General features: G+C 56.6%; 55 protein-coding genes and 2 pseudogenes. 47 read left to right on the forward strand and 10 right to left on the reverse strand.

Annotated features, from left to right (window positions below; all coding sequences use genetic code 11):
- The first annotated feature begins 81 nt into the window (after nt 1–81).
- Both ACODTZ_RS31920 and ACODTZ_RS31925 read left to right on the forward strand, forming a co-directional pair.
- Nucleotides 82–1,386, forward strand: a complete 1,305-nt coding sequence (locus ACODTZ_RS31920) for an adenine deaminase C-terminal domain-containing protein (RefSeq protein ID WP_489030790.1) — start codon at nt 82–84, stop codon at nt 1,384–1,386.
- A 15-nt stretch (nt 1,387–1,401) separates the two neighbouring features.
- Complete coding sequence (locus tag ACODTZ_RS31925) at nt 1,402–2,145, forward strand: cyclase family protein (protein WP_489030792.1); 744 nt, start codon at nt 1,402–1,404, stop codon at nt 2,143–2,145.
- 443 nt (nt 2,146–2,588) lie between these two features.
- Here the strand turns inward: ACODTZ_RS31925 and ACODTZ_RS31930 are convergent.
- Nucleotides 2,589–2,696, reverse strand: a pseudogene (locus tag ACODTZ_RS31930) (IS110 family transposase); the annotation flags it as partial.
- On the opposite strand from ACODTZ_RS31930, the gene ACODTZ_RS31935 reads away from it, so the two are divergent.
- The 3 genes and pseudogenes from ACODTZ_RS31935 to ACODTZ_RS31945 form a co-directional block, all read left to right on the forward strand.
- A complete protein-coding gene (locus ACODTZ_RS31935; RefSeq protein ID WP_489030922.1) occupies nt 2,643–2,975 on the forward strand; it encodes a hypothetical protein in 333 nt (110 codons plus the stop codon). The pseudogene ACODTZ_RS31930 and the gene ACODTZ_RS31935 sit on opposite strands and share 54 nt — an antisense overlap.
- A gap of 189 nt (nt 2,976–3,164) precedes the next feature.
- Nucleotides 3,165–4,007: a cupin domain-containing protein gene (locus ACODTZ_RS31940; RefSeq protein ID WP_489030794.1), complete on the forward strand. Its 843-nt coding sequence runs from the start codon at nt 3,165–3,167 to the stop codon at nt 4,005–4,007.
- Nucleotides 4,008–4,043: 36 nt separating this feature from the next.
- Nucleotides 4,044–4,183 (forward strand): annotated as a pseudogene (locus ACODTZ_RS31945) (nucleoside hydrolase); the annotation flags it as partial.
- A gap of 215 nt (nt 4,184–4,398) precedes the next feature.
- Here the strand turns inward: ACODTZ_RS31945 and ACODTZ_RS31950 are convergent.
- Entirely contained in the window at nt 4,399–5,124 is a 726-nt protein-coding gene (locus ACODTZ_RS31950; RefSeq protein WP_489030796.1) for a TetR/AcrR family transcriptional regulator, read from the reverse strand.
- 142 nt (nt 5,125–5,266) lie between these two features.
- Between ACODTZ_RS31950 and ACODTZ_RS31955 the strand changes: the two genes are divergently transcribed.
- Both ACODTZ_RS31955 and ACODTZ_RS31960 read left to right on the forward strand, forming a co-directional pair.
- The gene (locus ACODTZ_RS31955; protein ID WP_489030798.1) at nt 5,267–6,421 is read left to right on the forward strand and encodes an alpha-hydroxy acid oxidase; all 1,155 of its coding nucleotides are present in this window, start codon (nt 5,267–5,269) and stop codon (nt 6,419–6,421) included.
- A gap of 185 nt (nt 6,422–6,606) precedes the next feature.
- A complete protein-coding gene (locus tag ACODTZ_RS31960) occupies nt 6,607–7,062 on the forward strand; it encodes an NUDIX domain-containing protein (RefSeq protein WP_489030800.1) in 456 nt (151 codons plus the stop codon).
- A 100-nt stretch (nt 7,063–7,162) separates the two neighbouring features.
- On the opposite strand, the gene ACODTZ_RS31965 is transcribed toward ACODTZ_RS31960, so the two are convergent.
- Nucleotides 7,163–7,972, reverse strand: coding sequence for an IclR family transcriptional regulator (locus ACODTZ_RS31965; RefSeq protein WP_489030802.1), 810 nt, complete (start codon nt 7,970–7,972; stop codon nt 7,163–7,165).
- Nucleotides 7,973–8,410: 438 nt separating this feature from the next.
- Here ACODTZ_RS31965 and ACODTZ_RS31970 point away from each other — a divergent pair, with 438 nt between their 5' ends.
- Nucleotides 8,411–8,545, forward strand: coding sequence for a hypothetical protein (locus tag ACODTZ_RS31970; protein ID WP_489030804.1), 135 nt, complete (start codon nt 8,411–8,413; stop codon nt 8,543–8,545).
- A gap of 260 nt (nt 8,546–8,805) precedes the next feature.
- Here ACODTZ_RS31970 and ACODTZ_RS31975 read toward each other — a convergent pair whose 3' ends face one another.
- Both ACODTZ_RS31975 and ACODTZ_RS31980 read right to left on the reverse strand, forming a co-directional pair.
- On the reverse strand, nt 8,806–9,291 hold the full coding sequence (locus tag ACODTZ_RS31975) for a MarR family winged helix-turn-helix transcriptional regulator (protein ID WP_489030806.1): 486 nt from the start codon (nt 9,289–9,291) through the stop codon (nt 8,806–8,808).
- Nucleotides 9,292–9,328: 37 nt separating this feature from the next.
- On the reverse strand, nt 9,329–10,471 hold the full coding sequence (locus tag ACODTZ_RS31980) for a M20/M25/M40 family metallo-hydrolase (RefSeq protein WP_489030808.1): 1,143 nt from the start codon (nt 10,469–10,471) through the stop codon (nt 9,329–9,331).
- Between the two features lie 190 nt (nt 10,472–10,661).
- On the opposite strand from ACODTZ_RS31980, the gene ACODTZ_RS31985 reads away from it, so the two are divergent.
- The 9 genes from ACODTZ_RS31985 to ACODTZ_RS32025 all read left to right on the forward strand — a co-directional run bounded on the left by ACODTZ_RS31985 (nt 10,662) and on the right by ACODTZ_RS32025 (nt 18,124).
- Entirely contained in the window at nt 10,662–11,747 is a 1,086-nt protein-coding gene (locus ACODTZ_RS31985; protein ID WP_489030810.1) for an LLM class flavin-dependent oxidoreductase, read from the forward strand.
- A 73-nt stretch (nt 11,748–11,820) separates the two neighbouring features.
- Nucleotides 11,821–12,804, forward strand: coding sequence for an ABC transporter substrate-binding protein (locus tag ACODTZ_RS31990; protein WP_489030812.1), 984 nt, complete (start codon nt 11,821–11,823; stop codon nt 12,802–12,804).
- A 110-nt stretch (nt 12,805–12,914) separates the two neighbouring features.
- Nucleotides 12,915–13,691 carry an ABC transporter ATP-binding protein gene (locus tag ACODTZ_RS31995; protein WP_489030814.1) on the forward strand — a complete coding sequence of 259 codons (777 nt, stop codon included), beginning with the start codon at nt 12,915–12,917 and terminating at the stop codon, nt 13,689–13,691.
- The gene (locus tag ACODTZ_RS32000) at nt 13,688–14,542 is read left to right on the forward strand and encodes an ABC transporter permease (protein WP_489030816.1); all 855 of its coding nucleotides are present in this window, start codon (nt 13,688–13,690) and stop codon (nt 14,540–14,542) included. The genes ACODTZ_RS31995 and ACODTZ_RS32000 overlap by 4 nt, the downstream gene beginning before the upstream one ends.
- Before the next feature lie 7 nt (nt 14,543–14,549).
- Nucleotides 14,550–15,293 carry an SDR family NAD(P)-dependent oxidoreductase gene (locus ACODTZ_RS32005; RefSeq protein WP_489030818.1) on the forward strand — a complete coding sequence of 248 codons (744 nt, stop codon included), beginning with the start codon at nt 14,550–14,552 and terminating at the stop codon, nt 15,291–15,293.
- Nucleotides 15,294–15,419: 126 nt separating this feature from the next.
- The gene (locus ACODTZ_RS32010; protein ID WP_489030820.1) at nt 15,420–16,031 is read left to right on the forward strand and encodes an NAD(P)H-dependent oxidoreductase; all 612 of its coding nucleotides are present in this window, start codon (nt 15,420–15,422) and stop codon (nt 16,029–16,031) included.
- Between the two features lie 29 nt (nt 16,032–16,060).
- Nucleotides 16,061–16,864 carry an alpha/beta fold hydrolase gene (locus tag ACODTZ_RS32015; protein ID WP_489030822.1) on the forward strand — a complete coding sequence of 268 codons (804 nt, stop codon included), beginning with the start codon at nt 16,061–16,063 and terminating at the stop codon, nt 16,862–16,864.
- A 23-nt stretch (nt 16,865–16,887) separates the two neighbouring features.
- A complete protein-coding gene (locus ACODTZ_RS32020; RefSeq protein ID WP_489030824.1) occupies nt 16,888–17,274 on the forward strand; it encodes a Rid family hydrolase in 387 nt (128 codons plus the stop codon).
- Nucleotides 17,275–17,380: 106 nt separating this feature from the next.
- Nucleotides 17,381–18,124 (forward strand): SDR family NAD(P)-dependent oxidoreductase, encoded by a 744-nt coding sequence (locus ACODTZ_RS32025; protein WP_489030827.1) that lies wholly within the window; start codon nt 17,381–17,383, stop codon nt 18,122–18,124.
- Nucleotides 18,125–18,250: 126 nt separating this feature from the next.
- On the opposite strand, the gene ACODTZ_RS32030 is transcribed toward ACODTZ_RS32025, so the two are convergent.
- Nucleotides 18,251–18,967 carry a GntR family transcriptional regulator gene (locus ACODTZ_RS32030; RefSeq protein WP_489030829.1) on the reverse strand — a complete coding sequence of 239 codons (717 nt, stop codon included), beginning with the start codon at nt 18,965–18,967 and terminating at the stop codon, nt 18,251–18,253.
- 225 nt (nt 18,968–19,192) lie between these two features.
- Between ACODTZ_RS32030 and uxuA the strand changes: the two genes are divergently transcribed.
- From uxuA to ACODTZ_RS32070, 8 genes are all read left to right on the forward strand, one after another.
- The gene (gene uxuA / locus ACODTZ_RS32035; RefSeq protein WP_489030915.1) at nt 19,193–20,389 is read left to right on the forward strand and encodes a mannonate dehydratase; all 1,197 of its coding nucleotides are present in this window, start codon (nt 19,193–19,195) and stop codon (nt 20,387–20,389) included.
- A gap of 73 nt (nt 20,390–20,462) precedes the next feature.
- Nucleotides 20,463–21,275, forward strand: a complete 813-nt coding sequence (locus ACODTZ_RS32040; protein WP_489030831.1) for a transporter substrate-binding domain-containing protein — start codon at nt 20,463–20,465, stop codon at nt 21,273–21,275.
- Nucleotides 21,276–21,326: 51 nt separating this feature from the next.
- On the forward strand, nt 21,327–21,995 hold the full coding sequence (locus tag ACODTZ_RS32045) for an amino acid ABC transporter permease (RefSeq protein ID WP_489030833.1): 669 nt from the start codon (nt 21,327–21,329) through the stop codon (nt 21,993–21,995).
- On the forward strand, nt 21,992–22,648 hold the full coding sequence (locus tag ACODTZ_RS32050) for an amino acid ABC transporter permease (protein ID WP_489030835.1): 657 nt from the start codon (nt 21,992–21,994) through the stop codon (nt 22,646–22,648). The genes ACODTZ_RS32045 and ACODTZ_RS32050 overlap by 4 nt, the downstream gene beginning before the upstream one ends.
- Nucleotides 22,649–22,657: 9 nt before the next feature.
- Nucleotides 22,658–23,407, forward strand: a complete 750-nt coding sequence (locus ACODTZ_RS32055; protein WP_489030837.1) for an amino acid ABC transporter ATP-binding protein — start codon at nt 22,658–22,660, stop codon at nt 23,405–23,407.
- Nucleotides 23,408–23,437: 30 nt separating this feature from the next.
- The gene (locus ACODTZ_RS32060; protein ID WP_489030839.1) at nt 23,438–24,586 is read left to right on the forward strand and encodes a fumarylacetoacetate hydrolase family protein; all 1,149 of its coding nucleotides are present in this window, start codon (nt 23,438–23,440) and stop codon (nt 24,584–24,586) included.
- 10 nt (nt 24,587–24,596) lie between these two features.
- Nucleotides 24,597–26,030, forward strand: coding sequence for an aldehyde dehydrogenase family protein (locus tag ACODTZ_RS32065; RefSeq protein WP_489030841.1), 1,434 nt, complete (start codon nt 24,597–24,599; stop codon nt 26,028–26,030).
- A 7-nt stretch (nt 26,031–26,037) separates the two neighbouring features.
- On the forward strand, nt 26,038–26,808 hold the full coding sequence (locus tag ACODTZ_RS32070; protein ID WP_489030843.1) for an SDR family NAD(P)-dependent oxidoreductase: 771 nt from the start codon (nt 26,038–26,040) through the stop codon (nt 26,806–26,808).
- A gap of 191 nt (nt 26,809–26,999) precedes the next feature.
- Here ACODTZ_RS32070 and ACODTZ_RS32075 read toward each other — a convergent pair whose 3' ends face one another.
- The gene (locus ACODTZ_RS32075; protein WP_489030845.1) at nt 27,000–28,034 is read right to left on the reverse strand and encodes an Acg family FMN-binding oxidoreductase; all 1,035 of its coding nucleotides are present in this window, start codon (nt 28,032–28,034) and stop codon (nt 27,000–27,002) included.
- Between the two features lie 370 nt (nt 28,035–28,404).
- Here ACODTZ_RS32075 and ACODTZ_RS32080 point away from each other — a divergent pair.
- A protein-coding gene (locus ACODTZ_RS32080; protein ID WP_489030847.1) for an IS630 family transposase occupies nt 28,405–29,353 on the forward strand; the annotation gives its coding sequence in 2 pieces (ribosomal slippage) (nt 28,405–28,740 and nt 28,742–29,353; 948 coding nt in all).
- A gap of 330 nt (nt 29,354–29,683) precedes the next feature.
- Here ACODTZ_RS32080 and copM read toward each other — a convergent pair.
- Both copM and ACODTZ_RS32090 read right to left on the reverse strand, forming a co-directional pair.
- Complete coding sequence (gene copM, locus ACODTZ_RS32085; RefSeq protein WP_489030917.1) at nt 29,684–29,998, reverse strand: CopM family metallochaperone; 315 nt, start codon at nt 29,996–29,998, stop codon at nt 29,684–29,686.
- Nucleotides 29,999–30,104: 106 nt separating this feature from the next.
- Complete coding sequence (locus ACODTZ_RS32090; RefSeq protein WP_489030849.1) at nt 30,105–30,299, reverse strand: heavy-metal-associated domain-containing protein; 195 nt, start codon at nt 30,297–30,299, stop codon at nt 30,105–30,107.
- 160 nt (nt 30,300–30,459) lie between these two features.
- On the opposite strand from ACODTZ_RS32090, the gene ACODTZ_RS32095 reads away from it, so the two are divergent.
- The 10 genes from ACODTZ_RS32095 to ACODTZ_RS32140 all read left to right on the forward strand — a co-directional run bounded on the left by ACODTZ_RS32095 (nt 30,460) and on the right by ACODTZ_RS32140 (nt 41,256).
- Nucleotides 30,460–32,961, forward strand: coding sequence for a heavy metal translocating P-type ATPase (locus ACODTZ_RS32095; protein ID WP_489030851.1), 2,502 nt, complete (start codon nt 30,460–30,462; stop codon nt 32,959–32,961).
- Between the two features lie 56 nt (nt 32,962–33,017).
- On the forward strand, nt 33,018–33,467 hold the full coding sequence (gene cueR, locus ACODTZ_RS32100) for a Cu(I)-responsive transcriptional regulator (protein ID WP_489030853.1): 450 nt from the start codon (nt 33,018–33,020) through the stop codon (nt 33,465–33,467).
- A gap of 815 nt (nt 33,468–34,282) precedes the next feature.
- On the forward strand, nt 34,283–35,032 hold the full coding sequence (locus ACODTZ_RS32105) for a maleate cis-trans isomerase family protein (protein WP_489030855.1): 750 nt from the start codon (nt 34,283–34,285) through the stop codon (nt 35,030–35,032).
- 10 nt (nt 35,033–35,042) lie between these two features.
- On the forward strand, nt 35,043–35,819 hold the full coding sequence (locus ACODTZ_RS32110) for an alpha/beta fold hydrolase (protein ID WP_489030857.1): 777 nt from the start codon (nt 35,043–35,045) through the stop codon (nt 35,817–35,819).
- 16 nt (nt 35,820–35,835) lie between these two features.
- Entirely contained in the window at nt 35,836–36,867 is a 1,032-nt protein-coding gene (locus ACODTZ_RS32115) for a 2,5-dihydroxypyridine 5,6-dioxygenase NicX family protein (protein WP_489030859.1), read from the forward strand.
- Between the two features lie 69 nt (nt 36,868–36,936).
- Nucleotides 36,937–37,557: an isochorismatase family protein gene (locus ACODTZ_RS32120; protein WP_489030861.1), complete on the forward strand. Its 621-nt coding sequence runs from the start codon at nt 36,937–36,939 to the stop codon at nt 37,555–37,557.
- A gap of 69 nt (nt 37,558–37,626) precedes the next feature.
- Nucleotides 37,627–38,931, forward strand: a complete 1,305-nt coding sequence (locus ACODTZ_RS32125; protein ID WP_489030863.1) for a solute carrier family 23 protein — start codon at nt 37,627–37,629, stop codon at nt 38,929–38,931.
- A gap of 77 nt (nt 38,932–39,008) precedes the next feature.
- The gene (locus ACODTZ_RS32130) at nt 39,009–39,632 is read left to right on the forward strand and encodes a flavin reductase family protein (protein ID WP_489030864.1); all 624 of its coding nucleotides are present in this window, start codon (nt 39,009–39,011) and stop codon (nt 39,630–39,632) included.
- A gap of 117 nt (nt 39,633–39,749) precedes the next feature.
- Nucleotides 39,750–40,688, forward strand: a complete 939-nt coding sequence (locus tag ACODTZ_RS32135) for an XdhC family protein (protein ID WP_489030866.1) — start codon at nt 39,750–39,752, stop codon at nt 40,686–40,688.
- Entirely contained in the window at nt 40,672–41,256 is a 585-nt protein-coding gene (locus tag ACODTZ_RS32140; RefSeq protein WP_489030918.1) for a nucleotidyltransferase family protein, read from the forward strand. The genes ACODTZ_RS32135 and ACODTZ_RS32140 overlap by 17 nt, the downstream gene beginning before the upstream one ends.
- Nucleotides 41,257–41,263: 7 nt before the next feature.
- Here the strand turns inward: ACODTZ_RS32140 and ACODTZ_RS32145 are convergent, their stop codons facing one another.
- Nucleotides 41,264–41,776 (reverse strand): MarR family winged helix-turn-helix transcriptional regulator, encoded by a 513-nt coding sequence (locus ACODTZ_RS32145; protein ID WP_489030868.1) that lies wholly within the window; start codon nt 41,774–41,776, stop codon nt 41,264–41,266.
- A 463-nt stretch (nt 41,777–42,239) separates the two neighbouring features.
- Between ACODTZ_RS32145 and ACODTZ_RS32150 the strand changes: the two genes are divergently transcribed.
- The 11 genes from ACODTZ_RS32150 (at nt 42,240) to ACODTZ_RS32200 (ending at nt 55,729) form a co-directional block, all read left to right on the forward strand.
- A complete protein-coding gene (locus ACODTZ_RS32150) occupies nt 42,240–43,325 on the forward strand; it encodes a TRAP transporter substrate-binding protein (RefSeq protein WP_489030870.1) in 1,086 nt (361 codons plus the stop codon).
- 102 nt (nt 43,326–43,427) lie between these two features.
- Nucleotides 43,428–44,033: a TRAP transporter small permease subunit gene (locus ACODTZ_RS32155; RefSeq protein WP_489030872.1), complete on the forward strand. Its 606-nt coding sequence runs from the start codon at nt 43,428–43,430 to the stop codon at nt 44,031–44,033.
- Nucleotides 44,033–45,679 (forward strand): TRAP transporter large permease, encoded by a 1,647-nt coding sequence (locus ACODTZ_RS32160; protein ID WP_489030874.1) that lies wholly within the window; start codon nt 44,033–44,035, stop codon nt 45,677–45,679. The genes ACODTZ_RS32155 and ACODTZ_RS32160 overlap by 1 nt, the downstream gene beginning before the upstream one ends.
- A 52-nt stretch (nt 45,680–45,731) precedes the next feature.
- Nucleotides 45,732–46,688, forward strand: coding sequence for an amidohydrolase family protein (locus tag ACODTZ_RS32165; protein ID WP_489030876.1), 957 nt, complete (start codon nt 45,732–45,734; stop codon nt 46,686–46,688).
- A gap of 25 nt (nt 46,689–46,713) precedes the next feature.
- A complete protein-coding gene (locus tag ACODTZ_RS32170) occupies nt 46,714–49,077 on the forward strand; it encodes a xanthine dehydrogenase family protein molybdopterin-binding subunit (protein WP_489030878.1) in 2,364 nt (787 codons plus the stop codon).
- Entirely contained in the window at nt 49,074–49,910 is an 837-nt protein-coding gene (locus ACODTZ_RS32175) for an FAD binding domain-containing protein (protein ID WP_489030880.1), read from the forward strand. Before ACODTZ_RS32170 ends, ACODTZ_RS32175 begins: the two co-directional genes overlap by 4 nt.
- A complete protein-coding gene (locus tag ACODTZ_RS32180) occupies nt 49,911–51,065 on the forward strand; it encodes a xanthine dehydrogenase family Fe-S subunit (RefSeq protein WP_489030882.1) in 1,155 nt (384 codons plus the stop codon).
- A gap of 262 nt (nt 51,066–51,327) precedes the next feature.
- A complete protein-coding gene (locus tag ACODTZ_RS32185) occupies nt 51,328–51,708 on the forward strand; it encodes a response regulator transcription factor (RefSeq protein ID WP_489030884.1) in 381 nt (126 codons plus the stop codon).
- Between the two features lie 404 nt (nt 51,709–52,112).
- The gene (locus ACODTZ_RS32190; protein WP_489030886.1) at nt 52,113–54,260 is read left to right on the forward strand and encodes a malate synthase G; all 2,148 of its coding nucleotides are present in this window, start codon (nt 52,113–52,115) and stop codon (nt 54,258–54,260) included.
- A 10-nt stretch (nt 54,261–54,270) separates the two neighbouring features.
- Nucleotides 54,271–54,699, forward strand: a complete 429-nt coding sequence (locus ACODTZ_RS32195) for a GlcG/HbpS family heme-binding protein (RefSeq protein ID WP_489030888.1) — start codon at nt 54,271–54,273, stop codon at nt 54,697–54,699.
- A 283-nt stretch (nt 54,700–54,982) separates the two neighbouring features.
- Complete coding sequence (locus tag ACODTZ_RS32200; protein ID WP_489030890.1) at nt 54,983–55,729, forward strand: helix-turn-helix transcriptional regulator; 747 nt, start codon at nt 54,983–54,985, stop codon at nt 55,727–55,729.
- The last annotated feature ends 2 nt before the right edge of the window (nt 55,730–55,731 follow it).

A 55,731-nucleotide genomic window follows, 5' to 3' on the forward strand; every position in this document is an offset into this window, starting at 1 on the left:
CCCCCCCCCCCCCCCCCCCCCCCCCCCCCCCCCCCCCCCCCCCCCCCCCCCCGCCAAGGTGGCCGACTATTGCGCCGCCGCGTGGCCGGTTTTTACTCCGCCGTTGACATCGGTGCGCCTCGCTTCGTTTACGATCACACACCGGATGTCTTCGACGATGCCCTGCAGTCGACCATCTACGCCCGCTCCAACGGCAAGGTCGTTGACGGAAACGCGGCAGCGATCTTCAACGACCAGCTTGCCGCCCACATCATTGCGAGCGGTACGGATATATCCTGCCACGAGACTACTACCAAGGAAGAGGCGCTCGAGAAGCTGCGCTACGGCGTTCGCATTCTGATGCGCGAAGGCTCGACCCAGCGAAACATGCGCGAGTGCATCCGCGTTTACACCGAGGATGGCCTGGACCCTCGCTACCTTTGCCTCGCAACCGACGACATGTTGCCGGACGACCTGCGCGATCATGGGCACATGAATGATGTCGTCAGGCGGACCATCGCCGCCGGCATCAAGCCGGTCCTGGCTATCCAGATGGCGACGATCAACCCGGCAACCTGGATGGGTCTGTCCGACGTCGGCGTGCTGGCACCGGGCAAGCTCGCCGACATCTGCGTCGTCAAGGGTGACATCGCTGAAATGAAGGTCGCGCAGGTCTTCGTCGGCGGGAAACTCGTGGCCGAAAACAACAAGCTCCTCATCGATATCCCATCGTATCGCTACCCGGACTGGGTTCGAAAGAGCGTGAAGCGCGGACCGGTCTCGAAGTCCGAACTTTCGCTTGAGGCGAAGGGCGACTCTGCACGAGTTCGCGTCGTCGGCCTTATTCCGGACCAGAATCTCTCGCGTTCCATCGAGGCAACGGTTCCAGTCGTCGGCGGTATCACGCAGGCGGATGTCGCCAGTGACACGCTGCTGGCCGCTGTGGTCGAGCGACACGGGCGTCATGGTGGCGTGGCGAAGGGCTTCATCAACGGTTTCGGGATGAAGCGCGGCGCCATCGCGGAAACGGTATCCCACAACAGCCACAACATCATTGTCATGGGGACGAACCACGATGACATGGTCGCGGCCGTCAACGAAGTGATCCGGATCCAGGGCGGTATCGTCATGGTGGACAGTGGCGAACTCATCGGAACGCTTCCTCTTCCGGTCGCCGGACTTATCAACGATGAGCTCAACGCCGCGGAGATGACGGCAAAGGTCGCTGAAATGACCAAGATCGCTCAGGAGCGTCTTGGCGTGCAGGTCCATGGTCCCTTCATGCATCTGGCCTTCCTGTCGCTCACGACCAGTCCGACCTGGAAGCTCACCGATCGCGGCCTGCTCAATGTCGAAAACCTCGAAATCCTGCCGGTGCTCATCGAGCCTGCGCTGGCAACCGCGTAAGGGGAGGGAGCGACAATGACCAACTCGAGCGGCAAGACCGCGGTTCCTCGCGTCGGCAAGAAGGCGCTGGATCGTGGAAGCAGGACCGTGATCGATCTCTCGCGCGACATCCATGAAGGGATGCCGCTGTGGCCGGGCCACCAGCTCCCTTTCAAGATGGTGAACCAGACGCATGAGGGGTTCAAGAACCGTTGGGACACCAGTTTTGGCTTTCAGGCCCATAACTGGCTCTTGAGCGAGCATACGGGGACGCATACGGACGCGATTTTCGAATACGATCCGGGGGGCGCCACACTCGATGATATGCCGCTCGAATATTACTACGGCTCGGCGATCTGCCTGGACGTGAGCGAGGTTCGACATCCCGACTATATGACGGACGTTGTCCTGGAGCGTGCGCTTGCCAAGAGCGGCCAGGAGATAAGAACGGGTGATATCGTCTTGCTTTACAGCGGCCACGGCGATCGAACCTTCGGCACGAAGGAATTCATCAACGTGTATTCCGGACTTGATCGGTCTGGCGCGGTCTGGCTTGCCGAACGTGGCGTCGTCAATATCGGCATCGATTCTCTCGCAATCGATCACAGCGATGACATGACCTTCATCGGTCATGCGGTCTGCGCCGAGTATCAGATCGTCAATACCGAAAACCTCACCAATCTCGATAAGCTCGTTGGAAAGAGGTTCGAGTATTTCGGCTTGCCTTTGCATTTCCGCGAAGGCACCGGCTCTCCGATCCGCGCTGTTGCAATCCTTTGAAAAAGTCGGGGGCGGGTATCTGCCCGCCGCCACCACCTTCCAAGCAATTCTATTGACGGATTATCGCACAAAGATAATGTTGGAGCACGCCAAAGCTGGTTTGTCGCAACAATAGACAGGGGTCAATGATGATCAAGATTGGGAGAAGGTCTGCGTTGCTGGGCGCGACCGCGCTTGCGGCTACGTCCGCTTCTCTAATCGGGCATTCAGGTCAAGCTCTTTCCTTCTGTCTTTGATGGCCTGATCGTTCACGCGGGTCACGCTTCTCTTCGCAGTCTGTTGGCTCCGTTTAGCTTGGAGCAGCTGCACGCATGCATGGGATCATGGTCTGGAGAGCCTCGCTTTTGGACGCGCTCGAAGCGCAGCAGTCGTAGTCGGCTTCATCCATCCCGTCGTCCGCATGGGACGATCCGGCCAGGATCGGTTTCGGTTGCTGTTTCAATTCATGCTGCAGCCTCCGATCCAAACCGGAATTCTGTGCCTTCAATCCACATACGATGGAGCAAGACAGCAATTTTGCGGGCAACGGCGACAATGGCTCGCCGCCTGCCTTTGGTTTTCATGAGGCGTACAACCGTTCGGTTATTTTGATCTCGATCGGTCGTATTCCGATCGAGCCGGAGATTGCCTATTTCGATCTCATGCCTTTCGCGATTGGAAAAGGCTTTGAAAAGGAAGCCTTAGGCGGAGCAATTCGGATCGCGTCTAGCTTTGCCAAACGGGTGACGCTCAGTACCTGCTCGGCAGACCATCCTCTTGCCTTGGAAAACTATCTGAGCGCGGGATTCCCGTCGTCGGCAGGGCCACGGACCAATGGCAGATCCCTTTAAGCTTGGGCTTTGACCTGTCACGCCCAATTGGAAATGCCTGATTTTTTAGCTGTCTCCCAATTTTTTGTGAAAATACTGGCAATGATGACGTGAAAGCGTTTAAACGTGTTGTGCACAACAGCAGGGTTGGCGGTCGAAGGGTAGTTCTACTTCGGCGCGCCTGCTGCGAAATTCCTTCATGGAGGCGGCATGGCCGACACGATAAGCACTCACGATCCCGAAATCGGTTGCGGTAGCGAAGGCCTCTACATTGGCCAGGTCGCTGAAATGCTGGGCGTGACAACAACGATGATACGGCAATGGGAGAAGCATGGCTTTATAGCAGCGTCACGAACGAATTCTGGCTATCGAACATATGCTGCGCCTCAGATCCAACGGATGCATGTCGTGCGCGACTTGGTGCGATCGGGTGTCAATCCCGCTGGGATACGGCTCGCTTTGCAAAAGGAAGATGGCGGAACCGTCCGCCAGCCAAACGCAACCGGGGAACAAGCAGCACTTGGAACTCGCATCCAGCGCCTTCGAAAGGCCAAAGGCGTAAGCCTCCGTGAGCTAGGCGCAGCTGCGCAGTTGAGCGCGTCGCACCTGAGCGCAATCGAGCGATCTCTCAACAATCCTTCCGTTGCGGTTCTCCAGAAGCTTGCTGCAGCACTCGGTACCAATATGGTTCAGATTCTGGGAGTACAGACCTTCGACAATCAGCTTGTCGTGAAGCCTGATGAGCGTCGCCCTCTTGATGTCAAGTTGAACGGAGTTGAGATCCAGCAACTATTCCGAGTCGAGACGGTGCTTGAATCTCTGCTGTTCATCGTCGAACCTGGAGCAACCAGCGGCGAAAGTTATCAACACGACGGCGAGGAGTTTCTGTTCATGCTCAATGGCAGTCTCGATATCGTTCTGGACGAGACCGAGCAATACAAGCTCCAGCCTGGCGACTCCATGACGTTCGTCAGCCACCGCCCCCATCGGTTCGCGAACACGGGCGAAAAGGCTGCGTCGGTACTGTGGATCAATACCCCGCCTACCTTCTGAGATATCGGCGAATTGACATAGTGAGTTCGTGCGCCTTATGGCCATATCGTTGAAGACGCGATGCTCGTGCATGATTCCTGTACATGCATCTACCTGGTAGCACTGACCACTTCTCGACGAAAAGCGGTGCTGTCCGGGACGTTTGCGGCGGCATTGCCGATGGTCAGACGATCCTTCCTCTTCATCTGCACCGAGCTTGTTTGTTTGGCCACAGCAAAACGCCCATACGTGGTAAGGATGAGAGAAAAACGCAGTTGAAGATCGATAGCGACACGGCATCGCGCTATCGGACGAGGGAGCCGATTGACTCCGTCAAGCCAGCTGCCGGGTGGCCCCGTTTGACACCAACATCTGGTGCAAGCTGATTCGGGCGGAGTTTTCAGCCTGCAAATTAGTCTAGAATGCGCAGTGCTGAGGTCACAGCGGCCTGCATTTCCTGGCGTGAGCGACCGGTCTTGCCAACAATCCGCACTCCTTGAAGCAGACACGAAAGTGTTCGCGCCGTTGCGTCGGGATCAACATGGCCAGACACCGAACCATCGCTTTGTCCCGTTAAGATAAGATCGACTAGAAATGCTTCATTGCTTTCCAACATAGCGGTTATGTATCCAGCGGCTTCAGGACGAAGGATTAGCAATTCTGTCACGGATTTTGTAAGCAGACATCCAAGCAGGCCTGCCTCGTCATGCGCGGTATTAGCGTAGAAAAACATCGCTTTTTCAAGGCGCTCGCGGCCATTGCTCCCCTCAGCAATCGCTTCTCGAATTCGTTCAATACTTGTTGCGCGATAGTACTTTAAAGCCGCAAGAAATAAGCTCTCCTTATCCTGGAATGCCTTGTAGATACTACCTTGGGCCAGACCCATTTCATCCGTTAAATCGGCAATGGATGTTCCTTGATAACCACGCCGTGAAAACACACGTATGGCTTTCTCCAGCGCTTGATTTACACTGAATTCACGCGGGCGGCCACGGGCGCGGCGGCTGCCGCTTCGCTCTGTAGTATTCGAGGACATTTCCTTTTCTACCGGGCAAACAATTCCGACATCAACATCTCTTTCGTATTTTCTTATTTTGCTTTGTGGGCGCTCACCACAATCCGAGATGACACGTCGCACCCCAGGCACGATGCGACGATCAGTATCTCATCCATTTTACCAATTGACACATATGGTCAACATATTTTACCAATTAAACATGAGTAGAATAGTTAGGTATAAGCCAACCTGTCTATTCTAACGTGTCCAGGGAGGAGACCCAATGTCCAGAGCAATTCAACGCTGCCGAAACGTCGAAGATTTCCGCCAGCTTGCCAAACAGCGATTGCCTTCACCAATATTCCACTACATTGACGGCGCCGCGGACGATGAAATCACATACCGTCGCAACACAGAGGCGTTTGCGACGTGTGACCTGGTACCCAATGTGCTGGCTGGGGTTGAGACCGTCGACATGTCCACGACGGTCATGGGCAAGAAAATGGACTTGCCTTTGTTCCTCTCGCCGACCGCACTCCAGCGTCTGTTTCATCATGATGGGGAGAGGGCCGTTGCACGGGCTGCGGAGAAATTCGGTACCTTCTTCGGGGTATCATCTCTTGGAACGGTGAGCATCGAGGAAATCGGGCGGACAATTCAGACGCCGAAGATGTTCCAGCTCTATTTCCACAAGGACCGCGAGCTCACCTGGAGCATGGTTGAGCGATGCCGTGAAGCAAAGTTCGACGCCATTGCCTTGACCGTCGACACGATCACGGGCGGCAACAGAGAGCGCGATTTGCGCACAGGTTTCACGTCTCCGCCGAAACTCACACTCTCCAGCCTGTTGAGCTTCGCCATGCGGCCAGGCTGGACGTGGAACCATCTGACAAAAGAAAAGTTCAGCCTTCCGCAACTTGACGGATATGTGAGCCAAGGAACGAATATCGCCATTTCGGTCGGCGAATACTTCTCGACAATGCTCGACCAGTCGATGAGTTGGAAGGACGCTGAGCAGGTGCGAGAGCGTTGGGGTGGCCAGTTCTGCCTGAAAGGTGTTATGAGCGTTGAGGATGCCAAACGGGCTGTCGATATCGGTGCCTCGGCCATCATGGTTTCCAACCATGCGGGTCGTCAGCTCGATGGGTCCCGCTCACCCTTCGACCAGATTTCCGAAATAGCCGACGCCGTTGGCGGGAAGATTGAGATCATCTGCGACGGTGGTATTCGCCGTGGCACGCATGTCCTCAAGGCTATGGCTGCCGGCGCGACAGCCTGCTCAGGAGGGCATCTCTACCTTTATGCATTGGCCGCCGGTGGACAGGCAGGTGTCGAAAAGACCTTGTTGAACCTGCGGACCGAAATCGAGCGTGACATGAAGCTAATGGGAATAACGAAACTCGATCAGCTGAACAGAAGCCATCTTCGTTTCAGATAGTCGCCGGCATGAAACGGAACAGAGTCACGCTTTACATGTTCTTTGAAGCGTGACTTTGTTCAGCGAGGTGAATTGTTGATAGCAGGGCAATCCGGAAATCGAATGAGCTTTGTGGTCATGACATCATTCTCGATTCTTGGATCCATCGGCTGGGTTCCCGTTTCGTCGGTTGCTAAAGGTACCCAATGTCCAAGATGAAGCCTCGCTCGCCCCGGACGGCTGCTCGCGCGATCATCGTGCACCGCGATCGCCTGCTGGTCGTGAATGCGTATCCTCGCGGCGTCTCCGATCTATGGTGCGCGCCCGGTGGAGGTATCCATTCCGGGATGTCATTGCATGATAACCTAAAGCGCGAAGTGTTCGAAGAATGCGGAGTGCATGTGAATGTTGGTGATCCATGTCTGCTGAATGAATTTCATGACCCAACGTCAGGGTTTCATCAGATTGATATCTACTTTCGCTGCACCCTACTCAGTCCTGCTTTTCCAGTAAATTGGCGGGATCCAGAGGGTGTGGTAACCGAACGACGTCTGGTTACACGCGACGAACTTGCCATGCTCAGACATAAGCCTGATAGTCTTGCAAAAGTCGCGTGGGGTTTGGGTATCCTTTATGATCCGTTGGAGGTCATAGTAAGCTAGGCACTCGGAAACACATCCTGGTTGTTGTTGTGCTTCGGACAAAGCCGCTTGAACCTTCAAGGTCGCTGGGCACGATGGGTACACGGAAGGGAAAGGTGCTCTACATCGCCTCCGCAGGTGAAGCTGCCGTCTTTTCCCGAGGTGGAGTTCCTCCCATGACGGAGGTCAATTCGTTCGCGATATGGAGCACTGTTTCTCCGATCACAGCCATGCCTGTCTGGGGTAAGCGGTTCGCAAGAGCAGAGATCGATATCGCGCCGACCGGTTCCGAGTAGGGGTCCCACACGACTGCTGCGACGCAGCGCATCCCGTAAGTGAATTCCTCATCGTCGAACGCGAAACCGCGCGCACGAATAGTGGCAATCTCGTCCATCACGTCGTCGATCTTCCGCAAACTACGTCGAGTGGTGGGCTGGAGGCCATGCCGCTCCAGGAACTTCAGGATCGCTTCGTCGGGCCACGTCGCAACGATTGCTTTTCCCATGCCCGAGTTCATAACCGGTGCGCGTCCACCTGGAGAAGCTATCGCACGGATTATTTCACGGCTCTCGACTTGAGCAACAGTGATGACTTCACCTTCCTCAAGAATGCCGAGGTTGGCTGTCTCATGGCTGAAATCTCTGAGCCTTCGCAGGAAGGGCATAGCCGCAGCAATGAAGCTCTGCCAGCGCGTGAATGCGATTCCAACCGCGAACGCCTTGCGACCGACAACCCAGTGCGAGTTCACAGCATCGAACTGTGCAAATCCTCGTCGTTCAAGCGTTGTGAGAAGCCGATGGGCGGTCGAAGGTGCGAGATGCGTTTTCTTCGCAAGAAGTGTTAGGCGAGCGCCGTCGGGATATGAAGCAAGCAACTCCATGATTGCCAAGGCACGATCGACGGATTGAACCGTTCCGGTGGATTTTTCCATTTTTAACCGATCTATTCCATATCATGGAATATTCATAGCGCCTGCGATTGAAAGTAAGAAGAGATGGCGCAGATTAAATATCTCACTTTTCCGCCATGTGGAAAAGTCTCGGATATCTGGAAGGCATTTCTTCGATGGAAACAGTTTGAAATGGGAAGGCACTGCGATGGTGGCTACCCAGTTGAAGGTATCATCAATCGGAGGGGGACGTTTCAGAAGCGAGCCTGGCTTCCGAGGCACTGGCCTATGCGCTGCGTCGCGAACCATAAGGATTAGAAGCCAACGTTATTCAACGAACCGGGTTGTCAATGGTCGCAAATCGAGTGCCGTAAACACGGACCCACTCTTATCCTGCACAGGCGCCGCGATCCCTGTTGAGCCAGTGATGGACGACCAACCACCGATGCCGCGACCGCGCTGGCGGGCTCAATCCTTCCTATGGGCGAAGCGAAGGGCGCCGCCTTGGCCCTGATAGTCGAGATTCTCGCGGCAGGCATGACCGGCGCCGGGTTTTCATTCGAGGCCTCTTCGCTCTTTGATGAAAGGGCGCGCTGCCCGCTCTCGGTCAGATGATCGTCTGCATCGACCCGAAAAAGACTGGCGGCGCTGGAACAGGCGTACGTCCTGTGCTCCCGGCAGATACCATCCTGTCCGATCCCGGCACCCGACTGCCGGGCCGGCGCCGACAGAATGCCCGCAGCGGGCTCTGGAGCGTGGCATTCGAGTGGAACCCGACGTGCTCGCTCTCTTTGATAAATACGCCGAGAAATAGTGCGCCCGGCGATCCTGTCGTATTTGGAGCAAGCTGGAGGTTTCAGCCGTTTTTTTCGGGGCTATTTTAGCCGATATGCCTTCAGGTTGACGCCACCAACTCCGTCAAAGCCGCTTCGGACCTTCTTCAGGAGGCGCACCAGCGTGTCAACCTCAGAGGCCGTCAGTGAGGACGTCGCATCCTGATAAAACTGCATGGCAATTGGCCAAATCTTGTCAACTGTCTCCAGTCCAGTGGGGGTGAGGAACAGCTCAACAAATCTTCTATCATCCGATTTGAGATCTCTGACAAGAAGCTCTCGTTCGACGAGCCGATCGACAATACGGCTCACGGTTGGCTGGTCCATGGTAACGTGCTTAATCAGCTCGGAGATCGAAATATTCGGCCGCGCGCGAACGACGGCCATGATCCTCCATTCAGAAAGGTTGATCTGCCGCTGCGCCTTCAACATCTTGTTGAAGTCGTAGTTCCACCTGTTGGCAACTTGATTGATCAGATATGGTGCAAAATTATCGACAAAGTCTGATGCCGTCTTCGGGCCGTTCATCTAGTTCCGTACTCCCCAGCTATATTTTTGCTCTCGGCTATTTTAGCGTCGTTATCAACCCGGCTATCAAGCGGCTGCGATTGTTAAGGCTCGTTAGCAGAATATGTTCTTCAAGGGTATGAAACAATCGGCCGACCGGACCTAGTCCGTCGAGAGTGGCAACGCCCAAGGCTCCCGTGAAGTTTCCGTCGGATCCGCCTGCGGCCACCACGCCCCTAAGATGAAAACCAAATTGCTCCGCGACATCGCCTGCAAATCCGAAAAGATCCATCGAGCTGTCACTTGGCATCCATTCAGGGCGAGACAGGCGATGTTCGACACGAAACTCGACATTTTCTGCAGTTGAGGCAAGGCCTTCTAATTGTAGACTGATTCGCTCCATAGCAGAAGTTGAGCTCGCGACAACGAGAGCCTCAGCCTCACAGTATGCCGGCACGCAGTTTGACCATCGACCCGTCGCGCATGTAGCAACTGTACATGTCGCGTATTCATCGCTCAGCTCCTCAGCTCTAATTATCTTCTCTGCAATTGTCCGCAAAGCTGTCGGCGGGCGACCAGCTCCGATCGCCCCGGCATGCCCTGGATTACTTTTTGCAAGGAGCGCATAGCGAGAAACGGGATGCCTCCCGATCACGACGCTTCCATCGGGCCTACCGGGTTCAGGCACCAGCACATACTTGTTTCTCGCAGCGTGCGCTTCAATCAGACATCTGGTTGTCGGGCTACCGGCCTCCTCATCTCCTGTAAGAAGGAGCGACAAGGGTAGGGATGACTGCGCACCCAAGGAATTCAATTGATTCACCGTTTCGAGAACAAGGCATACTCCCCCCTTCATGTCGGCAACGCCTGGCCCATAGCAGGCGTCTCCTTCGATCCGCCACGCCAACCCATCTATTGTACCGACCGGGTGCACCGTATCGACGTGCCCCATTATCAATATCCCTGGCTCGTGGGCTCTCGGGTGCGGAAATGTCGCGAGAAGGTGTCCTGCGTAACCCATCGTACCGGCAGAGCGTACGACGTTAGCACCAATTGCCTGCAAATCGCTCTCCGCCAGATCCAGCATAGAGTCCATCGCACCGGCATCAAAAGTCGGGCTCTCGCATTCGACCCATCGCCGTAACCTCGCCAGAAATCGATCATTGTGCAGTGAAAAACGCCCGAGATCCGTCGATATCATTTTGCCTTACCCCACATCTTTCTCGCCAAAAAAATCGCATCAACTGCAATCAAGCTATTGGTACAAATGAGCTTTCTTTCCGAATAAAGCTGTTCGAAATCCGAGGAACAAGCGAAACCCCACCACTTGACTCTATATGTAATTTCATATGATATTGCATTTGATAATTTTCAAGAAGGAGACTTTGCAAGTGAGTTCACATGACGTTTCGTTTGGTTACATGGTCGCCGCGTCGGACCACCCCGGGACCGATGACCACAGCCTTTACGCGGCAATGTTGAAAGATGCTCAGCTCGGCTATGATCTGGGCTATAGTGGTGCCTGGATCATCGAGCACCATTTCAGCGACTACTTCCCTCAGCCGGCGCCGCTGACAATACTCTCGCATCTTGCCGCAAAGTTCCCAGGACTTGACTTGGGAACGATGGTTCTGGTCACCCCCTGGCATCATCCGATGCGCCTGGCCGGCGAAATCGCCGCGTTGAGCCACCTATGCAGCGGAAAGCTGCACCTCGGGCTTGGACGTGGCAATGCTCAGATGGAGTATGATGCCTTTGATATCGACATGGCGGAGGCCAAAGATCGTTTCGAAGACGAGTGGCGCATCCTCGATCTTGCGATGTCCGGCGAACACTTCAGCTATCACGGCAAGGTCCTGAACGCACCTCGCGAAGTCCGTATTCGCCCGACACCGCGCCGTGATCGGATCAACTTTTACGGCGGCATGTGGCAGGCGTCTAGCGCGAAGAAAATTGCCGACCTCGGGCTTCCTCCGATGTGCAACGGCACGCATCCCTTCGAAGTCCAGAAAGACGTCATGGATGCCTGGACGGAAGCAGCAAAAAGCAACGGGATGGAAACGGACGTCACGAGAGTCGTTGCCTGCAATCTCATTGTCGCCGATACTGATGAGGAAGCATATGAGATCGGCCGCAAGCTGATGCCGAGATGGTTCCAGGCACAGGCCGATCATTACCAGCACGACGTGAACCGCAATCGCGATCTTCCGGACTATCAGCCGTTCGCCGAAATGCAGGCGCGGCGCCTGCATATGAGTGATCCGGCGAACATTGGTCCCTTCCTCGATGTCTCGCTCGTTGGGTCGCCGCAGACGATCAAAGAGCGGCTCCAAAAGTACATCGACGTGGGCTTTAACTACGTAATTCTTCTTACGGGCACGCCTGGCGTACCGCTGGAGGATCGGCAGGTGTGGTTGCGTCGCTTTGCCGAAGAGATTGCGCCTGAGTTTTCCAGCAATTTCAAACCCCGTATCTGAGATACCGGGCCAGCTAAACGCATTCGCATACAAAATCATAACTGGGAACAACAACAATTGGGAACGACAAACGATGGATACGCTTACGAGACGAACGATACTCCGTGCTTCACTTGCTGCCGCGACGATGTTGCCGGCTATGAACTCAATGCTGCTTGCGGCCGAGGGAGACCGCGTGCGGATTGCTGTTGGGGTTGACCCGACATTTTCTCATCTGCAAGTCGCGGTCCGTAAGGGCTTTTTCGAGAAACAAGGCTTGTCCGCCGAAATTCGTGCTTTCGACGACGGCAATGTGGCTCTCGATAATTTGCTGACAGGTAACGCCGACATCGGCGGCACTTCCGAAGTTGGTACGGTAGTCCGTCGCGCAAAAGGCGGAAAGATATGTGTCGTCGCGTCCGGCGTCCAAGCAGAGGACCTCTATGGCATTGTCGGATCCACCAGCATCAAGTCGCCTGATGCCCTGGTTGGAAAGACTGTCGGGATGCCGAGGGGGTCCGGTGGCCACCTTTATTTCGGCTATCTCGCCGAGAAAATTGGCTTGGATCTCAGCAAGGTCACGATCAAGTTCGTCCAGGCGCCTGAGGCAACCGCGGCCCTTTCCAGGGGAGACATCGACGCATTTGCGGTTTGGGAGCCATGGCTCACGCGAATTACGAGCGCGGTACCCAATACCCACGTGATATCCCGCACTGGGACAGATCACGCGTATTTCATGAACACCTATGTTTTATTCACGGAAAGCCTGGCCTCCAACAAACCGCTTGCCGAAAAGTCGCTCTCTGCCATCATCGCCGCCTCAGACTGGATTCACGCCAACCGGGATGAAGCGGTATCGATCGTCGCTCAGGCCCTCCGGATGAAACCGGAGGACGCTGCAACGGTGATGAACCTTCAGACCTGGAACATCAGTTTCGATGAAGCTGCCTTCAAATCCAACCTCAGCCGAGCAGGGGATTTCGCTATTGCGCAAGGCATGATCTCATCGAAACCGAGTTTCGAAGGGTTCCTGCGCCCTGAATTGCTCAAAGCCGTCGCGCCCGACCGCGTAAAATAGAAGATGCAACACCTCTTTTGAGGTCTCATCCTGCCAGCGTCATGCACTATCCAGAATGCAAACGCTGGCCGGATTGAACATCTGACATTTCAAACGATCGGAGGCACTTGATGATGGGCACGAACGACATCATTGAAATGCACGGAGTACATTTTCGTTACTCCACGCGAAAAGGCGACGAAATTATCCGAAATCTCGACTTCACCAGCAAGGAAAGCGAGTTCATCTGCCTCCTTGGACCAAGCGGGTGTGGAAAGACGACCGTCTTGCGTCTTCTGGCGGGGTTTCAGCACCCAACACAGGGAGAAATCAAAGTCAATCGAAAGCTGGTCAGCGAGCCCACACGCGATCGAGCAGTTGTCTTTCAGGGCGACGACTCGCTGTTCGATTGGGCAACGGCAAGCGACAACGTCGCCTTCGGTCTTCGGATGCGGGGTATGGCGAAGAGGCAGTATCAACCAATCGTCGAGAAATATCTCGAGATGGTCGGCCTCGCATCACACGCCCACAAATATCCCGCCGAATTATCTGGCGGAATGCGTCAGAGGATTCAGATTGCCCGCGTATTGGCAAACGATCCTGAAATTCTCCTCATGGATGAACCGTTCGGTGCCCTGGATGCCCAGACCCGCACCGAGCTGCAGGATGAGCTGATACGTATCTGGGATCAGACCAAAAAAAGCGTTCTCTTCATAACGCACGACATTGCAGAAGCGATCGTGCTGTCCGACAGGATCGGCATCATGAGCAGCGGCCCAGGCTCCCGGATCAGTGAAATGATCGATGTCGACATGCCGAGACCGAGGCGACGCTCCGATCAACGGTTCGGCGAGCTTTACGATCGGATCAACAAACTCATTCACGACCAGGTTAAGGTAAAGACATGAGTGACGACATTTCAGTAAAAACAACGGCACGGAGTGCCGATGAATACGTAAAGCGCCGACGGTATAGTGATTCATCAGTGGTACGATTTATCACAACGTCGTTCCGAAGCTCCTATATTTCAATATTCTCGGTTGTTGCTCTCCTTATCGTGTGGGAGGTCCTCGCAAAATACGTCTATCAGAGTGTCCTGATACCGCCCTTCTCAACGGTCGCGATAACCGGTTACAACATGATTGTGACCGGAGAGCTATTCACCCACATCGGAGCCAGTCTTTATCGTATCCTCGTTGGATTTATCTTCGGCAGTCTGGTTGGCGCGCCAATCGGGCTTGCAATGGGTGCTTCAAAAGTGATGCGCTCGATATTCGATCCGTTCGTCCAGTTTTTCAGGTTTATCCCGGCGATTGCGTGGCTGACGCCCGTCGTGATCTGGTTTGGACTCGGCGATTTCTCAAAAATAATGATCATTTTCTACGCTACGGTGTTTACCGTCGCCGTTAATGCATCGGTTGGAGTCAGCAACATTCCGGTCAACAAGATCTGGGCCGGAAAGACCCTTGGGGCGAACCAGCGCCAAATCTTCCTTCATATCGTGATACCGGCAGCCTTGCCGTTCGTTCTAACTGGCATGCGGCTCGCGATGGGCTACGCCTTCACGGCGGTTGTTTCCGCAGAAATGATTGCGTCTGATGAGGGACTCGGGTTCCTGATCTTCAATTCGCGGCTCTGGATGGCGACCGATGTCATCTTCGTCTCGATCCTGGCGCTCGGGTTCCTTGGCTGGGGTTGCGACATCCTTTTTCGCTACCTGACCCGTCTTCTTGCCCACAATTTTGGTCGAGCGGAGTGAGCGTGTTATGGCTCAGCGACTTCAAGGCAAGACTGCACTCATCGTTGGTGGCAGCGGAGCAATTGGGCAGGCAACCGCCAGAATCCTAGCGGCGCAAGGTGCAACTGTCATTATCGGGTTCAATTCGAGTGAAGCGGCTGCCATGTTAGCAATTTCAACGTTGCCCTCGGCTGGTCATCAGGTCGTGAGAATAGATATTGGCAATTCCGAGAGCATCGCAGCGGCCGCTCAGGAAATTGATGCGAACTTCGGGCAGCTCGATATTCTGGTCAACGCATCCGGGACGACAAAGCGGATACCACATGATCGATTGAACGATTTGACTGACGCTATTTTTGACGAAGTTATGCGTCTGAACGTCAGAGCCGTCTTTTCAGTCATCCGGGCATTCGTGCCCCTCCTGTCGAAGGGAGGGGCGGGTTGCATTGTCAATGTTTCTTCGACCTCTGCGAAAAGCGGGAGAGGAAGCAATATTGCTTATTGCGCATCGAAAGCCGCGCTCGACAACCTTGGCCTCACTCTCGCGCGCGTGCTTGGGCCTCGGATCCGGATATTGACGGTATCGCCAGGAGCGGTTGATAGTTCATTTGTTGCCGGACGTTCACGCGAGGAACTTGATCGTCTGGCACAGCAGACTGCCATGCGCGCCGTTGTGAAACCTGAAGATGTCGCCTCGTCGATACTGGCCAGCATAACGCTTATGCCGGTTTCTTCAGGCGCGATAATCACTGTAGATGGCTGCCCTTTGTAATCTCATTTCGTCTCGATGAGAGCGAGCTGACGACGCTTGGGCATCACGTCCATTTATATGATTTATCATATGATTTTGATATAAATCTCGAGAACAAGTTTGCGAAACGACAAAACGGAGGTTCCGATGTACAAACCGAAGATCATAGCTTTCACTGGTAGCCCCCAGCGCCCTTCAAAGACACGTCTCCTGGCAGAGGCCATCGCAGACAGTGTACGTGCAAACCTGAATTTCGAGTTCTCTGCGATCGACCTACTCGACGTTCAACCCGCATTGGGTTCCTTTTCCCGATCGGGACTGCCCTCGTCAACTGAGGCATGCCTGCAGGCAATCGAACAAGCAGATGCCCTTATCGTCGGCTCACCCGTGTACAAGGGATCCTATGCGGGCCAGTTCAAACACATCATCGACCTACTCGACCCACTTTCAATGGTCGGGAAACCAATTGCGCTCGCTGCGACTGGTGGCGGCCATCGACATGCGCTGGTCGTGGAACACCAGCTGCGGCCGCTTTTTGGCTTTTTCAGCGCGCTGACAATGCCAACGGCAGTCTATGCCTGCGGCGAGGAGTTTGTGGATGGCAAGGTGGCGAACGATCTTTTGTCGAAACGAATCTCGCAGCTCGGCTTGGAACTGGCAAGCCACATCAGCGCATCGCGCAAATCCGCACACCGGCACGCTGCGCCTGCACAGTCGACGAAGAATTCTGACGACGCGCTGCTTCGCGTTGGCAACTGATCTCAACGACCATGTGAAAGGATAGCGAAATGCCGATCGCTAAAATAAGAGATGCCGAACTTTACTACGAAGTGACCGGCGAAGGCGAGCCGATTTTGCTCATTTCGGGGATGGGAGGCGTGGCATCCTACTGGAAGCCTCAAGTCGACGCGCTCTCACAAAGCTATAAGGTGATCACCTTCGACCAAAGGGGGACCGGGAAAAGCACACGGTCGGACGTGACCTACACGGTGGAACTTCTGGCGCGAGATGTATTGGATCTGCTTGATGCACTGAACATCGACAGCATTCACATCTGCGGTCACTCGACTGGCGGCATGATCGCCCAGGTGCTGGCAACGACAGCCAAGACTCGCATTAAAAGCATGGTCCTTTACGGCACCCGTGGACGTGCCGACGAGTTTACCAAACGGGCGATGGGCTTGCGCCGGGAACTGCTTCTACGCGGCGAGACAGAGCTGTTCGTCAGATCGACGGCTCTCTTCTTGTATCCGAGTTGGTGGATTGTTGAAAACAATAACGTCCTCACCGCGCAGGAAGACTCGGCCATCGAGCATTTCACTGCGCCATCGATCATGGCGAGTCGAATCGATGCAGTTCTGAACCATGATCAAATGAAAAACCTGCCGGAAATCGAGGCGCCCACGCTTGTCGTATGCGCAAAAGACGACTTCCTGACGCCTGAGTATTATTCCCGCGAGCTGCACTCACTGGTTCCGGGATCCAATCTCGCATTGGTTGAACGTGGCGGACACGCTTGTTCTTTGACGAACCCAATCGAGTTCAATGAGCACGTTCAAAAATTCCTGAAATTGCAGTGCGACCGCACCTAGATTTAGAAGTGGAGAATCTCGAAATGCCAAAGCAAATCATAACACCGGACAACGCACCGCCGCCATTGGCGCCATACTCATCCGGGACGCGAGCCGGGGACACCGTATATGTCTCGGGCATGCTGGCGATCGATGCAGATGGTGTCGTCGGTAAAGACGACGTCCGAGCGCAGACCCGTTACGTTCTCGACAACGTAAAGGCAGTTGTAGAAGCCGCGGGTGGCACATTGCTGGACGTCACCTACAATGCCATTTTCCTCAAGAATCTCGGCGATTATCAAGCGTTCAACGAGATATATGCTGAGTATTTCCCTTCAGCTCCCCCCGCGCGATACTGCATTCGCGCCGACCTCGTCAGGGAAGAGTTCCTGGTGGAAGTCAGTTCGATCGCTCATCTCGGCGCGAAGTGATCCTCGCTCGGGCGTGGTCGAGAGTTCGAGAACATCAATTATGCGGCGCGGCTAAGAGGCTACGCCGTTTGAACCCGAATGAGCGACGAATCCAAAGGAAACCTCCATGTTGATGGATAATCAGTTTAGTCTCGATGGAAAGAAGGTTCTTATCTCCGGCGCCGCGGGCGCTATTGGAAGGTCAGCCGCCCGAGCCTGTGCGAAGATGGGCGCTGAACTCGTCTTGCTTGATATAAACGCAGTCGACGATGTCCGCGACGAGCTCCGCAAAGACGGCACAACGGTTTCGTCTCAGGTGGTGGATCTGACCAATAGGAAGCAAGTTGAGGGCTGCATCGATGCAAATTGGCCGATTGATGCCGTAATTGATTGCGCCGGCTATTATCCAACTGGCGACTGGATAGATGACCCCGAATGGGACGTGGCGTTCCGGAAGGTGATTGATATTAATCTATACGGCCCGCTCAATCTCGCCCGTGCCGTCCTCCCTCGCATGATTGAACGAAGAGGCGGTCGAATAGTGCTGATTGGCTCGCTCGCCGGTCGCACAGGTGGGGCAGGGCCGTCAACACAAGCGCATTATGTCGCCGCGAAGGGTGGCGTACATGCTTTGGTCCGATGGCTGTCCCGAAGGGGAATAAGGAGCAACGTCCTTGTCAATGGAATTGCTCCGGGGCCTATCGACACGCCGATGAATTCCGGTGTGGTTTTAAATCCTGACGCCCATCCGTCGGGACGGATGGGAACGCCTGATGAGATCGGCTGGCCAGCCGCATTCCTGTGTGGCGCAGCGAGTGGGTTCATGTCCGGCGTTGTGCTTGACATAAACGGTGGGCACCATTTCTCGTGAAATAGCGAACCATATCCCGCCAGGCGCTGAAGCTGGCGCCAGCGGGCCGTGCATCCATTTATCGATCATCGCAAACGCTGTATCGCGTCTCGAGCATGGATGGCAGAAGAGGCTATCGGCTCCATGTTATTGCGGCGACGGATGCCGGTTGGATTTACGCTTCGGCAGCTTCGTCGTGGCGTGACTTCGCAAACCCAAGCTCTCAATGACCTTGAAGATCTCCCGCAGATGCAGTCGAAGAGCCGCTTCGGCGCCAGGTACATCCCCTTTGATGATAGCGTCGACCACATCTGCGTGCTGTTCGATCAGCCGCGGAATCTGCTCGAGCATCGGCAGGCTCAGGTGCCGGATGCGGTCCAGATGGGCCTTTTGCTGACGAATGATCTGGCCAACACCGATACGGCCAGAGATGGAAGCGAACAGCGCATGGAGATCCTCGTCCAGCTCATAGAAAAGTGCCGCATCGCCGTTGGCCCAGGCCCTTCGCTGGCGCTCTATGCATAACTGGAGCTCATCGCGCCCCCTGTTGTCGATAGCCTCGATGATATCTGGCACGAGACCGCACTCCAGGTGCTGCCTCACGAACTGTGCCTGCTCGGCTGCCTCAAGACTGATCGGCGCAACAAAACTCCCGAATTGAGGGTAGACCGTCACCAGCCCCTCATCAGCCAACTGGTTCAATGCACGCCGCAACGGCGTGCGGCTCACACCAAGCTCCTCCTGAAGCGTAGGTTCCGAGATCTGACTTTCGGGCGACATTTGTCCTTCAACGATACGCTTTTTCAGCACGTCGTAAACTTGAGTCGACAAATGGCCTTGACTAGTGCGGGTAACTTCGTTCATGTTTCTTTTAGAACACTAAAGTTCTAGTGTGTCAAGAGGAATATACGCTTATCGCGTTGAGCAGGAGGAGCTCTGCGGAGGAAATAAATCAGGAAAAACAATGACCTGTGAAAGCGACGCTGCGGATTCGCCTACCGCGTCGCGAACAGGAACGATTTCTTATGCGCTGTCACCGCTGATCAAGTGGCTGTGGCACCCGAAATTCATAGCACGAAGGAATGTATCGTGGAACAAACATGGCGTTGGTTCGGGCCGGAAGATCCGACACAACTTTCCCACATCAAGCAGACTGGGGCGAGCGGTATTGTGACCTCGCTTCATCATATCCGATACGGCGACGTCTGGTCGGTCGAGGAGATCCAGAAGCGGATAGGTGAGATTGAAGCCGACGGGTCACTTCTCTTGAGGTGGAGGATCGTAGAAAGCCTCCAGGTTCCCGAAGCCATCAAGCTCGGAGACGGCGACCTAGAGCCTCTTTTCGAAAACTACCGCCAATCGCTGCGGAACCTCGCCAGATGCGGCGTCAAGATCGTGTGCTACAATTTCATGCCCGTACTTGACTGGATGAGAACACAGCATGGGCATCCGCTCGTCGGCGGGGGGCGTGCCCTTCGCTTCAATGCCCATGAATACGCCGCCTTCGATTGCTTCATTCTCGGTCGAGCCGGCGCAGAAGCTGAGCAGAGGCCCGATGTCCTTGAGCGGGCCAAGCAGTGGATGCAAGAGACAACCCAGGCCGAAAAAGACAAGCTCTTTGCCAATATAATGGCGGGATTGCCGGGAGCCTTCGAACGGTATGACCTCGATACGTTGCGCGGCATTCTGGACCGCTTCAAGGATGTGTCGAAATCCGACCTCCGAGCCAACTTGAAGCGATTTCTCGAAGCGGTCATTCCGACCGCTGAAGAGGTTGGCATTCAGATGTGTATCCATCCGGACGATCCGCCCCGTACGCTTCTCGGGCTGCCTCGAATTGTCTGCAACGCCGACGACGTAGATTTTATTCTTTCCGCTGTACCATCCCCGGCAAATGGCCTCACGTTCTGCACCGGTTCGTTCGGCGCAAATCCCGAGAACAATCTACCTGAAATGGCCAAGCGTTTCGCCAGCCACATTCGTTTCGCACATCTGCGCAATGTCACCAACTATCCGGATGGCTCATTCATGGAAGCCGATCATCTCGGCGGCGACGTCGACATGGTGGCGGTGGTGACTGCTCTGCTCGAGGAACAGAAGCGACGCAAGACGGCAGGTGACGAAAACTGGCGGATACCGTTCCGTCCGGATCATGGGCACGAATTGCTCGATGACGTCGGCAAGCCGACGCATCCGGGATATCCGGCAATCGGCCGGATGCGAGGGCTCGCCGAAGTGCGTGGCGTGATCATCGCAGTCGCGCAGATTCACGGCCTCCCTGCCTGATAGATTTCGAGCCAGGTTCATGCGGCGCCTGGCGAGTTGTAAAGCCGCAATCAACCCGTGGAGGAGAGTATCAATGAGGTTTTTATCGCGCCTTTCGGCGGTAATTGGTGTCGCGCTGACAATGGCTGTGGGAACTGTTGCACCAGCGCACAGTCAAAGCAGTTCAATTTTGAATGACGTTATAAACCGTGGCACGTTGAGGATCGCCATCATCGGCGGCTTGCCCCCTTACAGCCGCATGAATGCAAGTGGCCAGCCAGAAGGGTACGATATCGAGATTGGTAAGAGAATTGCCGAATCTCTGAAAGTGAAGCCTGAATTCATCGTCACGGACATTCCGGGGCGCGTAACGTCATTGCAAACCAGGAAGGTCGACCTCACGATTGCAACCTTCACCAGGACGGTTGAGCGTTCGTTGACCATCGGCTTCTCCGACCCCTATGTCGTTACCGGCCTGCAGCTCCTGGTCAAAGCGGATGCGGAATTCAAGGCAACTGCAGACCTGAACAAGTCTGGCATCCGCATCGGGATGACCCGCGGGGGAACGGCTGAGAAAGTTCTTCCGACATTCGCTCCGGAAGCCGAACTTGTGCGCTTCAACAGCACTGCTGATGAAATGTCTGCGCTGCTCTCCGGACAGATCGACGCGATGTCGGAAGATGTCCTGTTCAACAAGCAGGCAGAGATCGAGCGGCCCGGCCAGTTCCGGGCGATGCCAGAGCTCATGAACCGCGCCGAAATTGCCATCGGCTTTCCTGCCGGCGATGCCGATTGGGCACGGGTGATCAACCTGTGGCTCGAGCAATTCAATTCCAGCGGCGAGAACAGCAAACTCTTCGAGCACTGGTTCGGATATCCCCTGCCACCAATTCAAGCCAAATTCTAACGCCAAGCTCGGAAAGGGGGGCGCGCTGGCAACGCGCCTCAACCCCATCACATGGATTACAATTTCACCCTACGAACCATCTATCCATACCTGGGAGATTTGCCGGCCGCAGTCGGAAACACGCTGCTCCTCTCGGCTTTGGCTATCCTGATCAGCATGGCCTTGGGCGCTTTCGGAGCCATGGGCCGTATCAGCAAAAGCAGAGCGATACGCTTCGCGGCGACAGCATATGTGGAGTTTTTTCGGAACGTGCCGCTGCTTGTCGTTCTGTACATCGTCTATTTCGCCGCCCCCAGCGTCGGCTTCCGCATGAGTTCGTTCACGTCCGCGCTCCTCGCACTGACCCTTAACAGCGCGGCATATATGACAGAAATCCTGCGAGCCGGGCTCATCGCCGTGCACAAGGGGCAGTTCGAGGCCGCCAATGCGCAAGGTTTTTCGACCTGGCAGATGTATCGCCACGTCGTTCTGCCGCAGGTGTTCAAGACCGCATATGCGCCCTTGGGCAACCAGTTCATTAATGTCGTGCTCGGCTCGGCTTTGGCCTCGGTCGTCGCGTTCAATGACGTCACGGCATGGATGCAGAACACCGGCTCGTCTTCCTACCGTTTCTTCGAGAGCTTCGCGGTAGCGGCCGTGATCTATCTGATCTTGTGTCAGCTTATCAATCTCACCCGCATTTTCACTGGTCGTCTGCTCTTCAAGGAGGTGCGTAGATGAGTCTCGATGTATCGAGCTATGCAGGGCTCCTTCTTTCTGCAGCGGGTACAACTATCTGGCTGAGCTGGCTCGCCCTGCTTCTTGGAGCACTTGGAGGAGCCGTCTTCGGTCTCCTTAGGACTTCGCATTGGGGCGCCATCCGCTGGTTTGCGATCTTGTACATTGAGGTATTCCGGTCGCTACCGATCATCATTGTGATGTTCTTCTGCTATTTTGGAGCTCCCCTGGTTTTCAAGGTGGATCTCTCAACGTTCGCATCCGCAACTGTCGCGTTGGCATTCTCCGCAAGCGCAATGATGGCGGAAGTCGTGCGGGCCGGGATAGAAAGCGTCCACAAGGGACAATGGGAAGCCTCCCGCGCGTCCGGAATGAATTATGGCCAGATTCTGCGTTTCGTCATCGGGCCACAGGCCATCCGTGTCATTCTCCCGCCCTCCGTTGGCGTCTATATCGCAACCCTCAAGGAATCCTCGCTTGCCGCGATCATCGGATATGTAGAGCTGACAAAAACAGGTCTGCTTATGCGTGAATCCCTGAACGGCAGCTTCACGCCACTTCTGGCAGTGGCCGTGCTCTATTTCCTCATCAACTATGTGATTTCGCTTGGCGGGGGTGCACTTGAGCGCCGCTTCGAAATCAAAACCCAGCACTAGGAGGCTCCCATGCAGCCCACATCGACTTCACCTATCGTCGACATGACCGGCATTGTAAAAAGGTACGGCGACAGGACAATTCTGGACGGGGTGGACATCTCAATCAACCCTGGAGAGATCGTCTGCTTTATCGGGCCCAGCGGAACGGGCAAATCGACCCTGCTTCGCTGCGTCAACGGCCTTGAAGACATTCAGGGTGGAGAAATCCGCTTTCAGGGTGAGAAGGTGGAAGCGCACTCCAGGCGGATCAAGGATGTTCGCAAGCGCATCGGCATGATCTTCCAGCACTTCAACCTGTATCCGCATCTCACTGCGCTGGAAAACGTCATGCTCGCACCCACGGTGGTGATGAAGGAAGACAAAAAGATTGTCGAAGAACGGGCTCGAGCCCTTTTTGACAAGGTCCGGCTTAGCCATCGCGTGGACGCCTATCCCGGCCAGTTGTCAGGTGGCGAGCAGCAGCGCGTCGCTATCGCCCGCGCCCTATGTGTGAACCCATCGCTCCTGATGTTTGATGAGCCGACATCCGCCCTCGATCCTGAAACCGTCGGCGATGTTCTCGCAGCAATGCGTGCTCTTGCCGAAGAGGGTCGGACAATGTTGGTGGTCACCCATGAAATCCGGTTTGCCGCCGACGTCGGTACACGGATGGTTTTCATGGACGGTGGCAAGATCGTCGAGCAGGGACCACCAAAGGACTTGATCGCCAATCCCCAGACGGAGCGCGCGGCACGCTTCCTCAGTTCCATTCGCCACTGATTGCGAAACCCAAGGGTAGGACTGGAAATCATGACTACGTTTGAAATTTTTGATACCGGCACTTTCGTAGGACGCGTGTGGCGCCCGGACGCACAGGGCCCCTCCGTGATCACCGTGCGGGAGGGGGGCGTCTATGACATCACATCGGCCGATATGCCGACGATGCGCGATCTACTCGAACAAGACGATCCGGCCGCCATCGCCCGAGCAGCCAATGGCGAACGGGTCGGCACAGTTGAGGCGCTTCTTGCAGCGAGTGCTGATCCCACAATTCTGCACTTGTTGGCACCAATCGATCTCCAGTCCATCAAGGCATGTGGGGTCACTTTTGCCCGATCAATGATCGAGCGTGTTATCGAGGAGCGCGCCGCCGGTGACCCCGATATCGCAGCCAAAATAAGGGAAAAGGTAGTTGCCATCATCGGTAACAGCCTTCGGGATTTGAAAGCTGGCTCTGCTGAGGCCGCTAAAGTCAAAGCGGCCTTGATTGAGGAAGGCGTGTGGTCCCAGTATCTTGAAGTCGGGATCGGCCCCGATGCAGAAGTCTTCTCGAAGTCGCAGGTGCTTTCCGCTGTCGGCTACGGCGCGGATGTCGGGCTTCATCCGGTATCCCGGTGGAGCAATCCGGAGCCCGAGATCGTGCTGGCGTTGGACAGCCGCGGAAGAGTGAAGGGAGCGACGCTCGGCAACGACGTCAATCTGCGCGACGTCGAAGGGCGTTCGGCGCTTCTCCTTGGAAAAGCGAAGGACAACAACGCATCTTGCGCGATCGGCCCGTTCATTCGCCTGTTTGATCACACCTATTCGATCGACCATGTTCGCAACGCCAATCTTGACCTCACAGTTGAGGGCAAAGACGGATATGTGCTTCATGGAAGAAGCTCGATGAAAGAAATCAGCCGCGATCCACTCGATCTCGTTTCCCAAACGATCGGTCGCCACCATCAGTACCCCGATGGACTCGTCCTCTTCATGGGCACACTATTTGCCCCGGTTGATGACCGCGACATCGCAGGACAGGGCTTTACCCACAAGATTGGCGACATTGTCACCATTTCGAACGAGCACCTCGGTTCGCTGAAAAACCGCGTTCTGCTCTCGACAGAGTGCCCGCCTTGGGAATTCGGCATCTCCCATCTCATGCGCAATCTTGCGCGACGCAATCTTCTGGTCAGTTGAGAGGGCACAAATGACAATTCACCTGAACCTGATCGCCGGCGAATGGGTCGGCAGCGACGGTGTCGAGAACATCAATCCCTCGAACACGAAGGACGTGGTCGGCCTCTACGCTTCGGCTGGTGCTGCCGATGTGACGACGGCCATCGCTGCGGCGAAGGCGGCCTTTCCGGCATGGTCGCGCTCCGGCATTCTGGAGCGCCATGCGATCCTGAAGAAGACGGGCGACGAGATCCTCGCGCGCAAGGACGAACTCGGCAGGCTGCTCGCCCGTGAGGAGGGCAAGACCCTGCCGGAGGCGATCGGCGAGACGATCCGCGCGGCGCAGATCTTCGATTTCTTTGCCGGTGAGGCGCTGCGGCTGGCGGGCGAAGTTCTGCCGTCGGTGCGGCCGAACATCGGTGTCGAGATCTCCCGCGAACCGCTTGGCGTCATCGGTATCATCACGCCGTGGAATTTCCCGATCGCCATCCCGGCCTGGAAGATCGCGCCGGCGCTCTGCTACGGCAACACCGTCGTGTTCAAGCCGGCGGAACTCGTGCCCGGCTGCGCATGGGCGATCGTCGACATCCTGCACCGCGCGGGCCTGCCGAAGGGCGTGCTTAATCTCGTCATGGGCAAGGGCTCCGTGGTCGGTCAGGCGATGCTCGACAGCCCGGATCTCGCCGGCATCACCTTTACCGGTTCGACCGGGACCGGCAAGCGCGTCGCGCTTTCGTCCGTGGAGCATAATCGCAAGTTCCAGCTCGAGATGGGCGGCAAGAACCCGATGGTGGTGCTTGACGACGCCGATCTGATGGTCGCGGTCGAGGCGGCCGCCAATTCCGGCTTTTTCTCCACCGGCCAACGCTGCACGGCATCGTCGCGTCTGATCGTCACCGAAGGTATCCACGACCGGTTCGTCGCGGCGCTGACGGAGAAGCTCAAGACACTGGTGGTCGACGACGCGCTGAAGGCCGGCACACATATCGGACCGGTGGTCGACGAGCGCCAGCTGAAGACCGACACCAACTATATCGGCATCGGCAAGGCGGAAGGCGCAAACGTCGCATTCGGCGGCGAGACGATCTCGCGCGGTACGCCCGGCTTCTTCCTGCAGCCGACGCTGTTTACCGAAGCGACCAACCAGATGCGGATTTCCCGCGAGGAGATTTTCGGCCCGGTGGTGTCCGTCATCCGCGTCAAGGATTACGAGGAGGCGCTCGCCGTCGCCAACGATACGCCGTTCGGGCTTTCGGCGGGCATCGCCACAACGAGCCTCAAGCATGCAATGCACTTCAAGCGCAACTCCGAAGCCGGCATGGTGATGGTCAACCTGCCGACGGCGGGCGTCGATTTCCATGTGCCGTTCGGCGGGCGCAAAGCGTCTTCCTTTGGTGCGCGCGAGCAGGGCAGCTATGCGTCGGAATTTTTTACAACAGTGAAGACCGCCTACACGCTGGCTTAGGATGGATATGTCAAAATTTCCGAGTTTTCGTCTGGATGGGCGGGTCGCCGTCGTGACGGGTGCCGGTGGCGGGCTCGGCAGACACATTGCCTTGGGATTGGCGCATGCGGGCGCCGATCTAGTGCTGGTCGGACGGGATCAGTCCAGGCTCGAAGGGGTCGCAAGGGAAGTGCGTGGCTTTGCTCGCCGGGCCTTGTCGTTGACAGCTGACGTCACGAAGACCGACGACATCAACGCTGTTGTCAAGGCGGTAGAGGAAGAGTTTTCGAGGATAGATATACTCGCGAACAATGCAGGGACGAATATTCAGCAATCTGTTCTTGAGGTTACGCCGGACGCGTGGGATGCAGTTTTCGGACTCAATACGAGAGGCGCGTTTTTCATGGCTCAGGCCGTGGCACGAAGCATGATCACGAAAGGCATTGCCGGTCGTATCATCAACATGTCTTCACAAATGGCCGAGGTCGGTTTTTTCAAGCGATCGGCCTATTGTGCCAGCAAATCGGCCGTCGTCGGGTTCTCTCGAGCGATGGCTGTCGAGCTGGCCCATTCGGGCATCCGCGTGAACGCAATTGGTCCAACCTATATCGAAAGTCCTCTTGCGTCGAAGATGTTTGAGGATCCCGATATTGCCGCCGAAGCGCTTCGTAGAATTCCAATTGGTCGCTTAGGAAGGCCAGAAGAAGTTGCTGCGGCCATCGTTTTCCTTGCTTCAGATGCCGCCGACCTCATTACAGGCCATCATCTACTGACCGACGGAGGCTGGACCGCTTGGTAGGCGATGAGGCGACAAAGCAAGCGTGTTCATGGCGTTCGGGCGGGATGACTTGCCGGTGACATTCGAGACTGTGGCATTCAGGACGCCCTCGATCTCAAGTACCTCGCAGTGTGTAGCAGCCGAAGACTTGCGCCGTAGACTGGGAACCGCGAGCTTTCTTTGAGCGAAGAGATTTGAGCCGACCGGCCGCACTAGGCCAGAACCGCCCCGACGGGCCGCCGTTGCGAGAACGGCAGATCTGCTCCATACCCGAAGCGCATCACGATGTCGGGCCGCGTGCCCGACTCGCCCACCGCGGCCGCCAATTCTGGCCTCAACCGCGCGACTTCCACTGGCTGGTTGACGAAGGCATGTTTGAGACCGAGCTGTGTGGCAGCGAGTGCGAAGCGCTGGCATGCCCGCCCCACGGTGATCCAGTGCGGCTTGTCCTCGTGCTCCGCGAGAAAGACGGCGATGCCAGCAGAGCTATCAATCTGCTGGGCGTACTTGTCGTTCTCGGCCTTTGCGGCAAAGAACGTGTCGAAGGCGAGCCTGCCGAGCAAGGTAGGTAGAATTGGATTGCCAGTCGAGGCTGAGAAAAGGCCGTCGCCGGCTTCCAGAGCCGAACGCGGATTGAATCGCAGCCAACGTTTCAGTTCCGCCATGAAGGCCGGATCGCGCAACTGGGCATCGTTGCCGGCGACGACGAGGTCGCGTACCTGATCGATGTGTGATCGTTCAGTCAGCAGAACAAGCCGGACGCCCGGAACTTCGGCGGCTTTCCGCAAGGTCTCGATGTCTCCGACGGGAACGGACCGGCCGTCAAAGTTGGCCCGTGTCGATTGCCTGCGCTGAATGGCGTCGAACAGCGGATCCGGTCTTCCAGCACCTTCAGAATAGACAAAGCGAACACCGTCTTGCGGACCTGTCTGCAACTCGCCCTGGCGACCGGTCGCTGTCGCCGCGATCGCAAGGTTCTCCGCGGCGCAGCCGAGGCTGACGAAGATATGATGATCGTCGGGATCGACCACGGGCGTCGCGCGCGCGTGATCGGGGAGAATGTCGATAGCGCCGTCTTTCGCGATGAACCGCCAGGGCTGTGTATTATGGCCGTTGGCCGCGAGTGTCGCGTAGCGGATCAGGTCTACAATCGATGGATCAGCTGACAATGGAGCGCGCAAACCGCCAACGTGTGCGTTGTAGGCTGACAATGAGCCAACCGACGAACGCCATGCAAAAGCGCCCAATCCGCCGAGCAGGAGCGCACTACCTGCGCCGACCAGGAAGCCGCGTCTTCCCATGTTCGTCTCCGTTTTGCTCCGAAACTAGCAGAAGAAGGATGAGGCGCATTGACATCAATCAAGGAGCTCGATGCGGGCTTGTCTCGATTATATTTGGAGACAGCCAAGATGTTTGGGTCTTGGCGGCGCCGCAAACCGGCGTACAGCCCTTGGACAGCGAAAGCAGGGAGTTGATCCTACTGTCGATCGGGCACAACGCGACCGAGGAAGTCGGGGATTGGGCTAGAGCGTTTCCTGGTATTTCTGAATCGTCTCGGATTCCCAAATCACCTGTGTTCTGATTCACTGATGCTGGCTGGATGGAGGCCAGCATCCTATGACTGCACCGATATCGAATGATCTTCGTGAGCGTGTTGTTGCGGCTGTTTTGAGCGGCGAGAGTGTGCGTGCCGTGGCTGCACGCTTCGAGGTGGCCGCGTCCTCAGTGGTGAAGTGGTCTCAGCGCCATCGCCTGAGGGGATCGGTTCGGCCAGACAAGATGGGTGGTTATCGCAAGCGCATTCTGGAGCCACATCGTGACTTCATTGTCGAACGGCTCACTCAAAATCCGCATCTGACGCTGCACGGACTGAAGGACGAGCTCGCCTCGCGAGGCCTCGCCGTCTCCCATAATACGATTTGGAAGTTCATCCGCAGCGAAGGTCTGCGCTTCAAAAAAAACGCTGTTCGCCCTTGAACAGGCTCGTGCCGATGTTGCCCGCAGAAGAGAGCGATGGAAGACCCTGCAGCAGCACCTCGATCCTGGGCGACTGGTGTTTATTGACGAGACCTGGATCAAGACCAACATGACGCCGATCAGAGGCTGGGGACCAAAAGGCAAGCGTCTGCGAGCGTTTGCGCCACATGGCCACTGGCGCACGCTGACATTCCTGGGTGCCTTGAGGAACAATCGGCTGACAGCGCCCTGTGTCTTCGACGGGCCAATCAATGGCGAATGCTTTCGCGCTTATGTCGAACAGCAGTTGGTGCCGGTGCTCAAGCCAGGCGACATCGTCGTCATGGATAATCTCGGCAGCCACAAGTCGGCGACAATCCGCCAACTGATCAAGGCCGCAGGTGCACGGCTGTGGTTCCTGCCACCCTATTCCCCAGACCTCAATCCGATCGAGCAGGCCTTCTCGAAGATAAAGCATTGGATGCGCAATGCACAAAAGCGCACAATCGACGATACCTGGCGCCATATCGGCAAACTGGTCGAAACAATCCAACCCGACGAATGCGCCAACTATCTGACAAATGCAGGATATGGTTCCGTAAAAAGGTGAAACACTCTAGTGATCTCGTCGACGTGGGTCTCCAGCACGAAACGTCCGGCCTACAGCGATGCACCTCGGCACTCGAAATGCTCGCGCTTGTGATCTTCGGCGCCAGGAGGAAAGGAAGCCGGATTGGCGGCTGTACCTACCGCACATACTTCATCTGCGTCGCGTTGGGCCTGGCAATTGCAGAGCCTGCAAGGTTTGTCAGAAAGGTTCACCGGTGCATCGACCGTATTCCTTTATATTGCTGACGAGTTGCCCGCGACGCGGTCGCTCGGGCCCGTCCCTAATTTCGGTCTTCGCGAACGCAGCTCTTCGGAGCTGCGTTCGCGGATGTCATTTGCCATTTTCAGCGAGCCATTTCTTCATCATAGCGATCTCACCTTCCTGAGCCTTGATCACCTCTTCGGCGAGGGTGCGGACTATCGGGTCCTTGCCATATTGCAGCGCCACTCTCGCCATGTCGATTGCGCCCTGGTGATGCGGTATCATGCCCCGCATGAAGTCGACATCCACATTACCGCTGTAGGCGATCATCATCGCCTTATGCATGCGGTCGTTGGCTTCGCCGAACGCTTTCGTGGAGGGACTGGCCGCCATCGATGTCGATTGGCCGGACATAGTCATTCCCGACATGTCGTGGCCCTGCATGGGGTCGCTCTTGTTCAACTGGCTCTGCGCAATTGCAAGCCCCGCACTGATGGCGATGGCACCGGCGATGAAGATCGGAGTAAGCTTGCTCATAATCCGCTCCCGATCAGCTCGTCACGGCGGGATAGCCCGCTTCTGCGAGAACCTGCAAGATAGAGTCTTCACCTGCGGTCGATACGACCTTTACCCGACGACCCGCGGGATTGGCCTCAACCTTGGCATTTGGATCGACCGACTGGATCGCCTTGGTGACGGACCCAGCGCAGCCGCCACAGGTCATGTTTTCGATTCTGAGCTCCATGAAACATCTCCTTGTTTTTGATCTTACTTCACTCAAGGTGGGGCTTCCAACGATGGGAAGGTCAAGTGACATCGAACGAAAAAATTGCTATTGACCTTCCCATCGTTGGAAGCCGAATCCTCCGCTCGAACTCAGATTTGGACTAAAAAAGGAGGCGGCTATGAATGCCCCTATTCGAGCAACAAACACGTCCACTGCGATATCAATACCCATCGAGGGGATGACCTGCGCGTCCTGTGTCGGTCGTGTCGAAAGAGCCTTGAGGACAGTTCCAGGCGTCGAGACTGCATCCGTCAATCTAGCCACCGAGCGGGCCAACGTTACGGCCAGCGCGGCCATCGACCGCACTGTACTCATCGCAACCATCGAAAATGTGGGCTACTCCGTACCTGCAAGCTTCGTTGCGGCCTCCGATCCCATTGAACTCTCGGTGGAGGGCATGACATGTGCCTCCTGTGTTGGCCGCGTCGAACGTGCCCTGATGGCCGTGCCCGGTGTTACACAGGCGGTCGTCAACCTGGCGACCGAACGGGCGACAGTTAACGGATCCGCGAATGCAGCACCCCTGATCACGGCGATCGAAGATGTCGGCTATGACGCAAGGGTAATCGGGGCCGTAGCGGACCGGAGCGAAAGCGAAGATGCCGAGCGCACCGAGAAGAAGGAAATCGAACGCCGAGAGCTCACCCGCAATTTCACCGTCGCTGCGGTGTTGACCGCGCCGGTGTTCCTCATGGAGATGGGCGCTCACTTCCTCCCTGGAGTGCATGGCCTCATCGAAGCTTCGATCGGCATGCAATGGAGCTGGTATATCCAGTTCGCGCTGACGACGCTCGTCCTCTTCGCTCCCGGCATCCGCTTCTACGACAAAGGGCTCCCGGCGCTCTGGCGCCTCGCACCCGACATGAACTCGTTGGTCGCCGTCGGCTCGCTTGCGGCCTATGGCTATTCGCTGGTTGCGACCTTCGCGCCCGGCCTCCTGCCGCCCGGCACGGTCAACGTCTATTACGAGGCTGCGGCCGTCATCGTAACGCTCATCCTGCTCGGCCGTCTGTTGGAGGCCCGCGCCAAGGGGCGAACGTCCGAGGCGATCAAACGCCTGGTCGGCCTTCAGGCCAAAACGGCGCGCGTTCGTCGCGACGGCAAGGCTGTTGATCTGCCGGTCGGCTCGGTCGTTGCCGGCGACATTGTCGAAGTCCGCCCCGGCGAGCGGGTTCCGGTCGACGGCGAGCTGGTCGAAGGGGAAAGTTATGTCGATGAATCGATGATAACAGGCGAACCTATCCCGGTGTCCAAGAGGGCCGGCAGCGCGCTGGTCGGTGGCACGATCAACCAGAAGGGCGCCTTCGCATTTCGCGCGACCGCTGTCGGCGGCAATACAGTGCTCGCGCAGATCATCCGCATGGTCGAGCAGGCACAGGGCTCGAAGCTGCCGATCCAGGCCATGGTCGATAAGGTGACGATGTGGTTTGTTCCGACGGTCTTTGCCGTGGCCGCGCTGACGTTTGCAGGCTGGCTCTATTTCGGGCCGTCGCCCGCTCTCACATTCGCGTTAATCAACGCCGTGGCGGTCCTAATCATCGCCTGCCCATGCGCCATGGGCCTTGCGACCCCCACCTCGATCATGGTTGGCACGGGCCGTGGTGCGGAGCTCGGCGTGCTGTTCCGCAAGGGGGAAGCCCTGCAGCTGCTGAAGGACGCCAAAGTCGTCGCCCTGGACAAGACCGGCACCCTGACTGAAGGCAAGCCGATGCTGACCGATCTCGAACTGGCAGCCGGTTTCGACCGGACAAGCGTCTTAGGTCTGGTTGCGGCCGTCGAATCCAAGTCGGAACATCCGATCGCGCGCGCGATCGTGGAGGCGGCGGCTTTGGAAGGTGTGGCGCTCCAACCCGTGTCCGACTTCATGTCGGTGACGGGCTTCGGCGTCAAGGCTATGGCCGGCGGCAAGCATATCGAAATCGGTGCGGACCGCTATATGATCGAGCTTGGGCATGATGTCACCATGTTCTCCGCGGTTGCCCAGCGCCTGGGCAACGAGGGCAAATCTCCACTTTACGCCGCGATCGGCGGCACTCTCGCGGCAATTATTGCCGTGGCGGATCCGATCAAGGCCACGACGCCCGCAGCGATCAAGGCGATGCACGATCTCGGCCTGAAAGTAGCGATGATCACCGGCGATAATGCCCGCACCGCCAGGGCCATCGCGATGCGATTGGGCATCGACGAAGTCGTGGCGGAAGTCCTGCCGGACGGAAAGGTCGAGGCGGTCCGCCGCCTCAAGGGGCAGTTTGGCAAGATCGCCTTCGTCGGCGATGGCATCAACGACGCGCCGGCGCTCGCCGAGGCCGATGTCGGTCTCGCCATCAGCACAGGCACGGATATCGCCATCGAGGCAGCCGATGTCGTGCTCATGTCGGGCAGCCTCCAGGGCGTGCCGAACGCCATTGCCCTGTCCAAGGCAACGATCGGCAATATCCGCCAGAACCTGTTCTGGGCCTTCGCGTACAATACGGCGCTGATCCCCGTTGCGGCTGGCGTGCTTTACCCGAGCTTGGGCATCCTGCTCTCACCGGTCTTTGCAGCAGGTGCCATGGCCCTGTCCAGCGTCTTCGTGCTTGGCAATGCGCTTCGGCTCCGCCGCTTCAAGATCGACAACTAGCAAGTGGACGCAGCCGGTCTTTCACGAGCCGGCTGCCTTGTATCAGGAGAAGTTTCATGAATATCGGACAGGCAGCAAAAGCATCGGGCGTTTCGGCCAAGATGATCCGCTACTACGAAGAAACCGGCCTTATTCCGGCCGCTGGCAGGACGGCATCGGGCTATCGCGACTATTCGGAGACCGAGGTGCACATGCTGCGTTTCATCCGTCGGGCGCGCGATCTCGGCTTCGCAGGCGCTGAAATTGGCGAGCTTTTGGAGCTCTGGCGCGACGAAACCCGCCAGAGCGCCGAGGTCAAGCGTCTCGCGCAGGGCCATATCGAAGCGCTGAAGAAGAAGATCGCCGATCTGCAGGATATGGAACATACCCTTACCATGCTGGTTAATTCCTGCCAGGGCGACAATCGCCCCCATTGTCCGATCCTACAGCGGCTCGAGGCTAACCAGGACGATGACGACGTGTCGATCCGGCCCCGCGCTGGTGCCGTTGACCGCTCGCTTCGGTAGCCACCATTGGTCGACGGCCCCATTTTACCCATTAGGCGCCTCGAGCAAAGAGGGTTAATGTACGGGAGGATAGTCGAGCGCTCGACATTATTGGAGGTAATTTCGATTCTGCCGCCCGGTAGGGAACGCTCTAAGGCTTCACTCCGGATGGAAACGGCCGTCGGCCTCGAAAAGATTATCACGTTCCTGCTCGAGGACGAGCTCATCAGTCTCGGAGTGATCTGTTCCAAGGTCAATGACTGGTGTGTTTACACCGTTGTCGATCGCCGGCCGGAGCCCGGCCCCCTAAGCTGAGGCTGCCGAAGCGTTCGTCGCCACCCTGAGCCAGACACGGCGCGGGTTGCCTGAACCGCAATCCATCATCATGGGCTGCCACCGATCATGGTCGGCCGTAGCACCCACGGAGGTTTGACAGCATTTTCACGTCGCTTGCCTGACGGTGAGGGAAGGCGATGATTGCATCTGTCGCACTGATCGCGGACCGCCGCAGATGATCCTGCCGTCGAGATCCGAATGAACCTTGACACTTCTTTCACGCACCTTCTACGTCGGGCATATTTCCTCCATTGCCGCCCGTCTGGCGAGCGTCTTGACACCTATCAAAATCGATCCCGGAAACGCACAAGACGACGCCTTCAACAGGCACGAGACCTAAGATCGGTCTTGACATATGTTCCGCATACTGAGTAAAACGTCAGCATACGGAATATTTAAGAGGCCATGCGGTTTCGTCGACTGAACCCCGTTTTGAGACGGACGGATGGCCATTGTCGCAATGTGAGTTGAAGCAGAGTTCAATCTGCCTAGGAGGAACCTTGAAACAGTATCGGATTGGTCAAATCGTACCGAGTTCCAACGTCACTATGGAGACGGAGATCCCGGCTCTGTTGAGACTACGCGAATCGATCGCTCCCGAACGCTTCACGTTCCATTCTGCCCGCATGCGCATGAAGCACGTCACTAAGGAAGAGCTTCAGAAGATGGATGCGGACAGCGACCGCTGCGCGCTCGAACTGTCCGACGCAAAGGTCGATGTCATGGGCTACGCGTGCCTCGTCGCAATCATGTCCATGGGAAAAGGGTATCACTGCGTGTCGGGCCCGCGGCTGGCGAAGGTTGCAGCGGACAATGGTGGAGCCGCTCCGGTCGTGACGTCCGCCGGCGCACTGATCGAAGGCGTGCGGGCCATCGGCGCCATGAAGATCGCCCTCGTTGCGCCTTACATGAAACCGCTTACGGAACTCGTGGTTGACTACATCCGCAATGAAGGCATTGAGGTCAGCGACTACATTGCGCTCGAGATCCAGGACAATCTTGCCGTTGCGGCACATGACCCGATGAGACTCCCCGAGATCGTGAAATCTCTCAAGACCGACGATGTCGATGCAGTTGTCCTGTCGGCCTGCGTCCAGATGCCTTCTCTGCCCGCTGTACCAATGGCGGAAGCAATTACGGGCAAGCCAGTTCTGACAGCGGCAATTGCCACAACTTGGCAAATGCTGAAGTCGCTGGATCTCGACACGCGGATCCCGGGCGGCGGCGCACTACTGTCTGGCGCGTACTGAGGATCGTGTTATGGGAACAGGTTACAACGTTCACGCCAATGGCATCCGTCAGCACCTGATTCATTACAAAGGACCGGGACCGCGGCTCCTCCTCATTCCTGGAATCACATCCCCGGCAATCACATGGGGTTTCGTGGCCCAGCGCCTCGCCGAAGCGTTCGACGTCCATGTCCTCGATGTACGGGGGCGGGGCCTGAGTGAAACGGGTGATCTTGACTATACGCTCGATGCGTTGGCCGCAGATGCCTTGGCATTGGCAGAAGTCCTGGAGCAACCCATTGTCATGGGCCATTCGATGGGCGCCCGAGTGGCGATCCGTGCTGCGGCCACCGTCCAGGACGCCTTCAAGGGCCTCATTCTCGTCGATCCGCCGGTCTCTGGGCCGAACCGGCGGCCATATCCCTCAGCCTGGCGCTGGTATGGGGACTCCATCAAGATGGCCGTGCGAGGCTGCTCGGCGGACGACATGCGAGCCTATTGCCCGACCTGGACAGAAGAACAACTCGCTTTGCGCGCCGAGTGGCTGCACACCTGCCATTGGGGCGCGATCCGAACCGCGTACGACGGATTCCATACGGACGACATCCACGCGGACATTCCGAAAATCACGACACCGACGCGTCTGGTGATTGCGGGCGCTGCACCGGTGATCGGAGCGGAAGACGAAACAGAGCTGCGTGCTTTGCTCCCTTCGATGGATGTACGCACGGTCGAGGGCGCCGGTCACATGATCCCGTGGGATGACCTCAATGGCTTCCTCGCGGCAGTTATGGATTTCAAGGTGTAACAAAGAGGAGAACAACATGGATCATGCAAGCTTCACCGAGATTTGCCTTCATCAGCTCAAGATGTCCGGCGTTCGAAAAGATGAGCGTTTGATCGTCCTGACACAGGGCAATGAGCGCCTCGACTATGCCGACGCCTTCATGGCCGCCGGACGGATGCTTGGGGCCAATATGTATCATATGCGCCTTCCGGCCCCCCCGATCGTGGGTGAATGGGCCGTCGGTCAAACCGGCCTGGCAACGATGCCTGACGCAGTTGAAGCTCTCAAGAATTGCGACATGCTCATCGACTGCATCTTCCTTCTGTTCTCGCCGGAGCAATTCGCAATTCAGGCTGCAGGCACGCGTATCCTCACCGCAGTCGAGCCGCCGGAGCTGCTTGCTCGCATGCTGCCAACGCAGGAAATCAAGGAAAAGGTCACGATCGCGGGCGAATTGCTGTCGAAGGCAAAAGTTATGCGTATCACCTCTCCACAAGGAACGGACGTTACCTATAAGCTCAACACCTATCCTGCCGTAACCGAGTATGCGTGCACCGACGAGCCTGGCCGATGGGATCATTGGCCGTCGGGCTTCGTCTTCACCGGCGGCGACGACGATGGGGTGGACGGCACGATCGTGGTTTCTCCAGGCGATATCCTTTTGCCGCAGAATATTTATGTTCGTGATCCCATTATCTACACGATCGAGAAGGGCTGGATTACCGACATCCGCGGCGGCCTTGATGCCGAATTGGTCAAGAGCTACATGGCTGCCTTCAACGATGAGCGCGGCAAGGGAATGAGCCATGTCGGCTGGGGCATGAACCCGCATGCCAAATGGCATAATTTCGTACCCGGCGCCTTCCCCGGCGGCATGGGTATGGAGCCGCGAGCCTTCTACGGCAACGTCATGTTCTCAACTGGCCCGAACAACGAACTCGGCGGCCCGAACGATACCGCATGCCATCTCGATATTCCGATGCGGGGTTGCTCGCTGTTTCTCGATGATGAAGCTGTGGTGATCGACGGCGACATTGTGATCAAGGAAATCGCGATGGAGCGCGTCTGACAGCGGCGTATCGATCAGTTTCCCCAACTCCCCGCGCTTCGGTGCGGGGTCTTTTTATCAAGGTGAGCCATGTCGCAAGAGCAAACTTACAAGGACGCGGGATTTGGCGCGGCTGTCCCTCGCGGAAAAAAACCGGCAGTCGTGGTCGTCGACTTCAGCTACGGCTTTACAGACCAACAATATCCCACGGCCTCAGATGCGACCCACCAGATTGCGGCAACGAAGGCGATCTGTGACCGGGCGAGGAGCAAGGGATATCCGGTCATTTTCACGACGATTGCCTATCATCCGGGGGAGATCGATAAGCTTCCCTGGCTAAAGAAAGCGACCGGTATGCGGGCGCTTGTCGAAGGTAGCAGACTAGTCGAGATCGACGCCGCGACCGGGATTCAGCCCGAGGATGCAATCGTGACAAAGAAGGGCGCTTCCTCTTTCTTCGGATCGACCCTTGCGTCGTTGCTGACCGGCTCCGGCAGCGACACCCTTATCGTCTGTGGCGCAACGACGTCTGGCTGCGTACGGGCAACGGTCGTTGACGCCGTCCAAGCGGGCTTCAATGTCCTGGTGCCGGCTGATTGCTGCGCCGACCGTGCTCAAGGTCCGCATGACGCGAACCTTTACGACATGAATCAGAAATATGCCGACGTGACTGGCAGTAAAGACGTGCTCGACTGGCTTGAGGGCCTTTGAAGACCAGCCACAATCGAGAATGAAATACTGGGAATAATAAAAAAACAAAGTGGTAGAGGGTGAACTACAATGACTTACTTTCCCCGGTGGCCTCTTTCAAAGGGAGAGGTTGTCCTTCCGGACGAGCGCCTGCCATTTCGTGTAGCCGCCCCGATGGGAGTTCAGCATCTCGTTGCCATGTCTGGCTCGACGATCCTTGGGCCTTTGCTGATGGGGTTCGACCCGAACCTCGCAATCCTGTTTTCAGGGATCGGCACGCTAATTTTCTTCGTGTTGACTGCGGGCAGAGTGCCGTCTTACCTCGGCTCGTCGTTTTCCTTCATTGCCGTCGTTATCGCGGTAACCGGATATGCGGGCAGTGGTCCGAACCTGAATATCGGACCTGCACTGGGCGGTATCATTGCGGCCGGGGCGCTGTACGTTCTCATCGGTTTTGCGGTGGTGTTCACGGGCACGGGCTGGATCGAAAAGCTGATGCCTCCGGCGGTAACGGGCGCCATAGGAGCTGCGATCGGCCTCAATCTGGCTCCTGTAGGCGTCCAGGGCATCCAGGGGACCGGCGTTCATACGCTCGTCGCGATCATAACGCTGCTTGCCGTGTCGATCGTTTCAACTTACGGGCCGCTTGCAACAAGACGCATCTCGATCCTCATCGGAATTGTCGTGGGGTACATTGCGGTCCTGTCGCTTGGTAATGGTATGGGGCTTTTACCTCCTGTCGACTTCTCCGAGGTCAGGCAGGCGGCATGGTTTGGCATGCCTGAATTCAGAACTCCCGAGTTCAAGATGTCGGCAATGGTTCTGATCGCGCCAGTAGCGCTCATTCTGGTGGCGGAAAATCTCGGGCATATCAAAGCCATTGGGGGAATGACCGGACAGAACATGGACCGCTTCATCGGACGCGGTTTTATTGGTGACGGCATTGCAACCATGGTTGCCGGATCGGGCGGTGGAACCGGTGTGACCACTTATGTCGAAAACATGGGTGTGATGGCTGTCACGCGGGTCTTCTCAACCCTGGTCTTTGTCATTGCTGCGCTTGTGGCGATTGCCCTTGGTTTCTCTCCCAAATTCGGGGCGTTGCTACGCACGATTCCCGCACCGGTTCTCGGTGGCTTGGCGGTCGCGGTGTTCGGGCTTATTGCCGCTGCGATGATCCGACTTTGGGTCGACAATCGCGTGGACTTTTCCGATCCGCGCAATTTGTTCACTGTCGGCATCACCTTGGTGTTCGGTTCAGGAAATTTCTCGATGAGCTTCGGCGGTTTTGCGATCGGTGGTATCGGCACAGCAACGCTGGCCGCGCTGATTGTCTACCAGCTCTTGAGCATCGGCCGTGCTCCCGAAAAAAGCCCAGCGGTTCATGCCCACTGAGACTTCATTCCCGGGCCTTTCGAAGGCCGGGATCCTCAGGTCGAGATATGTAGACGTTGCCAGTAGGGAATTCTGCAATGTTTTATTTGACCAAAGACGGCTCTGGCCTTCAGCGTGATCCATTCGCTGCGATCGTTTCACCAAGACCGATTGCTTGGATTTCGACCCGTGGTCTGGATGGCAGAACGAATCTTGCGCCATATTCATTTTTTAATGCAGTAGCGTATTCGCCACCGCAAATCGTTGTTTCTTCGGTTGGGAAAAAAGCCGACCGCGCCAATGGCAAAGACAGCTACAGTCACATCACGGAAACCGGTGTATTCTGTGTCAACATCGCAGGATATGGTGATCGAGAGGCAGTCAATCTCTCGTCGGCCTCTTACGGTGCTGACCAGAGCGAAATTGATGCGTTGGGTTTGCCGACCGCTGAATGTATCAGCATCAGCTGTCCGCGGCTTGAGCAGGCACCCGCATCCCTCGAGTGCCGCCTTAGCCAAACCATCCAACTTGATGGTGACAGCAACTATCTGATGGTCGCGCGTATCGAAGGAGTACATCTTCGCGACGATTGCTTGACCCCGGATGGGCAGCTTGACGTCTTGCAGTATCATCCGCTCACGCGGCTTGGATATGAAGATTTCGCTGCCATTACCGAGCTGTTTCAGCTCAACCGTCCTTCAACTGCGCAACGAAGCCGTTGAGGGCAGGCATATACCGATCGGTCCAGTATTGCCGGGATATTGGGTGGGAAGGACTTGCAATCCAGGAGAGAAGCGAAGGGCTGAAGTGATCAGGCCTGTCAATTAAGTCGAGGTCGCATGATTAACAACGCAAAGGTGAGTTATTCACAGAACCCGATGGTTCGGGACGACGTCGTAATTTGCGAAAGCGAATTCCCGATTGCCGCGGGATTTGGGATGGAGTCGATGTGCCTTGCCGTTATTACGGATGTGGTCGGCGCTTCGTACCGCCCTCTTGGCGCAACTATGGTTATTACCGCTGACGGACATCACAGAGGCACTCTCTCATCAGGCTGTATCGAGGCCGATGTCGTCTTGCATGCGAAGGAGGCCATACGCACCAAAACGTCCAAGCGATTGCGATATGGCCGCGGATCTCCGTTTATCGATATGCAGCTCCCCTGTGGTGGTGGGCTTGAGATTACTTTGGTGCCGGCACCCAGTCAGGCAGTCCTGAACGAGGTCGCCGCAAGGCTTGCGCAGCGGGATCCGATATCGATTGCAATTGACACCAGTGGCCAGCTAAGCATCGGCCATGACGACACTGGCTTCAATCTGCGTATTCTGCCCGTCGTACGCTTGATCGTTGCAGGCAAGGGACCAGAGGCGAGAACCGTTTACGAGATGGCTCGTGCCACGGGTCTTGAGGCTGAACTTTGGTCCCCCGACGAAGAAACACTGGAGGGAGTTCCGCACGGAGTCATGATTTCCTATCAGAGGATACCCGCCAACGCAGCGTTCGACTTCCGAACAGCCGTAGCGCTTTTTTTTCATGATCACGATTGGGAGCCACCCATTCTGGCTCGAGCATTGGACAGTCCTGCATTCTTCGTAGGCGCTCAGGGCAGCGCCCGGGCACGGGACTCGAGGAATACCGAGTTACGCCGCATGGGTGTGCCGGAAGATCACATTGGTCGTCTCGAAAAACCCTTCGGCCTGATCGCGCGCGCACGTGATCCAAGAACGCTGGCTGTTGGGGTATTGGCACAGGTGCTTGATCGTGCACGGCTCGGTTGACCACAAGACCGCTGCAGTGGTGTTGGCAGCAGGTCTATCGAAACGATTTGGCTCCGATGACAAGTTGCTGGCCGATCTCGATGGTCAACCGCTCGTCGGTCATGTTTTCGGAACTTTATGTAACCCGACCCTCGATCTGGATTGGAGACTGGCCGTGGTTTCCAACGAGAGTACAGCTGCGCTTGCGCGTCATCATGGCTTCAAGCCGATCTTTGTCTCGCCTGGATGTGAGCAGTCGCAGAGCCTGGCGGCGGGTATAGCGGCGCTACCGCCGGACTGCACACGCACGCTGTTGCTGCTCGGAGACATGCCCTTCATCGAAGTCGGCAGCCTTCGAGATATTCTTGCAAAGGGAGCGCCTGCCTGCGCCTGCTATGGACAGGTCGTCCTTCCGCCTGCGCTTTTCCCCGCGCAATGGAACTCGGCCCTTACCGGAATTTCGGGCAACAAGGGCGCATCTGCCCTCCTGCGGCAGATCCCGGAGGAGAGCAGAGTGAAGCTACGACAACACGAGTTGCGTGATATCGATACGACGGGTGATCTCGCCGATGCCCGCCAGAATAGATGACCTGCCGTTAGACACGAGAAAGTTTGCTACGCCCGAGTTCGTCATTCTCTTGAACAAGCTCTGCCAGAAGGGAAACGAAAAGCTCTTGCTTTTCCGGAGACAAGGGGCTGAGCATCCTTTGCGAGGCGCTGCTCATCCCGTCGTACAACTGCTCGGTCAAAGCGGCTCCAGGTTCGGTTATAAATACCCGGCGCGCCCGCCTGTCTCGCTGATCGATTTCCCGGCGCACGAGTTCCTTCATCTCAAGCCGGCGAACAACATCGGCGGTCGTCGTTCGATCAAGCCCAAGCTCAGATCCGATTTCCGTCTGATCAATTCCAGGTCGAAGCATCACTGCGGTCAATACGCCGTATTGGACCGGGGTAATGTTCTCATGGCCACATTCTTCGAAGAACAACGCGTAGTGTATCTGGTTGAGGCGCCGGATCAGATATCCGGGCCGTTCAAAAAGAACCTCCTTCGCGGAGTTTTCGCCTTCGTTACTTCGGCGTTTAGCGCGACGCATCGCGGGGGAGGACATCAAGGCAAGGCTCCTATTCAAATTACTGCACCCGTTACAGAACAGGTCCAACTCAATCAATCGGGCGACGCAAGGCGCTCCCTTTGTCAAAGGTCACCTCGCCATCACTCTCTCTGGAGAGAGCCGATGAAGGCAAGGTAGACGGTTACGGACAACGGCTATGCCTGCCTTTGCACCGCAGTATCTCTTCTCTTATGGTAGCACGCGCAGCTCAGTGCAACATGCCTAGTTTATAATCATTGTGTCCCCACTGAAGCTTCTTTTGCGTCGCGGCCGTCTCCGTTTCAGATCGCCCCCATTTTTCAACCGTCACACGCAGCTGAGCAAACTACCACATCAACTCGGGCTTGACAAAATAATCAGCATACGGAAGAGTTAGTCAGTATGCGGAGGTTTATATAAGAACCCGGCTGCCATGTCCTTGATGGGCATCAACGATAAAACCATAAAGAGGAGTGAACGTATGGAACGGAGAAATTTTCTCAGGAATGTTGGTGGATTGGGTGCGGTGGGAGTTTTGGCAGCACCTTCACTTGTCAAGGCACAGGAAGTGGTGCGTTGGCGCATGTCGACCTCATGGTCGACCAATCTCGACGTGCTATTCGGTTCTGCCCAGGCCCTGTGCAGCCGCGTCGAGGAGCTTTCGGGCGGAAAATTCGTAATCCGTGCTTTTCCTGCCGGTGAGATCGTGCCTCCGCCGCAGAACTTCGATTCCGTCGCCAACGGATCGGTAGAATGCTGCCATACGCTGAGCTCGTTTCACATTGGCAAGGACCCGGCGTTTGCGTTTGACGCTGGCATGTCGTTCGGGCTGAATGCGAGACAGCAGGCTGCGTGGTTGATCCAGGGGGGAGGCGACGAGCTTCTCCGTGCGCTCTATGCGGAACATGGTCTTGTCAACTTCAACGTCGGAAATACCGGCGTCCAAATGGGGGGCTGGTTCCGGAACCAGATCCGTTCCGTATCCGATCTTAAAGGCATGACGATGCGTATCGGCGGGATCGGTGGCATGGTGCTGGCCAAGCTCGGCGTTATTGCTCAACAGGTCGCACCTGCGGATATCTATCCGTCTCTTGAGCGTGGCGCGCTTGATGCTGCCGAGTGGATCGGTCCGCACGACGACTACCGCCTCGGTCTTCATCGCGTAGCCCCCTACTACTACTCGCCCGGCTGGTGGGAAGGCAGCGCTGCGATCACTTGCATGGTTAACGACGCGGCGTGGAAAAAGCTCACGCCTGATCTCCAGGCCGCATTCAGGGCCGCTTGCGACGAGCAGGCGCGAACGATGCTCGCGCGATATGATGGCCTCAACCCTGAGGCTCTTCGCAAGTTGATTGCTGAGGGAGCCAAGGTGTCTTACTTCCCACGCGACCTCATGGAGGCCGCCTACAAGGCATCGCAGGAGCTTTGGCAGGAGCTGTCGACCAAGAGCCCGCAATTCGCGAAAATATATCCGCAGTGGAAAGAGTTCCAGGTGAACTCGGTCAATTGGTTCCGTGTTGCTGAAAGCGCCCTCGACGGCTTCACCAGCAACGCTCTCAAGCAATAAAGCCAACGACTTCCGCAATCGGATTTGACTACCTGGCGCTGCTGCGTGCACCGCGCCGGGTAGCTCGTCCCGGGTTTGCCGAAGCACAGCCATGTGGATTCCATGAACGCGCTTCTTTCACTCTCACGTTCCATCGACAGGTTGAATCTTGCTGTGGGCAAGGCTTCGTCCTGGCTGGTGCTGCTCGTTGTCGTCATCGCGACGGCAAATGCCCTCAGCCGTAAATTCCTCCATGTCAGTTCGAATGCATGGCTGGAGGTCCAACTGCTCATTTTCGGGGCAATATTCCTCTTCCCCGCCGGATATACGCTTCTGAAGAACAGCCATGTCCGCGTCGACATCCTTGCATCGAGGCTTTCAAGCCGGGGACGCCTGTTCATCGAAATATTCGGCATTCTGTTTTTGATGGGGCCGGCGGTGGTTCTTATTCTGACCTACTCCCTGCCCATGTTCCTGACCTCATTGAACAGCGGCGAGACGTCTCCAAACTCGGGCGGCCTCATCCTGTGGCCGGGCAAGTTGGCCGTCGTGATCGGCTTTTCGTTCCTTCTTCTGGCCGGGCTGTCCCATCTCATCAAGTGCGTCGGCTGTCTTCTCGGGGCCTGTGATGACCCCTTGGCCACAAATGCTGCGTCCGAAGAAAATGCCAATCTCGAGGAACTGAAAGCCGAGATCGAAAAGCGCAACGACAAGTCGGAGGACGCATAATGGAGATGTTTATCATCAACAACATCGCGCCGATTATGTTCGCGACATTGATCGTCCTGATGCTGCTTGGGTTTCCGGTCGCTTTTGCTCTAGCGGCAAACGGGATTGCCTTTGCCTTTATCGGAATAGAGCTGGGTCTTCTGACGCCGTCATTGCTGCAGATCCTGCCGTACCGTGTCTACGGCATCATGATGAACGACGTTCTTCTGGCTCTGCCTTTCTTCACGTTCATGGGCCTGCTTCTCGAACGATCGGGGATGGCGGAGGATCTGCTCGAAACGATCGGACAGCTCTTCGGTCGCATTCGTGGAGGTCTTGCTTTCGCCGTAGTGGCTGTCGGGACCCTGATGGCGGCAACAACGGGTGTCGTATCGGCTGCCGTAATCTCCATGGGTTTGATTTCGCTGCCGATCATGCTGCGTTATGGCTATGACCGCCGCGTCGCGACGGGTGTGATTGCAGCAACGGGTACGCTTTCCCAGATCATTCCGCCCTCCTTGACGCTGATCATTCTGGCCGACCAGCTGGGACGTCCGGTTGGCGACATGTACCAAGGTGCAATTATTCCCGGTCTTCTTCTGGCCGGAGTCTATATCGGCTATGTCGCGAGCCTCGCGATCTTCAGGCCCGCGACAGTTCCGGCAATGCCGAAAGATGCCCGGATGGACAGAGAACCAAACGGCCGTTCAGGTGGTCGGTCGCTGGTCGTGGCTATTGCATGTGCAACGGTAGCCGCTCATCTCGTCGTCCGCTTCTTCACCGATGAGACCCTGGCCCGCGATGAGCAGTTTGTCATCGGCTTTGTCGTCTGGTGCAGCGCGCTCTTCGCAACGGCATTGGTAGACCACCTATTCCGGCTCGGCATGCTGTCTCGCATTGCGAGCAAGACAATCTTTGCGCTTGTTCCCCCGCTTGCACTCGTCTTTCTCGTGTTGGGAACAATCTTCGTAGGGCTGGCAACGCCGACGGAAGGTGGCGCCATGGGCGCAGTTGGCGCACTCGTGCTCGCCTTGGCCAAAGGTCGACTGACGCTGCTTCGCCTGAAAGAAGCGATGGAAGCGACAATGAGGCTGACCAGCTTCGCAATGTTCATCCTTGTTGGTTCGACTGTTTTCGCCCTGACATTCCGGGCCGTCAATGGAGACATCTGGGTCGAGCATCTACTCACGAGTCTCCCCGGTGGCGAACTGGGCTTCCTGATATTCGTGAGTATTTTCGTTTTCGTCGCGGCCTTCTTTCTCGATTTCTTCGAGTTGGCATTCATCGTCATTCCGCTTCTTGGTCCTGTTGCTGCCTCGATGGGTATCGACATGGTCTGGTTCGGTGTCCTGATTGCGGTGAACATGCAAACCTCGTTCATGCATCCGCCGTTCGGCATGGCGCTGTTTTATCTGAGGTCCGTGGCTCCCAACTCCGACTATCGTGACCCGGTCACCAAGAAGATGATTGCGCGCGTCACGACGGGCCAGATCTATCGCGGCTCGCTGCCCTTCATCGGCATTCAGATCGCAATGGTCGTGCTCGTTCTGGCCGCTCCCGGCCTCGTCACCCACTACAAGTCATCACATGCGAGCGACGTTGATCCCGCCTCGGTGAACATCGAGGTGGAAGGCCCGGATTTCGGCACGTCAGACCCCTTCCAATAACCTGCGCCGCATAAAATGGCGCACCCGAGGAAACAAAGGAAAACAAAATAAGATGACCAAGAAAATCGCACTTGAAGAACACTTCATGACGCCTGGTTTCGAAGGCTATTCAAAGCCCTTTACCAGTCTGATGTCGAAGAGCCAGCTGAATGAACTCGGGAAGAAGCTGTCCGATTTCGACGGTGAACGCCTTGCCGTAATGGATCAGTATGACATCGAAAAAATGATCCTTTCACAGACCGGCCCCGGAATTCAGACGGAGAAGGACAAGAGTGCGGCCGTAGCTCTTGCTCGGCAATCCAATGATTTCCTGGCGGAACGGGTTTCGGACAGCCAGGGCCGTTTTGCCGGCTTCGCAATGCTTCCTCTCCAAGATCCCGCAGCCGCCGTCTCAGAGCTGAAGCGCTGCGTACTGGAACTCGGTTTCAAAGGCGCCCTGGTCAACGGTCATACCCACGGCTCTTATCTTGATGGCGCAGAATACAATTCCGTCTGGGAGGCGTTTGAAGAGCTTGATGTTCCGCTTTACCTTCACCCAATCGACCCGATTGGTGGCTCTGCTGCCTTCAACGGTCACCCCGAACTGGCAGGTGCCATCTGGGGCTGGGGTGTCGAAACCGGTACTCACGCCCTTCGCTTGCTCTTCTCCGGAACATTCGATCGGTTCCCAACGGCGAAGATTATCCTCGGCCATATGGGCGAGGGGCTTCCGTTTCTCCGTTGGCGCTTTGACAGCCGCTTCGCTGTATACTCCCACGGTATTTCTCTCGACCGGAAACCTTCCGAGTATTTCGGCTCAAACATCCTGATTACGACTTCGGGTGTTTGTTCCGAGCCAACCCTCTTGGCGGCTCTCGGTGAAATGGGTGAGGATGCCGTGATGTTTTCGGTAGACTATCCCTACGAAAGCGTCTCGGCCGCAGCAGAGTTCATCGAGGCATGCACGCTGAGCGATGAGACAAAAGAAAAGGTGTGCGGCGGCAACGCACGACGCATTTTCAAACTGTAACCACCGTAGTGAAGGAGGCCAGGCAATGGCAGCGGAAGCAAATGCCCAGCTGAATGCAGAAGGGATTGGCGCCAGCGTCCTGCGTAAGGAAGATGTCCGCCATCTTCATGGGCGCGGACATTTCACAGGGGACATCCGTATTCCGGGCATGCGCGACGTTGCATTCGTCCGAAGCCCGGTTGCCCATGCTCTGCTTTCGAATAAGCAGAAGCCGGCGGGTTTCGAGGATTCGGTTTTCTTTGCCGAGGATCTCGAAGGCGTGGCCCCCATCACCACCAGATCGTCCATTCCCGGTTACCGGCAGTCGGATTATCCGTCGCTGGCGACCGATCGCGTTCGCTTCGTGGGTGAGATTGTTGCGATGTGTGTCGGAGCAACCAGGGCCGAGGCCGAGGACTTGGCCGAGCTTGTGGTAATTGACTATGAAGAGCTCGATCCGATCGTTGACTGCGAAAGCGGTCGTGGCGAAGCGGTGAAGCCGATACACGATCATTGGGATCGGAATCTCTTCCTGAAAACGACGTTCGACCAGGGACTGGACGCTGTCGCCGCCGAAGCACCGATCAAGGTCGATCTCGAGCTTTCGACAGCCCGCCAGGTCATGCATCCGATGGAAGGCAAGGGTCTCGTCGCCTGGTGGGACTATCGGGCAGGACAGCTCGTCGTCAACACATCGACGCAGGTTCCGCATATGATCCGCATTGGCTTGGCGGAATGTCTGGGCCTTCCTCAGGCTCAGGTACGCGTCGCCGCACCCGACGTTGGCGGCGGATTCGGCTACAAATGTATGCTCATGCCGGAAGAAGTTGCCGTCGCCTGGCTTGCCATGACCCAGAAAGCCGCCTTCCGGTGGCTTGAGGATCGGCGGGAGCATCTGACGGCCGGCGCCAATGCGCGCCAGCACGAGTATAAGTTGACGGCCTACGCGGACTCGAAGGGTCGTTTGCTCGGACTCGATGCAGATGTCGCGATTGACTGTGGTGCATATTCGGTGTGGCCGTTCTCGGCCTGTCTTGAGGCGTCCCAGGCTGGCGGCAACCTGCCTGGTCCCTACGATCTTCAGGCTTATCGTTGCAGCACTTACTCAGTGGCGACGAACAAACCTCCCTTCGCACCCTATCGAGGGGTTGCAAGACCTGGAGTATGTTTCGCGATCGAACTCACGATCGATGCGATCGCCCGGGCAGTGGGGCGAGAAGCGTGGGAAGTGAGGTTGGAGAACCTCGTGGCTGCATCCCAGATGCCCTACACGAACATCACCAAGAAGTTTTACGACAGCGGCGACTATCCGGCCTCGCTCCTCGCAGTTAAACGGATGATTGGGTTCGACAAGATCCGCCAAGGTCCGAAGCGTGACGAAAAAGGGCGTTATCTCGGCGTAGGTTTCGCCACTTACACTGAACAATCCGCCCACGGCACCAAGGTCTTCGCAACGTGGGGCCTGCCTCTGGTCCCTGGTTTCGACCAGGCCCATGTCAAGTTGACCCCGGATGGTGCCCTGGAGGTCAAGGCCGGCATTCACACGATTGGCCAGGGTCTTGAGACGACACTCGCCCAGATCGCGCATGAGCAGACTGGCGTCCCCTTCAAGGATATCCGGGTGACCTTGGGCGATACGGCGACAACGCCATTTTCGACCGGTGCCTATGCATCCAGAGGCATCGTCATGACGGGCGGGGCGGTATCCGTGACCGCCAAGACCGTTGCTGACCGCATCAAGGCGATCGCAGCCCATCTGCTGCAAGTTTCCGTGGAGGATGTGCAGTTTCGCGATGGGTTGATCTGGGCCGGACAGGCGAGTGTCAAGTACGAGGATGTCGGCAGGGCATGGTATCAGCGTCCCGATCAGCTCCCTGATGATGTAAACCGCGACGGTCTTGAGGCGACAGGCGCCTACAAGCCGGAAATTGACAGCGGTGTTTTCTCCTACGCCAGTCACGCGGCCTATATTGCGGTCGACGCCGAAACCGGTCTCGTTGAAATCCTCGACTATGCAATCTGCGAGGATTGCGGCCGAATGGTCAATCCGATGATCGTCGACGGTCAGACGTTTGGTGGTGCGGGGCAGGGCATCGGAACGGCTCTGTTCGAAGAGAGCCCCTATGACGAGAATGGGCAACCACTTGCGTCCACATTGATCGATTACCTGCTGCCTGGCCCCACTGAAATGCCCCGCTTTCGTATCGAACACATGGAGACGCCGTCACCCTATTCCGCTCATGGGCTCAAAGGTGTTGGGGAGGGAGGGGCAATCGCTCCGTCCGCCACGTTGGTCAACGCGATCAACGATGCCTTGTCGCCTCTCGGCGCGCTCGTAACTCAGATCCCGGCATCGCCCGAGCGGATACTCTCCGCCATTCGCAAGAGCGAGGAGTCGCGCGCGCAATGAAACCTGCACAGTTTGATTATATCCGCCCCGAAAGCCTTGCTGAAGTCGTCGCAGCCGTCGCAGATCCGGAGCTTGATGGGAAAATCTGCGCCGGTTCCCAATCCCTCGGGCCGATGCTGAACCTCCGTCTCGCTCGGCCGAAGACGCTGATCGACATTCGGCATGTCAAGGAGCTGCGGCGATTTGAGATGGACGATACCTACGCTGTCGTGGGTGCAACATGGACCCATGCGGAGATTGAGGATCGGACCTTCGAGGATTTCACCGCCGGTTTCTTGAGCTTTGTTGCCTCGGGAATAGCCTATCGCGCCGTGCGCAATCGCGGCACGATGGGAGGAAGCTTGTCCCATGCTGATCCGGCTGCCGACTGGGTTTCCGCGATTGCGGCTGCCGGTGGAACGATCCTGCTCAGTAACGGGCAGGGGACCCGTCACGTGCCGGCAGACACCTTTGTCCAGGGCACTTTCATGCCTGACATCAGACCGGGCGAGGTTGTGACCGGTATTCAGCTGCCGCGGCTCTCCGACGCGACCAGGTGGGGCTACTACAAGGTGTGTCGCAAGACAGGCGAATTCGCCAAGGCGATAGGGGCATCTATCCTCGATCCTAAACGCGGAATCTCCCGGATTGTCGCCGGAGCCGTCGATGGTCCTCCCGTTTTCCTGCCACACGCGTCAACGGAGTTGGTGGAACGTGGAGCTGCTGCGGCAAGGTCCGTCATCAGGGACGAACTTCCATCGCTGCTTCCGCACCTCGACAGTCTTCACCTGCAGCAGGTCATGGTAGCGGTTGAGAGGAGTTTGTCCCTTCTCTCGAAAGAGGAAGGTATTTGAATGAGCACCCATCAATTGAAACTGGTCGTGAACGGCCAGGAAAAGCTCTTGCAAGCAGAGGCGAGAACTCAGGTCTGTGAATTGCTGCGTGAAGATCTCAATTTGACCGGTACGCACATTGGTTGCGAACAGGGCGTCTGTGGTGCCTGTACCATCATGGTTGACGGGAGACCGCAGCGCTCGTGCATCAGCTTCGCTGGTGACATCGACAGATCGGAAATCCAGACTGTCGAGGGGTTCGATCGAGACGAAACGATGGAGGCGCTCCGCGACGCCTTCTCGCGGCACCACGCATTGCAGTGCGGCTTTTGCACGCCGGGAATGCTGATAACGTCCTATGATATTGTGACCAGATTAGGTGAGGTCGACGCTGCAACCATCCGCAAGGAACTATCCGGGAACATCTGCCGCTGCACCGGTTATGTCGGGATCGTGGAGGCGGTGGAAGAAGTCTCGCGAGGTCGTAAACCCACCCCGAACAGACGTTCGGTCGAAGCCACCGCTACGACGCCGTCCTCTCTTCGGTCGGTTACACCACCACCGCGGCAGGAGGTGCGCGCTTCGCCGTCGGTTGGAGCAACACCTGTGAAGTTGGAAGCTCAATCGAAAAAGGGCTGGACATCGCTCGAAAAGCGCCTAGAGGTTGGGTTCTCTGCGGATCAGGTCTGGGAGAAAATTGCTGACGTGCGCAGTGTCGCCGCCTGCATTCCCGGTGCGGAGATCACCTCGGTAGAGGGTGAAAACCTTTCCGGCCGTATGAACGTGGCTCTGGGGCCAATGAAGGTTTCATTCAATGGCGATGGGTCGTTTACGCTCGATCACGAGGCGCGCAAAGGCAAGCTGTTAGGCGCCGGCAAGGACAGTGGATCGGGCTCTGCGGCCTCGGGTGAAGTCGATTGGAGCGTAGAGCCCCTGACCGATACAAGCAGCGTTATTGTCGTTGGTCTTTCCTGGCGTCTGAGCGGAAGGCTGGCGCAGTTCAGCCGCGGCGGACTTGTTCTGGACATCATCAATCGGCTCGCGTCTGTGTTCGTCGAGAACCTGGAGGCTTCATTGCGGGGTGATGGCGGACCTGCCAAGGGCGTGAAATCACTGAGTGTCATGGGGCTTCTGTGGGCGGCACTCAAAGCCCGCCTGTTTGGACGGAAGGATTAGAGTGATCATGCGATCGATCCGATGTGGAAACTGATGGCCGCCCAATGAGAAACTAAAACCGCTAGACGAAGCAGTCCGGGCTGAAATGCCCGGACATCCAGATGGATGTTCAACTTCCATGCAACGTCTATCATCAAGTGAGATGGAGATAGTTCAATCAGCCTGGCGAAATCTCCTCCAGCCGTAACCTATATCTTGGCAGAGTACCGGAGGTAGCAAAATAGCGATAAATATAAAATACCGAAGATGAGAGGCTAATGCTTTGAATAGTAAGTGTTTAGTCGCCGTAGTAGATGATGACATTTCCATTCGAGAATCAATGGAAGATTTTCTAAAGTCGTATGGATATTATTGCAGATCATTTTCGTCTGCTGAAGAGTTTCAGAACTTTGCGAAAAAATCTGAGGTAGGATGTATCGTTCTGGACGTCAATATGCCTGGATTGAGCGGGTTACAACTTCAGAAACAGCTCAACAACAGCGCAAGAAAAACACCAATTATCTTTGTGACATCTTGTGAGAACGATCGTGTCAGGTCTGAGGCACTTAAAGATGGTGCTGTCGCGTATTTGAATAAACCAATCCAAGTCTATACGCTCATAAAATACTTGGATGTAGTATCGCTTCGGCAACGAATTACATAGCTTATGCGATTCGGTACTTTTGATACATGCGTTTCAGGCTTTGACACAGGATTGGCTTACACCTTTCCCGCAGGAAATAGAGCATTCCATGAATGCACGAAAAGGAACCAGGAGCGTAGACGATGAGACAAAGAAGGCTCGCGCGATGATTGATAGCCGGTGACCGGGTAAACGGAATTTCTCCACCAAATGCGGGGCAGCGTTACGTCTCCGATAGGAGCGGATCGACCTAGTTGTCATGTAGACCCGACGAACCAAGCTGACACGCCGGAAGTTCCAATGGAGAGCCCGATTTTCATTTTCAAAGTTTCGTTCCGTATGATGGAAAAGTTTAATCGACCATATGGCCACCGGCGGGAAAGAGGCGTTATTCGATTTCAAAAAGTTTTTCATGGAGTGGAATAATGACGGAGTATGCAGAACGCGCAGGTCTAAAGGTTGCGCAGGGACTTGTGAACTTTATTGAAACGCAGTTGCTTCCGGGCCTGTCTATTTCAACGGAGGAATTCTGGAGTGGCTACGCCACGATCCTGAAAGAGCTCGTTCCGGAGAATCGCAAGCTGCTTGAGGCGCGTGACGAATTCCAGCTCAAGATCGACGGCTGGCTCAAAGAACATCGGCATCAAGACTGGGACAATGAAGTCTGGATCTCCTTCCTCCGGCAGATTGGGTACATCGTCCCGGAAGGTCCTGCATTCCAGGTCGAAACTGGTCCGGCAGATCCCGAGATTGCGAGTATCGCAGGTCCACAGCTCGTTGTTCCCGTCATGAATGCACGCTTCGCGCTTAACGCTGCCAATGCGCGATGGGGATCGCTTTACGATGCATTTTATGGAACCGACGCGTTGCCTGGCACGCCTGAAGGCAAGGGTTATGATGCCAAGCGCGGCGCTGAGGCCGTTGCAAAGGCTGCGGAATTCCTCGATCAAGCTCTTCCGCTGACTTTGGGTAAGCATGCAGACGTAACGGCATGGCAGGTCACGGACGGCAAGGCAATTGCAATAATCGGCGGCAAAGAGAGTGGCCTCGTCGATCCGGCGGCTTACGTCGGTCACACGCAGGAAGGTGACAAGCGCTCCCTGCTGTTCCGGCATAACGGCCTTCACATCGAGTTGGTATTCGACCCGTCTCACCCCGTCGGGGCAGCTAGCCCATCAGGTCTGCGCGACGTTGTATTGGAAGCCGCACTGACAGCAATCCAGGACTGCGAGGATTCCGTCGCCGCAGTAGACGCCGAGGACAAGGTCGCGGTCTACACCAACTGGCTGGGCCTCATGAAGGGTGACCTGACAGAGACCTTTGAGAAGGGTGGAAAGTCGCTGACCCGTCGCCTCAATCCTGACCGCGATTTTATCGCTCCTGACGGTTCGACGCTCACCTTGCCTGGCCGCGCAGTGCTCTTGGTGCGCAATGTCGGACATCTCATGACGACCGATGCGGTATTGCTTGACGGTAAGGAAACGCCCGAGGGCATTCTTGATGCCATCGTCACGGTAACCGCCGCGAGCCACGATCTGCGCAAGACCGAAGGGCCGCGCAACTCGCGTGCAGGCTCCGTCTACATCGTCAAGCCGAAGATGCATGGGCCGGTCGAGGCCGCTTTTGCGGACCGCACATATGCTGCGGTGGAAAGACTTCTCGGGCTCGCGAAGGGCACCGTGAAGCTTGGACTGATGGATGAGGAACGCCGGACGTCCGCCAATCTTCGAGAATGCATCCGAGCACTCAAGGATCGCATCGCCTTCATCAATACCGGTTTCCTGGATCGCACCGGCGACGAGATCCACACGGTCATGCAAGCAGGACCGGTTCTTCCGAAAGACGAGATGAAGGGGTCCGATTGGCTTGCGGCCTATGAGGACGGCAATGTCGATACAGGCTTGGCAACGGGCTTGAACGGAAAGGGGCAGATCGGCAAGGGAATGTGGGCAAAGCCCGACGCGATGGCAGAGATGCTCGCTGTCAAGGGAGGCCACCCCAATGCCGGCGCCAATACTGCTTGGGTTCCGTCGCCAACGGCAGCCACGCTCCATGCCATCCACTATCACCAGGTTGATGTGGCAACCCGCCAGAACGAGTTGAAGAGCCGTGAACGAGCGAAACTTGAAAAGCTGATGACACCGCCACTGCTGGGCAAAAGGAATCTTTCGGAGACGCAGATCGCACGTGAGATCGATCTGAATTGCCAGTCGATCCTCGGCTACGTGGTCCGCTGGGTGGATCAGGGGATCGGTTGCTCGAAAGTGCCGGACATCGATGACGTGCCGCTGATGGAAGACCGCGCGACGCTGCGCATCTCGGCGCAGTTCCTGGCGAACTGGCTGCTGCACGACGTGATCAGCCGCACCCAGGTTGAGGAGAGCCTGCGGCGGATGGCCGTCGCGGTCGACAGCCAGAACGCTGGCGACCCTGCGTACCGGCCAATGGCACCCAGCTTTGATGGTCCAGCTTTCCAGGCTGCGCGCGATTTGATCGTCAAGGGTGCCGAGCAGCCATCTGGCTATACCGAACCGCTGTTGCACGCCTGGCGTCGCATAGCCAAGCAGAAATGAGGAAGAGTATATGAAGACCCTGACCAGATTGGATATCAATGATGCACGGCGCTTGATCGCAGGTGCCTCGGCTCACGCAGCCGAAATCGGCGTACCGATGTGCATAGCCATCACAGATGAAAGCGGCCAGTTGATTGCGTTCGAGCGGATGGAAGGTGGAAAAGTCACCTCCACGACGATCGCGATCGATAAGTCCTTTACTGCGTCGGCTGCCAAAAAGGCGACACATGAGTATGGCGCAGCCAGCCAGCCCGGCGCTCCTGCTTACGGCATCAATGCCGCGATTGGTGGCCGGCTGATGGTCGTCGGCGGAGGCCTGCCAGTGATATGGGACGGAGAGGTCGTCGGTGGCATCGGTGTTTCGTCTGGAACACCAGCACAGGATCAAGCGGTGGCCCAGGCCGGAATTGATGCCTGGAAGGCCGCTCAAGATAAATGAATGAAGAGGTTGGGGGGGTGCACGAGGCGGTGCCCCCTTCCGCTTTGTATTCGACATGTCAGGCTCCCAGGTCTCGGCGCTAGACATGTTCTGTTCGCGGCTAACGATTCCAAACGTGTTCCGGAAGGTGTGGTGCAGTGGCCATCCCAAACGATGCCGGTCACGAAAATCCAGACAGCGATCACAATCCAAATGGAGGAAAGTTCCATAAGCTATCTTATGCAATCTAGGGTTGTTTGTTAAATGTAATACCTTTAATGATTGCTCACAAGGGGGAAGATTGATGGGAGTGCAACAACCAAACAGGGTGGAAAAGCTTCTTGCAGACGTCGGAGCGGCACCGACCGTCGAAGATGCCCTACCAATCTTCCAGCGCGCCTATGGTCTGGACTTCGTAACCTACCATCTCGCATTAACGGTGGCCGATGTTGTCGACACCCCGTTCGTCCGGACCACCTACGGGCCGACATGGGTTTCCCGCTATCTGCTGCGCGATTACGTCAAAATCGACCCGATACTTCGTGAGGGCCTCATCAGGCAAATGCCGTTCGACTGGCGTGAAGTTGAAGTGCCGATAAATGCCCGAGACTTCCTGCTGGATGCCTATAAGCACGGGATCGGTCCCAACGGCTATTCTATTCCCATACTCGACAAGGCGCGCAGAGCACTCTTCTCGATCAATTCACACCAGTCTACATATCAATGGAGCGAGACCGTCAGCCGATACCGGAGTGAATGGGCAGATGTCGCCTTTCTCATCCATCATAAAGCTATCTTTCAGCTACACGGCGAACACGATCCGGTTCCACAACTCTCGAGCCGTGAAATCGAGTGCCTGCATTGGACGGCCTTGGGCAAGGACAGCATCGACATCGCGGTCATGTTAAAATTGTCAGAGCATACTATCCGCGCCTATATCAAATCAGCCCGCTACAAACTCGGAGGCGGCTCCATAACCTTCACCATCGCGCGGGCGATACAGATGCGCCTGATCAATCCTTTTGGGGGTGCGGCGCCGCCATACCTGTGAAG

Source organism: Rhizobium sp. FG113, from assembly GCF_057809895.1.

What these genes read in the sequence shown, in the direction of transcription:
- ACODTZ_RS32045 (WP_489030833.1), top strand. Translation starts at nt 21,327, where the DNA reads ATGGATTACAATTTCACCCTACGAACCATCTATCCATACCTGGGAGAT.
- ACODTZ_RS31965 (WP_489030802.1), bottom strand. Translation starts at nt 7,972, where the DNA reads ATGGAAAAATCCACCGGAACGGTTCAATCCGTCGATCGTGCCTTGGCA.
- ACODTZ_RS31980 (WP_489030808.1), bottom strand. Translation starts at nt 10,471, where the DNA reads ATGATATCGACGGATCTCGGGCGTTTTTCACTGCACAATGATCGATTT.
- ACODTZ_RS32135 (WP_489030866.1), top strand. Translation starts at nt 39,750, where the DNA reads ATGATTAACAACGCAAAGGTGAGTTATTCACAGAACCCGATGGTTCGG.
- ACODTZ_RS32025 (WP_489030827.1), top strand. Translation starts at nt 17,381, where the DNA reads ATGTTGATGGATAATCAGTTTAGTCTCGATGGAAAGAAGGTTCTTATC.
- ACODTZ_RS32195 (WP_489030888.1), top strand. Translation starts at nt 54,271, where the DNA reads ATGAAGACCCTGACCAGATTGGATATCAATGATGCACGGCGCTTGATC.
- ACODTZ_RS32095 (WP_489030851.1), top strand. Translation starts at nt 30,460, where the DNA reads ATGAATGCCCCTATTCGAGCAACAAACACGTCCACTGCGATATCAATA.
- ACODTZ_RS32060 (WP_489030839.1), top strand. Translation starts at nt 23,438, where the DNA reads ATGACTACGTTTGAAATTTTTGATACCGGCACTTTCGTAGGACGCGTG.
- ACODTZ_RS32115 (WP_489030859.1), top strand. Translation starts at nt 35,836, where the DNA reads ATGGATCATGCAAGCTTCACCGAGATTTGCCTTCATCAGCTCAAGATG.
- ACODTZ_RS32190 (WP_489030886.1), top strand. Translation starts at nt 52,113, where the DNA reads ATGACGGAGTATGCAGAACGCGCAGGTCTAAAGGTTGCGCAGGGACTT.
- ACODTZ_RS31975 (WP_489030806.1), bottom strand. Translation starts at nt 9,291, where the DNA reads ATGAACGGCCCGAAGACGGCATCAGACTTTGTCGATAATTTTGCACCA.
- ACODTZ_RS31970 (WP_489030804.1), top strand. Translation starts at nt 8,411, where the DNA reads ATGGGCGAAGCGAAGGGCGCCGCCTTGGCCCTGATAGTCGAGATTCTC.
- ACODTZ_RS32020 (WP_489030824.1), top strand. Translation starts at nt 16,888, where the DNA reads ATGCCAAAGCAAATCATAACACCGGACAACGCACCGCCGCCATTGGCG.
- ACODTZ_RS32005 (WP_489030818.1), top strand. Translation starts at nt 14,550, where the DNA reads ATGGCTCAGCGACTTCAAGGCAAGACTGCACTCATCGTTGGTGGCAGC.
- ACODTZ_RS32120 (WP_489030861.1), top strand. Translation starts at nt 36,937, where the DNA reads ATGTCGCAAGAGCAAACTTACAAGGACGCGGGATTTGGCGCGGCTGTC.
- ACODTZ_RS32090 (WP_489030849.1), bottom strand. Translation starts at nt 30,299, where the DNA reads ATGGAGCTCAGAATCGAAAACATGACCTGTGGCGGCTGCGCTGGGTCC.
- ACODTZ_RS32050 (WP_489030835.1), top strand. Translation starts at nt 21,992, where the DNA reads ATGAGTCTCGATGTATCGAGCTATGCAGGGCTCCTTCTTTCTGCAGCG.
- ACODTZ_RS32145 (WP_489030868.1), bottom strand. Translation starts at nt 41,776, where the DNA reads ATGTCCTCCCCCGCGATGCGTCGCGCTAAACGCCGAAGTAACGAAGGC.
- ACODTZ_RS32165 (WP_489030876.1), top strand. Translation starts at nt 45,732, where the DNA reads ATGACCAAGAAAATCGCACTTGAAGAACACTTCATGACGCCTGGTTTC.
- cueR (WP_489030853.1), top strand. Translation starts at nt 33,018, where the DNA reads ATGAATATCGGACAGGCAGCAAAAGCATCGGGCGTTTCGGCCAAGATG.
- ACODTZ_RS32055 (WP_489030837.1), top strand. Translation starts at nt 22,658, where the DNA reads ATGCAGCCCACATCGACTTCACCTATCGTCGACATGACCGGCATTGTA.
- ACODTZ_RS32065 (WP_489030841.1), top strand. Translation starts at nt 24,597, where the DNA reads ATGACAATTCACCTGAACCTGATCGCCGGCGAATGGGTCGGCAGCGAC.
- ACODTZ_RS32000 (WP_489030816.1), top strand. Translation starts at nt 13,688, where the DNA reads ATGAGTGACGACATTTCAGTAAAAACAACGGCACGGAGTGCCGATGAA.
- ACODTZ_RS32200 (WP_489030890.1), top strand. Translation starts at nt 54,983, where the DNA reads ATGGGAGTGCAACAACCAAACAGGGTGGAAAAGCTTCTTGCAGACGTC.
- ACODTZ_RS32010 (WP_489030820.1), top strand. Translation starts at nt 15,420, where the DNA reads ATGTACAAACCGAAGATCATAGCTTTCACTGGTAGCCCCCAGCGCCCT.
- copM (WP_489030917.1), bottom strand. Translation starts at nt 29,998, where the DNA reads ATGCAGGGCCACGACATGTCGGGAATGACTATGTCCGGCCAATCGACA.
- ACODTZ_RS31990 (WP_489030812.1), top strand. Translation starts at nt 11,821, where the DNA reads ATGGATACGCTTACGAGACGAACGATACTCCGTGCTTCACTTGCTGCC.
- ACODTZ_RS31995 (WP_489030814.1), top strand. Translation starts at nt 12,915, where the DNA reads ATGATGGGCACGAACGACATCATTGAAATGCACGGAGTACATTTTCGT.
- ACODTZ_RS32070 (WP_489030843.1), top strand. Translation starts at nt 26,038, where the DNA reads ATGTCAAAATTTCCGAGTTTTCGTCTGGATGGGCGGGTCGCCGTCGTG.
- ACODTZ_RS31960 (WP_489030800.1), top strand. Translation starts at nt 6,607, where the DNA reads ATGTCCAAGATGAAGCCTCGCTCGCCCCGGACGGCTGCTCGCGCGATC.
- ACODTZ_RS31940 (WP_489030794.1), top strand. Translation starts at nt 3,165, where the DNA reads ATGGCCGACACGATAAGCACTCACGATCCCGAAATCGGTTGCGGTAGC.
- ACODTZ_RS32180 (WP_489030882.1), top strand. Translation starts at nt 49,911, where the DNA reads ATGAGCACCCATCAATTGAAACTGGTCGTGAACGGCCAGGAAAAGCTC.
- ACODTZ_RS32130 (WP_489030864.1), top strand. Translation starts at nt 39,009, where the DNA reads ATGTTTTATTTGACCAAAGACGGCTCTGGCCTTCAGCGTGATCCATTC.
- ACODTZ_RS32175 (WP_489030880.1), top strand. Translation starts at nt 49,074, where the DNA reads ATGAAACCTGCACAGTTTGATTATATCCGCCCCGAAAGCCTTGCTGAA.
- ACODTZ_RS32040 (WP_489030831.1), top strand. Translation starts at nt 20,463, where the DNA reads ATGAGGTTTTTATCGCGCCTTTCGGCGGTAATTGGTGTCGCGCTGACA.
- ACODTZ_RS32150 (WP_489030870.1), top strand. Translation starts at nt 42,240, where the DNA reads ATGGAACGGAGAAATTTTCTCAGGAATGTTGGTGGATTGGGTGCGGTG.
- ACODTZ_RS31925 (WP_489030792.1), top strand. Translation starts at nt 1,402, where the DNA reads ATGACCAACTCGAGCGGCAAGACCGCGGTTCCTCGCGTCGGCAAGAAG.
- ACODTZ_RS32015 (WP_489030822.1), top strand. Translation starts at nt 16,061, where the DNA reads ATGCCGATCGCTAAAATAAGAGATGCCGAACTTTACTACGAAGTGACC.
- ACODTZ_RS31935 (WP_489030922.1), top strand. Translation starts at nt 2,643, where the DNA reads ATGGAGCAAGACAGCAATTTTGCGGGCAACGGCGACAATGGCTCGCCG.
- ACODTZ_RS31955 (WP_489030798.1), top strand. Translation starts at nt 5,267, where the DNA reads ATGTCCAGAGCAATTCAACGCTGCCGAAACGTCGAAGATTTCCGCCAG.
- ACODTZ_RS32155 (WP_489030872.1), top strand. Translation starts at nt 43,428, where the DNA reads ATGAACGCGCTTCTTTCACTCTCACGTTCCATCGACAGGTTGAATCTT.
- ACODTZ_RS32030 (WP_489030829.1), bottom strand. Translation starts at nt 18,967, where the DNA reads ATGAACGAAGTTACCCGCACTAGTCAAGGCCATTTGTCGACTCAAGTT.
- ACODTZ_RS32170 (WP_489030878.1), top strand. Translation starts at nt 46,714, where the DNA reads ATGGCAGCGGAAGCAAATGCCCAGCTGAATGCAGAAGGGATTGGCGCC.
- ACODTZ_RS32160 (WP_489030874.1), top strand. Translation starts at nt 44,033, where the DNA reads ATGGAGATGTTTATCATCAACAACATCGCGCCGATTATGTTCGCGACA.
- ACODTZ_RS32125 (WP_489030863.1), top strand. Translation starts at nt 37,627, where the DNA reads ATGACTTACTTTCCCCGGTGGCCTCTTTCAAAGGGAGAGGTTGTCCTT.
- ACODTZ_RS32110 (WP_489030857.1), top strand. Translation starts at nt 35,043, where the DNA reads ATGGGAACAGGTTACAACGTTCACGCCAATGGCATCCGTCAGCACCTG.